Annotated in this window: 58 protein-coding genes and 2 tRNA genes (1 of these 60 running past the window's edge); 29 read left to right on the plus strand and 31 right to left on the minus strand. The window is 37.0% G+C overall.

The features are described 5' to 3' along the window. Positions 1-429 precede the first annotated feature (429 nt). The 3 genes from K8089_RS10170 to K8089_RS10180 all read right to left on the minus strand — a co-directional run bounded on the left by K8089_RS10170 (position 430) and on the right by K8089_RS10180 (position 4,739). Positions 430-2,856, minus strand: a complete 2,427-nt coding sequence (locus K8089_RS10170) for a T9SS type B sorting domain-containing protein (RefSeq protein WP_237603179.1) — start codon at positions 2,854-2,856, stop codon at positions 430-432. A 144-nt stretch (positions 2,857-3,000) separates the two neighbouring features. Beyond that, a complete protein-coding gene (locus K8089_RS10175) occupies positions 3,001-3,837 on the minus strand; it encodes an ABC transporter permease (protein WP_237603180.1) in 837 nt (278 codons plus the stop codon). A 5-nt stretch (positions 3,838-3,842) separates the two neighbouring features. Continuing rightward, positions 3,843-4,739, minus strand: coding sequence for an ABC transporter ATP-binding protein (locus K8089_RS10180; RefSeq protein ID WP_237603181.1), 897 nt, complete (start codon positions 4,737-4,739; stop codon positions 3,843-3,845). Positions 4,740-4,865: 126 nt separating this feature from the next. Here K8089_RS10180 and K8089_RS10185 point away from each other — a divergent pair, with 126 nt between their 5' ends. Both K8089_RS10185 and K8089_RS10190 read left to right on the plus strand, forming a co-directional pair. Continuing rightward, positions 4,866-5,798 (plus strand): peptidylprolyl isomerase, encoded by a 933-nt coding sequence (locus K8089_RS10185; protein WP_237603241.1) that lies wholly within the window; start codon positions 4,866-4,868, stop codon positions 5,796-5,798. Between the two features lie 309 nt (positions 5,799-6,107). Next, positions 6,108-6,644 carry a YfiT family bacillithiol transferase gene (locus K8089_RS10190; protein WP_237603182.1) on the plus strand — a complete coding sequence of 179 codons (537 nt, stop codon included), beginning with the start codon at positions 6,108-6,110 and terminating at the stop codon, positions 6,642-6,644. A gap of 38 nt (positions 6,645-6,682) precedes the next feature. On the opposite strand, the gene K8089_RS10195 is transcribed toward K8089_RS10190, so the two are convergent. Genes K8089_RS10195 through K8089_RS10205 form a run of 3 tightly spaced genes read right to left on the minus strand, consistent with a single transcriptional unit; the run spans position 6,683 to position 8,742 of the window. Continuing rightward, positions 6,683-7,489: an SDR family oxidoreductase gene (locus tag K8089_RS10195; RefSeq protein WP_237603183.1), complete on the minus strand. Its 807-nt coding sequence runs from the start codon at positions 7,487-7,489 to the stop codon at positions 6,683-6,685. Between the two features lie 24 nt (positions 7,490-7,513). Then, a complete protein-coding gene (locus K8089_RS10200) occupies positions 7,514-8,137 on the minus strand; it encodes a hypothetical protein (RefSeq protein WP_237603184.1) in 624 nt (207 codons plus the stop codon). Positions 8,138-8,184: 47 nt separating this feature from the next. Then, entirely contained in the window at positions 8,185-8,742 is a 558-nt protein-coding gene (locus tag K8089_RS10205) for a thioredoxin family protein (protein ID WP_237603185.1), read from the minus strand. 190 nt (positions 8,743-8,932) lie between these two features. On the opposite strand from K8089_RS10205, the gene K8089_RS10210 reads away from it, so the two are divergent. Both K8089_RS10210 and K8089_RS10215 read left to right on the plus strand, forming a co-directional pair. Continuing rightward, positions 8,933-9,244, plus strand: a complete 312-nt coding sequence (locus K8089_RS10210) for a phosphoribosylpyrophosphate synthetase (protein ID WP_237603186.1) — start codon at positions 8,933-8,935, stop codon at positions 9,242-9,244. Continuing rightward, positions 9,234-9,572, plus strand: a complete 339-nt coding sequence (locus tag K8089_RS10215) for a tRNA-binding protein (protein WP_237603187.1) — start codon at positions 9,234-9,236, stop codon at positions 9,570-9,572. The genes K8089_RS10210 and K8089_RS10215 overlap by 11 nt, the downstream gene beginning before the upstream one ends. 10 nt (positions 9,573-9,582) lie before the next feature. Here the strand turns inward: K8089_RS10215 and K8089_RS10220 are convergent, their stop codons facing one another. Further along, positions 9,583-10,392, minus strand: coding sequence for a hypothetical protein (locus K8089_RS10220; RefSeq protein ID WP_237603188.1), 810 nt, complete (start codon positions 10,390-10,392; stop codon positions 9,583-9,585). Positions 10,393-10,394: 2 nt separating this feature from the next. After that, positions 10,395-11,348 (minus strand): hypothetical protein, encoded by a 954-nt coding sequence (locus K8089_RS10225; protein ID WP_237603189.1) that lies wholly within the window; start codon positions 11,346-11,348, stop codon positions 10,395-10,397. 208 nt (positions 11,349-11,556) lie between these two features. Here K8089_RS10225 and K8089_RS10230 point away from each other — a divergent pair, with 208 nt between their 5' ends. Further along, positions 11,557-12,057, plus strand: a complete 501-nt coding sequence (locus tag K8089_RS10230) for a DUF6265 family protein (protein WP_237603190.1) — start codon at positions 11,557-11,559, stop codon at positions 12,055-12,057. Between the two features lies 1 nt (position 12,058). Here K8089_RS10230 and K8089_RS10235 read toward each other — a convergent pair whose 3' ends face one another. The 5 genes from K8089_RS10235 to K8089_RS10255 all read right to left on the minus strand — a co-directional run bounded on the left by K8089_RS10235 (position 12,059) and on the right by K8089_RS10255 (position 19,808). Continuing rightward, positions 12,059-13,675, minus strand: coding sequence for a SulP family inorganic anion transporter (locus K8089_RS10235; protein ID WP_237603191.1), 1,617 nt, complete (start codon positions 13,673-13,675; stop codon positions 12,059-12,061). 55 nt (positions 13,676-13,730) lie between these two features. Further along, entirely contained in the window at positions 13,731-14,960 is a 1,230-nt protein-coding gene (locus K8089_RS10240; RefSeq protein ID WP_237603192.1) for a DUF3999 family protein, read from the minus strand. Then, on the minus strand, positions 14,944-17,304 hold the full coding sequence (locus K8089_RS10245) for a DUF2339 domain-containing protein (RefSeq protein ID WP_237603193.1): 2,361 nt from the start codon (positions 17,302-17,304) through the stop codon (positions 14,944-14,946). The genes K8089_RS10240 and K8089_RS10245 overlap by 17 nt, the downstream gene beginning before the upstream one ends. A 264-nt stretch (positions 17,305-17,568) precedes the next feature. Next, complete coding sequence (locus tag K8089_RS10250) at positions 17,569-17,985, minus strand: PUR family DNA/RNA-binding protein (protein WP_237603194.1); 417 nt, start codon at positions 17,983-17,985, stop codon at positions 17,569-17,571. A gap of 65 nt (positions 17,986-18,050) precedes the next feature. Then, positions 18,051-19,808 carry an ABC transporter ATP-binding protein gene (locus K8089_RS10255; protein ID WP_237603195.1) on the minus strand — a complete coding sequence of 586 codons (1,758 nt, stop codon included), beginning with the start codon at positions 19,806-19,808 and terminating at the stop codon, positions 18,051-18,053. A gap of 191 nt (positions 19,809-19,999) precedes the next feature. On the opposite strand from K8089_RS10255, the gene K8089_RS10260 reads away from it, so the two are divergent. The 4 genes from K8089_RS10260 to yajC all read left to right on the plus strand — a co-directional run bounded on the left by K8089_RS10260 (position 20,000) and on the right by yajC (position 22,984). Next, positions 20,000-21,097, plus strand: coding sequence for a Glu/Leu/Phe/Val family dehydrogenase (locus tag K8089_RS10260; protein ID WP_269352612.1), 1,098 nt, complete (start codon positions 20,000-20,002; stop codon positions 21,095-21,097). An 87-nt stretch (positions 21,098-21,184) separates the two neighbouring features. Continuing rightward, positions 21,185-22,129, plus strand: coding sequence for a transcription antitermination factor NusB (gene nusB, locus K8089_RS10265; protein WP_237603196.1), 945 nt, complete (start codon positions 21,185-21,187; stop codon positions 22,127-22,129). 55 nt (positions 22,130-22,184) lie between these two features. Then, on the plus strand, positions 22,185-22,664 hold the full coding sequence (locus K8089_RS10270) for a DUF1573 domain-containing protein (RefSeq protein WP_237603197.1): 480 nt from the start codon (positions 22,185-22,187) through the stop codon (positions 22,662-22,664). A gap of 29 nt (positions 22,665-22,693) precedes the next feature. Continuing rightward, positions 22,694-22,984, plus strand: a complete 291-nt coding sequence (yajC, locus tag K8089_RS10275; RefSeq protein WP_237603198.1) for a preprotein translocase subunit YajC — start codon at positions 22,694-22,696, stop codon at positions 22,982-22,984. Between the two features lie 98 nt (positions 22,985-23,082). Here the strand turns inward: yajC and pepT are convergent, their stop codons facing one another. Further along, the gene (pepT, locus tag K8089_RS10280) at positions 23,083-24,345 is read right to left on the minus strand and encodes a peptidase T (RefSeq protein ID WP_237603199.1); all 1,263 of its coding nucleotides are present in this window, start codon (positions 24,343-24,345) and stop codon (positions 23,083-23,085) included. Positions 24,346-24,430: 85 nt separating this feature from the next. Between pepT and K8089_RS10285 the strand changes: the two genes are divergently transcribed. The 9 genes from K8089_RS10285 (at position 24,431) to guaB (ending at position 33,235) form a co-directional block, all read left to right on the plus strand. Beyond that, complete coding sequence (locus tag K8089_RS10285) at positions 24,431-25,543, plus strand: quinone-dependent dihydroorotate dehydrogenase (protein ID WP_237603200.1); 1,113 nt, start codon at positions 24,431-24,433, stop codon at positions 25,541-25,543. Between the two features lie 106 nt (positions 25,544-25,649). Further along, positions 25,650-26,264 carry a LysE family translocator gene (locus tag K8089_RS10290; protein WP_237603201.1) on the plus strand — a complete coding sequence of 205 codons (615 nt, stop codon included), beginning with the start codon at positions 25,650-25,652 and terminating at the stop codon, positions 26,262-26,264. A 62-nt stretch (positions 26,265-26,326) separates the two neighbouring features. Further along, positions 26,327-27,190, plus strand: coding sequence for a hydroxymethylglutaryl-CoA lyase (locus tag K8089_RS10295; protein ID WP_237603202.1), 864 nt, complete (start codon positions 26,327-26,329; stop codon positions 27,188-27,190). A gap of 1 nt (position 27,191) precedes the next feature. Beyond that, positions 27,192-28,739, plus strand: a complete 1,548-nt coding sequence (locus K8089_RS10300) for a bifunctional metallophosphatase/5'-nucleotidase (RefSeq protein WP_237603203.1) — start codon at positions 27,192-27,194, stop codon at positions 28,737-28,739. 3 nt (positions 28,740-28,742) lie between these two features. After that, complete coding sequence (locus K8089_RS10305; RefSeq protein ID WP_338149246.1) at positions 28,743-29,222, plus strand: heme-binding domain-containing protein; 480 nt, start codon at positions 28,743-28,745, stop codon at positions 29,220-29,222. A gap of 112 nt (positions 29,223-29,334) precedes the next feature. Then, positions 29,335-30,513, plus strand: a complete 1,179-nt coding sequence (locus K8089_RS10310) for a hypothetical protein (protein ID WP_237603204.1) — start codon at positions 29,335-29,337, stop codon at positions 30,511-30,513. Positions 30,514-30,568: 55 nt separating this feature from the next. Then, on the plus strand, positions 30,569-31,099 hold the full coding sequence (locus tag K8089_RS10315; protein ID WP_237603205.1) for an FMN-binding protein: 531 nt from the start codon (positions 30,569-30,571) through the stop codon (positions 31,097-31,099). Beyond that, complete coding sequence (locus K8089_RS10320; protein WP_237603206.1) at positions 31,100-31,594, plus strand: hypothetical protein; 495 nt, start codon at positions 31,100-31,102, stop codon at positions 31,592-31,594. A 168-nt stretch (positions 31,595-31,762) separates the two neighbouring features. Then, positions 31,763-33,235 (plus strand): IMP dehydrogenase, encoded by a 1,473-nt coding sequence (gene guaB, locus K8089_RS10325; protein ID WP_237603207.1) that lies wholly within the window; start codon positions 31,763-31,765, stop codon positions 33,233-33,235. 89 nt (positions 33,236-33,324) lie between these two features. Here guaB and K8089_RS10330 read toward each other — a convergent pair whose 3' ends face one another. The 5 genes from K8089_RS10330 to K8089_RS10350 all read right to left on the minus strand — a co-directional run bounded on the left by K8089_RS10330 (position 33,325) and on the right by K8089_RS10350 (position 35,618). Then, positions 33,325-33,741 carry a hypothetical protein gene (locus K8089_RS10330; protein ID WP_237603208.1) on the minus strand — a complete coding sequence of 139 codons (417 nt, stop codon included), beginning with the start codon at positions 33,739-33,741 and terminating at the stop codon, positions 33,325-33,327. Further along, a complete protein-coding gene (locus K8089_RS10335; protein ID WP_237603209.1) occupies positions 33,722-34,264 on the minus strand; it encodes a hypothetical protein in 543 nt (180 codons plus the stop codon). Before K8089_RS10335 ends, K8089_RS10330 begins: the two co-directional genes overlap by 20 nt. 90 nt (positions 34,265-34,354) lie before the next feature. Continuing rightward, entirely contained in the window at positions 34,355-34,870 is a 516-nt protein-coding gene (locus K8089_RS10340; protein WP_237603210.1) for an OmpH family outer membrane protein, read from the minus strand. A 65-nt stretch (positions 34,871-34,935) separates the two neighbouring features. Beyond that, on the minus strand, positions 34,936-35,379 hold the full coding sequence (locus K8089_RS10345) for a DinB family protein (protein WP_237603211.1): 444 nt from the start codon (positions 35,377-35,379) through the stop codon (positions 34,936-34,938). Beyond that, positions 35,379-35,618, minus strand: coding sequence for a hypothetical protein (locus K8089_RS10350; protein ID WP_237603212.1), 240 nt, complete (start codon positions 35,616-35,618; stop codon positions 35,379-35,381). The genes K8089_RS10345 and K8089_RS10350 overlap by 1 nt, the downstream gene beginning before the upstream one ends. Before the next feature lie 210 nt (positions 35,619-35,828). Here K8089_RS10350 and K8089_RS10355 point away from each other — a divergent pair, with 210 nt between their 5' ends. From K8089_RS10355 to K8089_RS10380, 6 genes are all read left to right on the plus strand, one after another. Next, positions 35,829-37,787, plus strand: coding sequence for a peptidylprolyl isomerase (locus K8089_RS10355; protein ID WP_237603213.1), 1,959 nt, complete (start codon positions 35,829-35,831; stop codon positions 37,785-37,787). Next, the gene (locus K8089_RS10360) at positions 37,787-38,641 is read left to right on the plus strand and encodes a peptidyl-prolyl cis-trans isomerase (protein WP_237603214.1); all 855 of its coding nucleotides are present in this window, start codon (positions 37,787-37,789) and stop codon (positions 38,639-38,641) included. The genes K8089_RS10355 and K8089_RS10360 overlap by 1 nt, the downstream gene beginning before the upstream one ends. Then, positions 38,598-40,070, plus strand: coding sequence for a peptidylprolyl isomerase (locus K8089_RS10365; RefSeq protein WP_407932390.1), 1,473 nt, complete (start codon positions 38,598-38,600; stop codon positions 40,068-40,070). The genes K8089_RS10360 and K8089_RS10365 overlap by 44 nt, the downstream gene beginning before the upstream one ends. Positions 40,071-40,084: 14 nt before the next feature. Then, positions 40,085-41,038, plus strand: coding sequence for an AAA family ATPase (locus K8089_RS10370; protein ID WP_237603216.1), 954 nt, complete (start codon positions 40,085-40,087; stop codon positions 41,036-41,038). A 212-nt stretch (positions 41,039-41,250) separates the two neighbouring features. Next, the gene (locus K8089_RS10375; RefSeq protein ID WP_237603217.1) at positions 41,251-43,515 is read left to right on the plus strand and encodes an aconitate hydratase; all 2,265 of its coding nucleotides are present in this window, start codon (positions 41,251-41,253) and stop codon (positions 43,513-43,515) included. Positions 43,516-43,617: 102 nt separating this feature from the next. Continuing rightward, a complete protein-coding gene (locus tag K8089_RS10380) occupies positions 43,618-44,181 on the plus strand; it encodes a TlpA family protein disulfide reductase (RefSeq protein ID WP_237603218.1) in 564 nt (187 codons plus the stop codon). 11 nt (positions 44,182-44,192) lie between these two features. Here K8089_RS10380 and K8089_RS10385 read toward each other — a convergent pair whose 3' ends face one another. The 6 genes from K8089_RS10385 to K8089_RS10410 form a co-directional block, all read right to left on the minus strand. After that, positions 44,193-44,777: an SET domain-containing protein gene (locus K8089_RS10385; protein WP_237603219.1), complete on the minus strand. Its 585-nt coding sequence runs from the start codon at positions 44,775-44,777 to the stop codon at positions 44,193-44,195. Between the two features lie 89 nt (positions 44,778-44,866). Beyond that, on the minus strand, positions 44,867-45,601 hold the full coding sequence (locus tag K8089_RS10390) for a lycopene cyclase domain-containing protein (protein ID WP_237603220.1): 735 nt from the start codon (positions 45,599-45,601) through the stop codon (positions 44,867-44,869). Positions 45,602-45,605: 4 nt separating this feature from the next. Continuing rightward, positions 45,606-46,055, minus strand: a complete 450-nt coding sequence (locus K8089_RS10395) for a sterol desaturase family protein (RefSeq protein WP_237603221.1) — start codon at positions 46,053-46,055, stop codon at positions 45,606-45,608. A 100-nt stretch (positions 46,056-46,155) separates the two neighbouring features. Then, complete coding sequence (locus K8089_RS10400) at positions 46,156-46,998, minus strand: phytoene/squalene synthase family protein (RefSeq protein ID WP_237603222.1); 843 nt, start codon at positions 46,996-46,998, stop codon at positions 46,156-46,158. Continuing rightward, positions 46,995-48,458 carry a phytoene desaturase family protein gene (locus tag K8089_RS10405; RefSeq protein WP_237603223.1) on the minus strand — a complete coding sequence of 488 codons (1,464 nt, stop codon included), beginning with the start codon at positions 48,456-48,458 and terminating at the stop codon, positions 46,995-46,997. The genes K8089_RS10400 and K8089_RS10405 overlap by 4 nt, the downstream gene beginning before the upstream one ends. A 120-nt stretch (positions 48,459-48,578) precedes the next feature. Further along, positions 48,579-49,481, minus strand: a complete 903-nt coding sequence (locus tag K8089_RS10410) for a MerR family transcriptional regulator (protein WP_237603224.1) — start codon at positions 49,479-49,481, stop codon at positions 48,579-48,581. Positions 49,482-49,849: 368 nt separating this feature from the next. Here K8089_RS10410 and K8089_RS10415 point away from each other — a divergent pair, with 368 nt between their 5' ends. After that, the gene (locus tag K8089_RS10415) at positions 49,850-50,323 is read left to right on the plus strand and encodes a c-type cytochrome (RefSeq protein ID WP_237603225.1); all 474 of its coding nucleotides are present in this window, start codon (positions 49,850-49,852) and stop codon (positions 50,321-50,323) included. A 143-nt stretch (positions 50,324-50,466) separates the two neighbouring features. Here the strand turns inward: K8089_RS10415 and K8089_RS10420 are convergent. Both K8089_RS10420 and K8089_RS10425 read right to left on the minus strand, forming a co-directional pair. Next, positions 50,467-50,549: transfer RNA gene (locus tag K8089_RS10420), tRNA-Leu, on the minus strand. A gap of 78 nt (positions 50,550-50,627) precedes the next feature. Further along, positions 50,628-50,700 (minus strand) — tRNA-Lys (locus K8089_RS10425). A gap of 226 nt (positions 50,701-50,926) precedes the next feature. On the opposite strand from K8089_RS10425, the gene K8089_RS10430 reads away from it, so the two are divergent. After that, the gene (locus K8089_RS10430) at positions 50,927-51,448 is read left to right on the plus strand and encodes a shikimate kinase (RefSeq protein ID WP_237603226.1); all 522 of its coding nucleotides are present in this window, start codon (positions 50,927-50,929) and stop codon (positions 51,446-51,448) included. Here the strand turns inward: K8089_RS10430 and K8089_RS10435 are convergent. Both K8089_RS10435 and K8089_RS10440 read right to left on the minus strand, forming a co-directional pair. After that, on the minus strand, positions 51,440-51,943 hold the full coding sequence (locus tag K8089_RS10435) for a phosphoribosyltransferase family protein (RefSeq protein WP_237603227.1): 504 nt from the start codon (positions 51,941-51,943) through the stop codon (positions 51,440-51,442). The genes K8089_RS10430 and K8089_RS10435 overlap by 9 nt on opposite strands. A 23-nt stretch (positions 51,944-51,966) precedes the next feature. After that, positions 51,967-52,356, minus strand: a complete 390-nt coding sequence (locus tag K8089_RS10440; RefSeq protein ID WP_237603228.1) for an RNA-binding S4 domain-containing protein — start codon at positions 52,354-52,356, stop codon at positions 51,967-51,969. A gap of 77 nt (positions 52,357-52,433) precedes the next feature. Between K8089_RS10440 and K8089_RS10445 the strand changes: the two genes are divergently transcribed. After that, positions 52,434-53,357: an FKBP-type peptidyl-prolyl cis-trans isomerase gene (locus K8089_RS10445; protein WP_237603229.1), complete on the plus strand. Its 924-nt coding sequence runs from the start codon at positions 52,434-52,436 to the stop codon at positions 53,355-53,357. An 80-nt stretch (positions 53,358-53,437) separates the two neighbouring features. Here the strand turns inward: K8089_RS10445 and K8089_RS10450 are convergent, their stop codons facing one another. Continuing rightward, complete coding sequence (locus K8089_RS10450) at positions 53,438-54,391, minus strand: transketolase family protein (protein ID WP_237603230.1); 954 nt, start codon at positions 54,389-54,391, stop codon at positions 53,438-53,440. A gap of 17 nt (positions 54,392-54,408) precedes the next feature. Next, positions 54,409-55,254, minus strand: a complete 846-nt coding sequence (locus tag K8089_RS10455) for a transketolase (RefSeq protein WP_237603231.1) — start codon at positions 55,252-55,254, stop codon at positions 54,409-54,411. 232 nt (positions 55,255-55,486) lie between these two features. On the opposite strand from K8089_RS10455, the gene tgt reads away from it, so the two are divergent. Both tgt and K8089_RS10465 read left to right on the plus strand, forming a co-directional pair. Beyond that, entirely contained in the window at positions 55,487-56,617 is a 1,131-nt protein-coding gene (gene tgt, locus K8089_RS10460; protein ID WP_237603232.1) for a tRNA guanosine(34) transglycosylase Tgt, read from the plus strand. Position 56,618: 1 nt separating this feature from the next. Then, on the plus strand, positions 56,619-57,413 hold the 5' portion of the coding sequence (locus K8089_RS10465; RefSeq protein WP_237603233.1) for an LptF/LptG family permease. It continues 285 nt past the right edge of the window; only the first 795 of its 1,080 coding nucleotides appear in the window; it begins with the start codon at positions 56,619-56,621; its stop codon lies beyond the right edge, outside the window.

The following is a 57,413-nucleotide window of genomic DNA, read 5'->3' on the forward strand; positions in this document are numbered from 1 at the left end:
GTTTAACTTTATGTTTTCGTTGCTACCAGTATGCCGTCCCTCACGGGACATATTCGAAATCTGCGCTCTCGTTGTTACCGATATTTTGTCCCTAATGGGATATATTTAACTTTACGTTTTCGTTGCTACCAGTATGCTGTCTCTAACGGGACATATTCGAAATTTGCGTTATTGTTGTTACCGGTATATTGTTTCTTATGGGACATTTTTGAATTTGTGTTTTTGTTGTTACCGATATGTTGTTCCTAACGGGACATAACCGAATTTATAATTCTGATGTTACCGATATGTTTTTTCTAACGGAACAAATTTAATGTCCCATTCGGTACGAAATCTTGGTAGCCAAATTGGTTACATTCAGAACTCTGTGCCGTTAGGTACAGCATATATTAATATATCAACATTTGTTTTTCATAATACCAATTAAAATCAATAATTCACATACACCCACCCGATAAATGCTTTAGGGTATTTTGGGTCGTTTAAAACTAAAACGTAATAATATGTACCTACGGGAACACGCTTGCCTGTAACTAAAAAACCTTTTGTAGCTACACCATCCCAGAAACCATCGGTGTTGTGGGCGGTGTGAATTAGGTTGCCCTCACGGGAGTAGATATTTAATTCAAAGTTTTCGTAAATGTTGAGGAGATTGCTAATTTCAAATTCGTCATTAATACCATCACCATTGGGTGAAAACCCTTGCGGAATAAAAGGCGCGCAATTTTCGGTAGTCAATAAAAACGATGCTGTGGCAAAACAAATATCATTTTCCAATCGTACGTAAATAGTCTGTGGGTCGGTGTCGTTTTGGTATTCCGATGGGTTGCTAATGGGGTTGGTGTTTTGTAATGCGTCTTCTAAAGTCGTGTAGTATTGAACATCATCTTCCGGTGTCGTTCGTATTAAATCGTTTTGCACAGTTAAGTCGAAAATTGCCGTATCAAAACCCGTATCGCACTCGAGTAAATCTGGTAAATTGGGGATGGGAGGGATGCTTTCAAAACTTATAATTTGTGTGAAAGTATTGTTGTCTTCGCGCAATTCTTCGACGGTGCCGTTGCCATTTCCATCGTCGTCCACTACGGCGGTGATTGAAAAAGTATTGGGCAAACTATCGGGAAGGATTAGTGCTACTTCACCATTTTCACTACCGCCAATTGGAATGGATTGTTGCGTTTGCGATAGCCCCAGAAGCAGATCGTCTAAATAAAACGCAATGGATGTATTTGCAGGTAGTGGCCCCGTCGCTTCCAGGTTATAAACGGTGAATGGCAGCAGCAAAGCTCTGCCACGACAGGCAGATATTTCCGAAATTTCAATAGTAGCATCGGGCAGGGGGCACGGAATAACTTCTACCGTAAAACTGGCGATTAAAAAACAGTCGGGATTTGAAACACGGATATAAATAGTTTGCGGATTTTCGGTATTCTGAAAATTTTCTGGGTTGGGGATTGGGTTTGCATTGTTTAATGCATCTGCTTCCGAAAGGTGAAAACTTAAATCGTAAATTGGGTCTATTTCTGAGGTAACTTCGGTTAAATTGAAATATTCTTCACCTATTACATCGCAGGTTTGCAAATTGTGAATTCCTGTAATTATTGGGTTTTCGAGTAAATGAATGGGAGCCTCGTCTTCGTTATTGTCTTCGTTTATTTCATCGACAATTCCGGTGCCATCACCAATGTCGTCAACTACAGCTTTCAGAATAAAATCTGCTTCAATATTATTTGGAATAGTAAATGTAATTGTACCACTTTCTTCACCGTCAATCGGGATGTTTGCTGCAGTTTCAGTTTGGGCAATTAATAGATCATCTGCGTAAAACGCAATTGGTGTTCCGGCCGGTAAAACATCGGTGCTATTGAGGTTGTAAACGGTGTACTCTATTGTAAGCTCCCGATTGCCACATTCGGTGCCGCCAATTATATTATCTAAGGAAATAGTGGCGTCGGGAAGTTCGGTGTTTAGCACGGTGATAATGTTGTTTACCATCACAAAATCTTGTCCGCTGGTAAGTTGAATAGTCGCCGAAGTATCGCCCGGATTAATATAGTTTGAAATAGGATACACATCAATATCCATATTGTAAAGCACATCGCTGCCCGTGAAACTGTTGGTGCCATTAAAAGCATTATCTGCGGGATTTAGCGGGGGGTTGCTAAGAATATTTCCGTTAATGCGAAGCGTTTCGTTCACTGCAATTTGACTATCGCCTTCCCACGCGAGAAAACCAATTTTTGCGCCTTGGGTGTCTAAAACCATCAGGTTGTCCAATGTAATATCTAAGGTTTGGTTGTTGCGGGAAACGCTTTCCAAGCCGTCAAAAACATTTACTTGGTTGTTGGGAAGCGAGGTATCTTCAAAAACCACCGTCACCGCCCAGCCGCCAAAATTAGTTCCGGAACCCGGCGGACTGCAATAGGCTGGAATTACGAGTGTGAGATCTAAATCTGAAAGTGTATAAGTACCGTTCCCTGTGGTTTTTACTTGTTCCGTAACATCGGCAAAAGCTGAAAAATATATGTAATCGTTGCCACCACTATTGTAGGTAACATTAAAAATACGTTCTGCCGTTATTGAAATTTGATTAAAAGTTACATTGAAATCGCCTGGACCCGAACCCGCCCAATATAGATATGCGGCACGCACTTCTTGGTTGGGTTGCAGTTGAAAATCGGCGCTGCTACTGGTAAGAATAAAGCATTGTCCACCTTGGCCGTTTTCTTCAACATTTAGTGTATTGCCAAAAGCGGTATAATCGAAATGCCCGTTAAACTGTTGGTACAGCGAAATATCCTGCGAGAAAACCACAACTGGAAATAACAGAAAAAGTATGAATAGATTATGCTTCAAAAAAACTAAGAGTTGATTGTCTGTTAAATATAGACAAAAAATGACGCTATTGAATTTGAAGTTACATATTTTTTATTCTGAAACGCTGAGTTTGGCAGCGGATGAAATTATTTATCTAAGATTTTCATTGTTTGGCTTTGGTTTTTAAAGATCTCTTTTCTTTAAAATTACATAGGACCAGTAGATGAAAAGGGCGGTCCAAACCAATACGATTAGCAAATTTAACCAACTTACACCGTAATCTTTATTAAAATTTTCCCCCAATTGATTGGCGGCAGATTGTATAGCGCCCAAACGGCTCAACGGTTCCTTGATGAGGTTTGCCATAGCATTAAGTGGGAAGAAAAACGAAATTTTATCGGCTATTTCGGTGTCTTTAAACAATTGCCATTTCATCAAACCATAAAGTAACCACTCAATAACTTGCCACACGATTAGGAAGCCCAAAGCAAAGGCAGATCGCTTCACGAAAACACCCAGAAAAAGACAAAAAGAGAAAAACGCCACTAATTTTATAAAATAGGCGCCAATATATTCTAAGTCGCTAAAAATAATGCCTATTTCATTATAATCTGAAAAACTTAATCCGAGAATTAAGGATACCAAAAAAATAAATACCGTAGAAATACCTGCGAAAAGCAGCACAGTTAAAAATTTTGAAAGCACAAACTCTCTTTTGCTTAAACCGTCTATTAAGTTCTGTTTCAGCGTGCGGTAACTGTACTCGTTGCTCATCATAGAAACAATTACAATGGCGAGAAACAACTTTAAAATTGCCGCCATATAAGTGTTGAAATGCCAGATATATGGAAAGTTAAAAATTCCTTGATCCGCCACACGGAAATGAAAGTCGCCGAAATTAAATTCTATCGAAGAAATAAGTGCAATAAAAGTGATGAGTATAAAATATACTATGGAAATAACTTTGGCCGCGCGGTTATAACGCAGTTTTTGTAATTCTATATTTAGCAATCGTAGCATGCTGCTTAGTTTTGTTTGGTTAATTCAAGGAATTGTTCTTCAAGGCTTTCTTTGCGTTTTACAAGGTGCGAAAGCGTAATGCCTTTTTCGAATAGCAACTTGTTTACTTCCGAGGCATCCATGGGTTGGTTGAGGTAAACGATTAAATATTCACCTTCGCGTTTTATAGTGCCAAAGGCCGAATTTCCTTCCAAAGCATTTTGAAGCAAATCCATATTGTTACTTTGCATCGTTAAAAAACCGTGACTGGCAACCATTCCATCCACACTGCCGGAATACAGACTCACGCCTTTCCGAAGAATAACAACGTGCGTACACACTTTTTCTACTTCATCGAGCAAATGCGAAGCCAGTAAAATGGTTGTTCCTTGTGATGCAATGGTTTTAATTATTTCGCGAATTTGATGAATTCCCTGCGGGTCCAACCCGTTGGTGGGTTCGTCGAGAATTAATATTTCGGGGTCGTTTAACAAGGCCGAAGCGATAGCCAAACGCTGTTTCATCCCCAAGGAAAAAGTACTGAATTTACTGTCTTTTCTATCTAATAAACCTACTAGTTCTAATTTTTCAGAAATCTTTTCTTCGGAAACCTCTTTTATTTTACAAACCAGTTGCAGGTTTTGCACTGCCGTCATATACGGGTAAAAATTAGGTCGCTCTATTATGGCGCCAACTTTCTTTAATGCGTTATGGGTGTCAATGTTGCCATCAAACCATTTAAAGTCGCCCGCGGTTTTGTTTACCACGTTTAACACGATGCCCAGCGTGGTACTTTTTCCGCTGCCGTTGGGACCGAGGATGCCGTAAACGTTGCCTTTTTCAATTGAAAAGGAAAGATTATCTACGGCAGTTAGCGAGCCAAATTTTTTGGTGAGATTATTTATTGTGAGAATGTTTTCCACGGAATTGTTTTTGGTACCGATCGATAATCGGGAGGTTGTTTGTATGACGAGTGGAATGGGTTTTTGTTACAATTTTTCAATTCAGAATTCAGTACCTTTGCACTTCAATTTTTAAAAATGAATACAATGCAAGACGGAATTTATGCAAAAATAACAACCGAAAAAGGAGAAATTCTTATAAAACTTACTCACGACAAAACCCCGGGAACGGTTGGAAACTTTGTGGCTTTGGCCGAAGGAAATTTGGAAAACGCTGCAAAACCACAGGGGACACCTTATTACGACGGATTAAAATTTCACCGTGTAATCCCAGATTTTATGATTCAAGGTGGCGATCCAAAAGGAACGGGCTCGGGCGGTCCAGGTTACGATTTTGAAGATGAATTTCACCAAGACCTTCGCCACGACACGCCGGGAGTTCTTTCTATGGCAAACTCTGGGCCTGCAAGTAATGGCAGCCAGTTTTTTATAACGCACGTTGCTACGCCTTGGTTAGATAACAAACACACAGTTTTTGGCAATGTGGTTGAAGGACAAGATGTGGTTGATAACGTTGCACAAGGCGATACCATGCAGAAAGTTGAAATTATTCGCGTTGGCGACGAAGCTAAAAATTGGAATGCCGTAGAAGCTTTTAGAAGCTTTACAGGTGAAAGAGAAGCACGTGTTGCAAAAATTAAAGCTGCCGAAGAAGCCGAAATTAAAAAGGTTTCTGAAGGTTTTGATAGAACCGATAGCGGCTTGCTTTATAAAATAATTCAAAAAGGAAATGGTGAAAAAGCGGAAAAAGGCAAAACCGTTTCGGTACATTACAAAGGCACTTTAACAAACGGAAGCGAGTTTGATTCATCGTATAAAAGAAAACAGCCAATAGATTTTCAACTGGGCGTTGGACAGGTAATTGAAGGTTGGGATGAAGGTATTCAATTATTGCAAGTGGGTGATAAAGCACGTTTTGTGATTCCGTCACATCTTGCTTATGGCGAGCGCGGTGCTGGTGGAGTAATTCCACCATCTGCTACCTTGATTTTTGATGTGGAATTGATGGATGTAAAGTAGTAATTCGGGGGTCGGGATTTGTTAATTCGAATCATTATTGTCCGATAAAAGTAAGGACTAACTTTGGAAAACCCCAAATTATAAGTAGTCCTTACGGAACTAGAAATTGACGGGGTTCTATTTTTTACCCATATTTAATGCCTATCGGCATTCTGCCTCATCGGTTCAAAATATTGGTCATCAGTAGATAACGACTGGGTGAATGTTCCGGAGGGACATTATATGTTTTTTAATCGAACATTACTGAATTCGAATCCCGAATTTCAAACCTGTCTGTCGGCAGGCAGGTTAACGTATCTCGAAAACAAAATGAATTTAGAAAAACTAAAATACCCAATCGGCAGTTTTGATTGCCCTTCAAATATTACTACTGAAATACAGCAGGCTTGGTTTTCTATTTTGGAACATTTTCCGAATAGATTGATTAATTTGGTGGGCGACCTTTCCGAAGCGCAATTAAATACTCCGTATAGGCCGGAGGGTTGGACAGTGCGGCAGGTTATTCACCATCTTTACGATAGTCATCACAATAGCTATTCCCGCTTTAAATGGACTTTGACTGAAGAAACTCCGTTAATTAAAGTATACGATGAAAAGGCTTGGGGAGATTTAATAGATTCTAAAAATGCTCCAATTGAACTTTCGTTAAATGCACTTACTGCACTGCACGCCAAATGGGTCTATTTGTTGAAAGGACTTACAGAAGCAGATTTTCAAAAATCGTTTATTCATCCCGAAGGCAACGAATACGTAACCCTAGCTGAAAATATAGGAATCTACGCTTGGCATTGCAATCACCATTATGCGCACATTGAAAACTTGCTGAAGCGAGAAGGATGGAAGTGAAGCGGTAATACAACTGCTTTAATTCATTTTAGAAACACCTAGCTTTTGCGGCCTACAAAATGTTCCATTGTTTTGTAAATCCCCAGAACTTCGCCGGCAAACCAATCGAACGTATTTATAGAAAGTATTGCTTGCCCAATTCGTGTAAGTCTATAAATATAACCAGGAATAGTAACCATTTTTTTGTTTTTCTCAATGGCTTTTACAATTGTAAGTGCCGCTGCTTCCGGCTTTAGAATTGGAATCATAGATTTTACCCCATCAAACATGCCCGTGTTAATGTAGTAAGGCATAATTGTAGTAATGTTTATTGCTTTATTCTTTTGTTTCATTTCTAAGCGCAGACTATCAGACCAGCCAATAAGCGCCCATTTACTCGCTGCGTAAACTGACATTTTAGGGTTTGAAATTAATCCGCCCGAGGAAGCTATATTGCAAATATGTCCAGAATTTTGATCTAGCATATCATTTAAAAATTCCTTGGCAACATACATTGGCCCAATGGCGTTAATTTCCATTGTTTTCGCGATATCTGAAGCTGAATGGTCATTGAAATATTTACCTACAACTATGCCTGCATTATTTATCAAAACATCTACTACGCCAATTTCCTGCTTTACTTTTTTAGTTGCTTCTTGAATTTGCTCAAAATTGGAAACATCTACTTTGAAACCAAAAAGATTTTCGCTTTTAGAAAATTCTGAAATTGTTTGGACAATATTTTCTTGGCTAATATCCCATATAATTACTTTGGCTTCGCGTTCTAGCATTAAACGAACCATTATTTTTCCAATCCCAGATGCTCCGCCTGTAATTAATACAGTTTTTCCTTTTAAATGTCTCATATATTACTTTGGTTGCTGGTTTTATTATTTTAATGCTAAATTTTTAAAATATTCATTTTCAAAACTAATTATTGAATTTTGAATATATTTAATGTAAAACATTACAGCAATCGGTGGTATATCTCTGAAATGATATTCTAAATAATTTATTTTATAACCATTTCTATCCGAAGCATCATCTGTAGTTAATAATAGGTTGATGCGATATTTCAATTGATTATTTTCAACAAAGGGCAATATTGCAAGTCTATATTCTTCTAGTTTTGTTAAAAACTCATTTCCATAATCGTTAATAATATCATTAGAAAAAAACATATTATTTGTGATAGACTTATTGGACAAGTCTTGATTATAATCCATTTCTAAATCAGTTGTGGCGTCCTCTAATATTTTCTGATACACACTTTCTAAATATAGTTTGTACTCAATTGTCAAACTATCATACTTTTCTGCATTCTTTAATTTTGACAAATCATTTTTGTTTATAACAGAATACATTTCGTCCTCAATTGATTGAGTTGAGGAACTATATTTTTCAATCATCAAGCCGTAAAGCACATAATCAGAATTTACCTTGGGTAATTCAGTTTGTTCTTTAGAATCACAAGCTATTAAAAGAATCAGAAGAATAAGTGAAGAATATTTCATATGTTTTTAAACTTAAAACCAACTTTGGATTACAGGAATTTCCAATCTCACTCTTTCCACTTAATATTGCATCCCATACTTGGTTTTTGATCTTTTCGCTGCGGGTTGTTATTTAAAATATTGTCTATTGCTTCACGAAGATCACGACCATTTACGGGTATTCCGTTTCCAGGGCGGCTGTCGTCTAATTGACCGCGATAAACAAGTTTTAATTCATCATCAAAAAGGTAAAGGTCTGGCGTGCAAGCGGCATCGTATGCTTTTGCTACTTTTTGGGTCTCGTCGAATAAATACGGAAATGAAAAATTGTGTTTTCGTGCAGTGCGCCACATTTCGGCCGGAGCATCTTTTGGGTATTTAACTATATCGTTACTGCTAATTGCCACAAACCCAAAACCCGTAACCCTATAATCGTTACTAACGCGTACTAGCTCGTCTATCACGTGTTTTACATAGGGACAATGATTGCATACAAACATAATTACCGTGCCTTTTTCACCTTGAATATGATTTAACGAAACAGGTTTGTTGGTAACGCTATCAATAAGTGTAAAATCGGGGGCTTTGGTTCCTAGAGGGAGCATTTTAGATTCTGTTCTCGCCATTTTTTCTTTTATGTCTTAATTATATTCTTTGGTCTAAAGTTACAATATTTTACTTGGTTTTGCCTTTAATAAATAGGCAGTAACACAATATGTAAACGGTTCATTTAATTACACATTTTCTATTAAAGAATTTATAAAAATTTGTAGTTGAAAGATATCTCTGCTAACTTTAAAGATTAAATCAATTATTATGAAAAATTCATATTCATCATTATCAGTAGCAATAGACGATTTACAAAAACACGGGTACACCGAAGATTTTAATCTGGTGGCAGATGGTATTGAGTCTAAAGGGCTAAAACAAAAATGGAAAGCAGGCGAGCTAGATGTTGTGAAGTTTTACCGTTTTGAAGGAATGACAGATCCCGGAGATAATACAATACTATACTTAATTGAAACTAAGAGCGGAAAAAAGGGACTGCTTGTAGATGCTTATGGGGCAGACCAAACCGTAGTTTCTTCGGCAATGATTCAAAAGTTAAGGTTGCATCATGACGAATAATCTTTCCTGGGCCGATTTTGAAAAAGTTGAAATGCGTGTGGGAACCATAATTGAAGCCAACGATTTTCCCGAAGCGCGAAATCCGTCTTACCAACTTTTAATTGATTTTGGAAGTGAAATAGGGCAGCGTAAAACTTCGGCGCAACTTACTTCACTGTATTCAAAAGAAGAATTAATAGGGAAACAAGTAATTGCAGTTGTAAATTTTCCGAAGAAGCAAATCGCTAATTTTATGAGCGAATGTCTCGTACTTGGCGCAGTAGAAGGCAAAGATGTTACCTTGCTTCAAACTGAAAGAGTGGTAAAAAATGGTTTGCGAATCTTGTAATTTCAAAGTGTTAAATGGTTTTTCCTTTCAAAATTACCTGTTCTTTTAAATTATTCTGAATAATTTTTCTAACAATAGAATCGTGGGTAGGCCTGTAAATGGGATGATATTTTAAACGCTTGCGCTGCGATAGGTTTACGCTATTATTTTTTCCGTTAAAAAACATTCTATTTTCCTTTAAAACCAATGTGTTTATGGTGTCTAAATTTTTCTTATTTACCACCAATTTTCTGTTGGATTCCAGAAATTGAATTTCAACATTAAAAAGGTTTTTCATTTTTAAATGTTGGTTGCTAATTGTATTTTTTACCGCGGTTTGACTGTAAATACTGTCTAAAATAAACTCACATTTTTCAGAACCATTTTTAAAACTGAACGAGAGATTTTCAATGGGATTGACAAAATTTATTTTATTGGAATTTGTAATTTTTCCAAAATAAACATATTCAATATCTGAAGCCATAATATACTTTTTGTAAAGCGTATCATTAAAAATACCGCGATTTCTTTGAATGTATTTATCAGATTTGGAGGTGAAATAAATTATATTTTCAGGACTTTTTTGTGACCGTAGCATATATAATTCTTCAATTATTTGAATCGTGTCGTTGGCCTGCACATTGGTTTCTTCGCAAGGTTCATCACACAGAAAATAGCGTTTATTTCCGTAGGAGTTTCGGTATTCACACAATCTAAAAACATATACTTGATATTCTGAAATATCTATTGAATCGGTAACTGGAAGAAATTTCACGCTGCTGCATGAAAACGAAAAACACACAAAAACCAAGGTTAGAAATATGTATTGAAAAAGTTTCATAATCAGTCGGTTTTAAATTGTGAAGAAATGCCGCCGGCAATGCGCCACCCCCAAAAATAATCGGGGTGATAGGGGAAGTCTGAGTTAAAATGTAAAAAATCCTGAAGATCAATAGCGTTGAGGTCATAAATAGTTACATAGGCGCCGTAACCTTGACGAAAACTAGTAAAGTTTAGTTTCCATTGCTGTTGATTAAAGCCAAAAGCATCGCCATTTTTATACGGAATATGGTCTAATTGTAACTTATCGGCAGTATCTACTGCGTATTGTTGCCAGCCGGTAAACTTATGAAAACTGAGTTCGACCAAGCCTATATAAGCGGTTTCATTAAAGTGTGCGGAGAGTACAATTCCGCCAGTATAAAAGCGATCTTCCCGGTCGCCAAAATAATCGAGCACAGGACCGCCATCGTTGTAATATGAAATTTGGGTGCGTCTCGCAATGTTGATGTTAAAAAACCCAATAGTTTGTGAAGCCCGGTTTTTATCGGGATTGATTAAAAAGTTGGAGCCAATTGAAACCGAATAATCAAAAGTATTTTGCAGCGGGTTGGCCACAAAGTCGGAAAAATGATATAAAGGCACAAAACGAAAATCGAGTTCGCTGGGAGTTGTGTTATTATTAAATCCCGGGGTAACCGTAGCGTTGGCAAAGAAGTCTAAAAAGGTAGATCGGTAATAGTCTTTATTTAAATTACTGCCTAAAATTCCTTTGTTGTAAAATAAAACCCCAATATGCACGGAAGGCAGAACCCCAAAATTATTTTTTACCAATGGCACGTAATTGGCAACGCCCCCAGTGGCTGCAACCCTAAATTTTAGGCCGTGCTTTACTTGATATTCCGTTGTAATATTTATGCCAAACCCCAAACGCAAGTCGTCTATGGGCTCTGTAACTTGAGCAATCACATTTGTGCCGAACCCAATTAATACAAGAAGTATAATACTTTTTAGCATGGATTAATAGTGTTAAAAGCAGGGGAGGAGTTGGTAATTGTTTAACAGTGAGTTAAATATATGAAAATATGTGAAAATAGCGCAGCATTATATTTAAAATGAGCCACTAATAAGCGGTGTATGGCGTCGCATATTGTTTTTTAAAGTATTTTCGTATTTCGAATACTTCGTTTTAAAATTGAAAACTATAAATAGTAAAAAAGGAAAGATGAAAAAAGCTATCGTGCTATTAACCCTGTTGGTTATTGGATTAACTTCTTGCAAAAACAAGGAAACCGAATCAATTGCTACTGATGAAGATCGGTTTGAAAAACTTAAAGAAATGCACTGGATGTTGGGAACTTGGACCCATGAAACCGATGAACAGTATGCACAAGAAACCTGGTCGCGCGAAAACGACAGTACTTTTACAGGCTATAGTTTTATTGATGAAGAGGGAAATGTTGTTTTTGCCGAAACGATGGCATTGGAATTGAAATCGGCTAATTTATATTTAACGGTTGCTTCGGCGAAAGAGAAAAATAAAAAGCCTGTTACTTTTAAACTGAAATCTTCGGAAAATGGACAGTTTATCTTTGAGAATAAAGATCACGATTTCCCCCAAAGAATCATTTACACAAGTCCGGCCAAAGATTCACTTCACGCTTGGATTGAAGGCTCAAAAAATGGAGAAGCTAAAAAAATGGACTTTTATTTTTCAAAAAAGTAAGTTAAGCTTCAGAATCTAAGGTGTTGGTGACCACATAATAACGTGGATCTTCAACGGAATCTTCAATAATAGTTTCAAACTCTGGGTTCCATTTTAAAAGCAGCGCTTTGCAATCGGGACTAAGGTGCGTTAATTTAATATTCTTACCACTGTCTAAATACTTATTGGCAATATTCCGCACCGCTTCTACGCCAGAATGGTCGGAAATTTTAGATTCTATAAAATCTATTTCAACCGTATTTGGGTCGCTGGAAACGTCAAATTTAGTGTTGAAAGCTGTGGTTGATCCAAAAAATAATGGTCCCCATATTTCATAAACTTTGGTGCCATCTTCTTTTATGCGTTTACGTGCGCGAATTCTCGTGGCACTTTTCCACGCAAAAACCAGGGCACTCATAATTACACCTACAAATACGGCAATTGCCAAATCTTGCCAAACAGTAACTGCTGAAACGGTTATTAAAACAATGGCATCTGAAATTGGAATTTTATTCAAAATTCTAAAACTACTCCACGCAAAGGTGCCAATAACCACCATAAACATTACGCCCACCAAGGCTGCGATGGGTATTTGTTCAATTAAAGGTGCGCCAAAAAGCACAAAGCACAACAACGCAATTGCTGCTGTTGCACCCGAAAGTCTACCACGTCCTCCCGAACTCACGTTAATAATAGATTGTCCAATCATTGCACAACCGCCCATACCACCAAAGAGACCGTTAAGCATATTTGCACCTCCTTGTGCAACACATTCGCGGTTACCGCTTCCGCGGGTCTCGGTCATTTCATCAATTAAATTTAAGGTCATTAAAGATTCAATTAAACCAACGGCTGCAAGTAAAAATGCTGTTGAAATTATCAAGTCCCAATGCCCAGTAAGTGTATCGATAAAGGTGAAAATTTGTGTTTGGAAAACAGGGAGCGAACCTTTTAGACCGCTTCCGCCACCATCCCGGATAAAGGAACCTACGGTACTTACGTCAAGATTCCCGAAGATTGTAATACAGGCAACAACAATTATAGCGATTAATGCTGCGGGTAGCTTTTTGGTGAGTTTGGGCAAGCCAAACATAATTGCCATGGTTAATCCTACAAGTGCTAACATTACCCATAAATCGAGTCCAGAAAGCCATTGCGGAACCGTGCCGCGACTTTCTTTAAAAAGGCCTAATTGCGAAAGAAAGATTACAATGGCCAACCCATTTACAAACCCCATCATTACCGGATGCGGAATTAGACGAACAAACTTTCCAAGTCTAAAAACCCCCGCCATTATTTGAATGGCGCCCACAAAGAGAAGTGTTATAAAAAGCCATTGCAGACCAAGGTATTCTACAGGTTCTGCCAATGAAAGTCCGACTTCGTTTCCTTTTTGAATTAAATGCACCATTACCACGGCCATTGCTCCAGTTGCACCAGAAATCATTCCGGGGCGGCCACCAAAAAGCGCGGTTACGATTCCCATAATAAATGCTCCGTAAAGCCCCACTAATGGGTCAATTCCGGCAACGAAGGCAAAAGCTACCGCTTCTGGTACCAAAGCCAAAGCTACCGTTAATCCGGAAAGGATGTCATTTTTTGGGTTTTGGGTAAAGGTTAATAGATATTTTGCAAGCATTTCGTTTTTTTTAAAGGCGGCAAAGATAGGTTTTTCAGATTGAATAGACTTAAAGCTATTTTTTTTGTATCATTTTTATAGTGAACCAACCTAATAAACAGATAATCACAGCCATAATAATCCATAACCAGAGCTTGTTTTCAAACAGTGGTGAACGTTTGGAAACCTCTTTTTTTGCAATCTTTATTTCTTCGGAAAGCTTTACGGCTGCCATGTTTATTGGAATATTTTCAGAAAATTTTGAAATATCATAATTAGGTTTTTTGGCTTTTGGCTTTCCGTAAACCAAATAATAAGACGCGGGTTCTGCAAAACGAGCAACCAACGTGTGGATGTAGCCTTTTGCAATTACATCTTCAATTTTTAAAGGGCGATTGTCGTAATTTTCTATTTCAACCCTAACTCTTTTGGCAATGATGCTTTTAAAGTGCAGGTCGTTATTTTCTAAAGAACTGAGGACACTGGAGCGCAAGGTATTAAAATTATACTTCCAACCCTTTTCGGTTTTAGTACTATCGGTTAGATATTTTATAGTTACGGGGCGATAATAATCTAAGGAATCTATGATTTTTAGGGAAATCAAACTTATGGGTAACGGCTGTGGAAAATCAATATCAACGATGGTTCTTTTTAAATCCTTGTTTTCTGAAGTCGAAAAGTTTTTTACGGTAAATTTTTTAAAATCAGCAGCTTTAGTGCTACTTAGTTGCGTTTCGGCAGCGAGCAATTCAGGTTTTTCGTTTGCTGTAACTTGAAGCCTTAAGTAACGATATTTTGATTTCGGAAACTTAACATTCGTAAATTGGTAATGCGTCAACTCGTTTTTTATAGAAAGAATGCGATAGTCTGAAACAATAGAAAACCATTCGTTATTGTCTTGACTTCCTTCCAAATTAACGAGCCAATTGAAGTTTTGCTGTTTAAAATTCAAATCAATTTCGTTGATGGTTTTTTCCGAAGGAATTTCAAAAGTGAAGAAATAAGTATTTCCCTTTTTTGCAGTATTTAGCAAGTTGAACTCGATGTTCTTTTCAGTTTCCTTTTCCGAAGCTATTTTTAATAAATAGGGAACTTCAATTGTATCGGTTTTGGTTATTCCGTAGATTCTGAAATCGTTTAAACTATTGTCAATTTTTCCAAAGATCGCATCGGGCAATTCTATGGTGTGCCACGTTTCAGAAATCCCGCTTATTTCTCTGGAATAATTATAGGTGTTTAGCTGTGCGAAAGATATTTCGGCAAGCAAAAGAAATAAAAATAGCAGCGGTTTATTCTTCCAAATCATTGGTGATTTTTGTTTTAAACTTGTTGTATAAAAATGAAATTATAAGGAGGAGCACCCCTAAAATTACAAAAACAATGGTTTTTGAAATGGTATTCATATCTGAAATATCGTAAAGAAAAAGCTTGATAAGTGTGAAGCCAAAAAGTACAATGGCCACAATTCGAAGGAATGGTTTGCGTTTCCAAATTCCTATAATTATCAATAAAAGCGCATATAAACCCCAAAGTATGCTCAGCCCCAATTTATACGTTTGTGTGGAACCTGCAATATCCATCCACGCAATAAGCTCACTGCTTAAAATGGCGAGTATTATAAGGTGCATAAATATTGTGAAAGGCGTTTGAAGGCCTTTCTTCAACACACCTCGTTTCACTGATAGCTTGCCTGTATACACCAAAGCTAGCACGCTTAATATGGCTATATAACGTATTAATAAATTGAAAATGCTTCGGTTGTAATATTCCGCTGAAGTGTTGTTTAGATACGATTCTCTTAAATCGGTCAGTGCAAATATACCTTCGGTGAAAAATAGCAACAGCGAAAAAAAGCTTGCGATAATCAACACATAACCTAAAAAGTTATTTTTGAGTTTTTTGATATTGAAAAAGGAAAGTGCTGCAAGAAAAAGTAGTGTATAAATATAAACCCAAACTACTCTAAAGTGGCGCAAGTCCTCGTTTTGTTGCGATGTAACGAAGGAATTCCCTGTTTCATTTAACTCCAAATACGAAGCTACGTATTGCGTATTCCAGTAGTCTGCAATTTCAAGGCGGAAGCAATTGTAAAGCACGAAAATAAATATGCCGGGAATGACAATGGAAGTTAGTTTTTGAAGGAAACTACTTTTTTTTAAAGGAGAAGGGAATTTTTCGCTTCTAAATAAGTAATTAATAAAACCAAATGCTGTCAGAAATAAAGCTCCCGTTAAAAACCGAAGATTAAAAATAGGGGTAAACGTACTTTCTTCACCCAATGCATTATATGTGGAATAAGCCATCCAATCTTCAACCAAACTAAAAAAGGTCAGCACCATTAAGACGTACGAAAGTTTTTCGTAAACCGAAACGCTTTTAGTTCTGCCGATCCAAAATAGCAAGGCTGCGCCACCGGTCCAAATTATTGTTACCCAATTGCCTTCTAATTGCACGGGAACAGCAACGGTGAGAAACACCAACACCAATCCGGCAATAAAATAGAACAGGTTTTTATCTGCCAGTTTTTGTCTGTAAATAAGTGCGCTTACGCTAAAATGAATAATTGCATTTGCCAATGTGAAAAGTCCGAGTAATTCTTCGCCAGATTCATGATTTGAAAGTAGGGAGTAGCCCGCGCCATAAAAGATAAAGGAATTTGCAAAAAGCAAAAGGATGTCTACAATATCAAATTTTTCCTTTGCAATTAGTTTGTATGCTAAAAAAGTGCAATAAAAAATAGCGAAGAAAGCTACCAGAAATATAAAGGCGATTGAAAAATATTCAGCGGTATATGAAAAAAAGTACCAAGAAAAATAGATGCACCAAGTTAAAACGAAGGAAGAATAATAAATAGATTTCCAGTATTTTTTAAAGGAAATAAAAAGGATTCCAATATTGATAATTGTTACATAACTAAACAATATTTCGACCCTTCCAGAATCGTTGCTCAACAAAAATGGGACAACGTAGGCGCCCACCAACCCCAAATGAGCAATGATTTGGAGATTGTAACTTAAAGCCGCAACCACTGTAAAAACGGTAAAAACGACCATTAATAAAAAGGCGGCTGTTTGAGGGATTAATTCATAAAAAGAATATGCCGAGAATGTAATAAAATACATAATTACCATAGCGCCGCTTATTAAAACAGCACTAAAATTTTTGTAATTCTCTTTTAGTTTTATCCCGAAACCCAGCAATCCCAATCCTAAAACGTACCCGAGTATTATTCTAGTTAGCGGACTAATTAAATCGTTTTCAATAGAATATTTTGCGCCAATGGCAACGCCAATAATTGTAATAAGTATTCCAATTTTATTGATAAGGTTTTCCCCTATAAATTTTTCGAGATCAGATTTTTGTTTTGCAGAATACCGGGGTTTTGAAGTAGGTGGGATGGTTTGTCTTTTTACTAGCGGTGATACACCTTCGGTCCGTTCGCTTTTTAAAATGGGTTCCGAAGGAATTTGCTTTATTTCAGATTTTATTTTAGGCTTTTCTTCTTTAACTATAGTGAAATTGGCCTCCGCATTCAGTGCTTGAATCTGACCTTTAATTTCCCAAATTTCCTTCGAAAAGAGTTCCTGTTTTTTCAGCAGTAGCTCCAGTTTTTCATTAAGGGCATTTAAACTTTCTGAATTATTTTGCATAAAAAATTATAATAAAGTACTGAAAATTGAGAGAATTTAAAGATATGCAAAATTATTTGGTGTCGTATTTTTAAGTTTTCACATTAAAACTGAGGGTTTCAAGATTCTTTACTAATTAATCTTAAGACGTAAACGTGGTCTTGCCAGCTCGTATTACGTAACAATAGCGCGATATTACGTTGTTGCTACACATGTGTTAAGTAATAAAAATAAAAAACCGGCAGCGGGATTATCCGTGCCGGTTTAAATTTTTGGTGTCGCGGTTTAAATATCGTCAAATTCAATATCGGTAAAACTGCTCGTATCTGTTTTAGTATTTTCTGCGGTTGGTTGGGCAGCTACTGGCGCTTTGTCTGTTTCTTTCCCGTCTTCTGACTGGGCAGGTTTGTAGTTTTTTTGATGACGTTCGCTAATTACTTCTTCACCTTTTTCGTCAATTACATAATCTATCATTTCGGCTAAGGTTTCCTTAAACTCGTTAAAATCTTCTTTGTAAAGATAGATTTTATGTTTTTTATAATGGTAGGAACCATCGTCGTTTGTAAACTTTTTACTCTCTGTAATAGTTAGATAAAAGTCGCCGGCCTTTGTAGATCTTACGTCAAAAAAGTAGGTGCGTCTTCCGGCGCGCATTACTTTTGAAAAAATTTCTTCTTGCTCCATCGTGTAGTGCTCACTCATAATTTCTGTTTTTTGCTTAGGTAGTGCCAAAAATCTAAAAAAAATCCAAACTTGCCAAAGTAAATTTACATTTCTTTTTCCAAGAGCTGCTTTGCGTACAGTTCCTTGTAATAACCTTCGGAATTGACCAATGCGTTGTGTGTTCCCTGCTGAATGATTTTGCCGTTTTCCAAAACAATTATTTTATTGGCATTTTTAACCGAAGAGATTCGGTGACTTACTATTAGCGTGGTTTTAGTTTTTGAAATTTCGAATAAATTTTGAAGAATTTCTTCTTCTGTTTCGGTATCTACAGCCGAAAGACAATCGTCGAAAAGTAAAATCTGTGGATCTTTAATTATTGCGCGTGCAATTGAAACTCGTTGCTTTTGTCCACCGCTCAATGTTATACCGCGTTCGCCAAGCACGGTGTCATATCCTTTGGTAAAACCTATAATATTTTTATGAACGGCTGCGTTTTTTGCAGCTTGAATTACCTCTTCATCTGAAGCATTTTCTTTACCAAAACGAATGTTGTTGCGCAGCGTATCGCTAAAAAGAAAGGCGTCTTGTGGCACATACCCTATGCTGTTTCGCAAATCTTCTAGATTGAGATTTTTAATTGGGGTATTGTCTATTTTTAACATGTTTTCTTCCACATCGTAAAGTCTTCCAATCAATTCGAGAATGGTGGATTTTCCCGAACCCGTGTTCCCTATAATGGCTAGTGTTTCCCCGGGCTTCACTTTAAATGAAACGTTTGTTAGTGCCGTTATTCCTGTATCTGGGTAAGTAAAGCTGAGGTTATTAAATTCTATTGTACCGTTAATTGGGGTGCTTTCTTCCACGCTATTCTGGATGGCGGGTTCTGTTTTTAGAAATTCGTTTATACGTTTTTGCGAAGCTTCGGCCTGCTGTATCATTGAGGTTACCCAACCAACAACAGCTACGGGCCAGGTGAGCATATTTACGTAAATTAAGAATTCAACAATGGTTCCAAACTCTGCTATTTCACCATTAATATAACGGGTGCCTCCAATGTAAATAACAAGAATATTACTAACGCCAATAAGCAACATCATTAGCGGAAAAAACAAGGCCTGCACCTTTGCCAAATCTATGTTTTTTACTTTGCTGCCTTCAGCTAATTCTTCAAAGTTTTGGTTTGTTCGGGGTTCTATCCCGTAGGCTTTTATAACGGCAATTCCGCTAAAACTTTCTTGGGTAAAAGTGGTAAGTTTTGAAAGATATTGCTGTACAATTGTTGTGCGTCTGTTTATTAAAACGCTCAATCTATAAATGGCAATAGACAAAATAGGCAATGGCGCAATAGCGTACCAAGTTAATACCGGTGCTTTGTAAAACATATACGTTATAACCACAACAAAGAGCGTAATAGTAGTAATACTATACATAAGCGCTGGTCCCACATACATACGCACTTTTGAAACATCTTCGCTAATGCGGTTCATTAAATCGCCAGTTCGGTTTTGTTTGTAAAAGCCCAAATGCAGTTTTTCGTAGTGCTTGAATACTTCGTTTTTAAGGTCGTATTCTACGTATCGAGAAACCACGATAAACGTTTGGCGCATCATAAAAGTGAAAAATGCAGAAAGCAATGCAGCGCCCAAAAGCAATAAAATGTTTATAAGAAGTTCATGTTCAACAACACTTATATTTGTTATTTCGCCATTTAAATACTGCTTTACCGAGGTGACCGAGTCGCCCACTTTCATTGGTACTATCAATTTAAATACGGTAGCAATAATGGTGATAAATACCCCTAGAAGTATGCGGCCTTTATATTTTAAGAAATATTTATTGAGATACTTTAATTCTTTCATTTACTCTTTTTGAGTTACTGGGTTGCTGGGTTAGTGGTTGCAAAACGTATTTTGTGAATAATTGAATAACTTTGCGAAATAGTAACCATTTTAAAATTCTTAAATTATCTACGGATGCTTTGTGAAATTGACAACAAAGGGTTACTTTTGCACCGCCTTTTTAAAGGATATGTAACATAATTAAATAAGCTATGGTAACTGAGGTAATAGATACAAACGAACTTCATAAAATGGACCCTGTTTTCGGGCAAATGTCCTTTGATAATCACGAGCAAATCGTTTTTTGCAACGACAAAGATACTGGTTTAAAAGCAATAATTGGTATTCATAATACTGTTTTAGGACCAGCACTTGGCGGTACCCGAATGTGGAATTACACCAGTGAGTGGGAAGCGTTAAACGACGTACTTCGTCTATCTCGTGGTATGACGTACAAAAGTGCAATTACAGGTTTAAACCTTGGTGGGGGAAAAGCCGTATTAATTGGCGATGCCAAGACACAAAAAACTCCTGAACTTATGTTAAAGTTTGGCGAGTTTGTGCATTCTTTGGGCGGTAAATACATTACTGCGGAAGATGTGGGAATGGCAACTTCAGATATGGATTTGGTTCGTACAGTAACGCCATATGTAACTGGGATTTCAGAAGCAAATGGCGGGGCAGGAAACCCTTCTCCAATTACTGCGTACGGGGTTTTTATGGGAATGAAGGCTGCTGCAAAATATAAATTTGGAAGCGATATTCTGGAGGATAAAGTAGTATATGTACAAGGAATTGGTAACGTGGGCGAAGCGTTGGTAGAAAACCTAAGTAACGAAGGCGCCAAAGTTTTTATAGCAGATATTAATCAAGAGCGTTTAGAGGAAGTTCGCGATAAATACAATGTTGAAATTTACAGCGGTAATAATATTTACGCAGAAAAAATGGACATCTACGCGCCTTGTGCTTTGGGAGCGACAATAAATGATAGCACCATAAAACAATTAGATGCTAAAATAATTGCTGGTGCTGCAAACAATCAATTAGCTGAAGAACAAAAACACGGAACGATGCTTCGCGAAAGAGGCATTGTTTACGCACCAGATTTCTTGATAAATGCAGGTGGAATCATCAATGTTTATGCAGAACTTGAGAATTATGACCGCAAGGAAATAATTAGAAAAACCGAAAACATTTACAACACCACACTCGAAATTTTGAAGAAGGCGGAAGCAGATAACATTACCACCTATCAGGCAGCGTATAATGTGGCCCAAGCCAGAATTGATGCAAGAAAAAACGAAAAATAGTTTTCTTTTTTCTTAAAACACTATCTTTGCAGCGCACAGGAAATATCTTGTGCGTTGTTTCTTTAAACCCGTTCTTTCAAAAAATATATGCTTACAAGAAGACATATCCGCGTAAAAGTTTTGCAATCTGTTTACGCTTACAACCAGCGTCCCGATCCAAATATTGATATTCAGGAAAAGTTTCTACTCCACAGTATAGATCAGATGCAGGATTTGTATTTATTGATGTTGCAGCTGCTACTGTCTGTGCAAGATCAAGCTGAGAGTTTCTTAACGCGCTCTCAAAAAAAACACCTCGCAACTGCTCTCGAAAAAAACCCGAGTAGAACTTTTGTTGAAAATAAATTGCTGCAAATAATTGCGCAAAACACGACTTTTAACGACTTAATTGAGAAGAAAAACCTCAATTATTGGCAAATGGATAACGAGTATGTAGCTATTCTTTTTAACGAGTTGCGAGAGTTAGAATGGTACAAAACGTATTTGACTAAAACTGAAACTACCTATAAAGAAGATCAAGATTTTGTTATGCGCATTTACAAGGAGGTAATTGCACCAAACGACAAAATCTACGAATACTTAGAAGACAAACGCCTTACCTGGATAGATGACTTCCCCATTGTTAACACTGCCATTGTTAAAATGCTCAGCAAACTTTCAGAAAATAATGCTTCAGCACTACTGGTTCCAAATCTTTACAAAAACGTTGAAGATCGTGAATATGCCGTACAACTTTTTCGAAAGGTAATTCTAAATGAAGATAAGCTAAACACTGAAATTGTAGGTAAAACTCCCAACTGGGACCAAGAGCGAATTGCAGATTTGGATTTGATTATTTTGAAAATGGGCATTGCCGAATTTTTATACTTTCCGTCCATTCCGGTACGAGCTACTATTAACGAATACCTTGAAATTTCAAAAGAATATTCAACCCCGAAAAGCAGTATTTTTATCAATGGTATTTTAGATAAAATAGTAAAGGAATTTGGTGATAATGGCAAACTGAATAAAATTGGACGCGGACTTCAATAAGAGTAAAAAAATCCTTATTTTTGGCGTGCTAAAAACATAAAAAATCTAAATTATCATGAAAAAATCAGTTTTATTAGTAGCAATACTATCTGTTTTTGCCTTTTCATCTTGTAAAGACAATGCGGCAGACAAAGTAAACGAGGAAAATGTAGCCACTGCCGAAGCTCGTGACGCAGAATCGGGTAAGTTCCCAGTAATTACTTTTGAAGAAAGTCAATATGACTTTGGAACCATCGATCAAGGAACAAATGTGGAACACGTATTTAAATTTACAAATACAGGTGATGCACCATTAATGATCGTTAATGCTAAAAGTAGCTGCGGTTGTACAGTACCAGAATACACTAAAGAGCCAGTTGCTCCAGGTGACAGTGGTGAAATGCTAGTAAAATTCAATGGTAGTGGTCAAAATCAAGTTAGTAAAACAGTTACTATTACTACAAACACTAAAGCAGGAACAGAAACTTTAACCATTAAAGCTTTTGTAAACCCTAAAGCGGGCGCCGCGAAACCAATTAAAACCCCAACATCCTAATTTTTAAAACTTAGGAATAAATAATTACTATGGAACAAATACAAAGTTTTTTACCTATAATATTATTGTTTTTGGTAATGTATCTTTTCTTGATACGACCACAAATGAAAAAAGCCAAACAAGAAAAACAGTTTGCCGCCCAACTTAAAAAAGGCGATAAAGTGATAACTTCTGGTGGGCTACACGGTAAAGTACTTGAACTTTATGACGACGGTACTTGCATTATTGAAAGCGGAGCTGGAAAAATGAAGTTTGAAAGATCTGCCATCTCTATGGAAAGAACCGCAAAACTAAATGCACCAGCGAAGGAAAAGAAATAGTAAATTGTTCCTTTTTTAATTAAAAACTCCCTCACTATTTTAATAGTCGAGGGAGTTTCTTTTTGTTATTTGTATTTTAGGATTTGAATCTCCTTCCTTTATTCCTCTTCGCTTTTAAATTTTGAAAGATCTTGTGCGGTAATTTGTGCAATATTCACAATTACTTCTACTGCCTTTATCATGCTTTCAACTGGAACGTATTCATATCTGCCGTGAAAATTGTGTCCGCCAGCAAAAATATTCGGGCACGGAAGTCCCATAAAACTCAATTGCGAACCATCGGTTCCACCGCGAATTGGTTTTATTAGTGGCTTTATGTCTGCTTGTTCCATGGCTTGTTTTGCAATTTTCACAATGTGCATAACAGGCTCAACTTTTTCGCGCATATTGAAATATTGGTCCTTAATTTCAACAGTAACGACCTCCATTTCAAATTGATCGTTCAGCTCGTCGGCTAATTGTTGAACCATTTGTTTTCTCGCTTCAAAGTGCTTTTTGTCGTGGTCGCGGATAATGTATTGTAATTTTGTTTCGTCTACAGTTCCATTAATATTATGAAGGTGAAAAAAGCCTTCCCTACCTTCGGTGTGCTCTGGCGTTTCAAGTCTGGGTAGTGAATTAATATAATCTGTAGCAATGTACATACTGTTTACCATTTTACCCTTGGCATATCCCGGATGCACAATTTTTCCTTTTACAGTAACCACTGCACCTGCTGCGTTGAAGTTTTCATATTCAAGTTCGCCTACTTGGCTACCGTCCATGGTGTAAGCCCAATCTGCGCCAAATTTTTTAACATCAAATTTATGTGCGCCACGCCCTATTTCTTCATCGGGTGTAAAGCCTACGCGTATTTTTCCGTGTTTAATTTCAGGATTATTAATAAGGTATTCCATTGCCGAAACTATTTCGGTAATCCCCGCTTTATCATCAGCGCCCAAAAGCGTTGTGCCATCTGTAGTAATTAGGGTTTGCCCTTTATAAAGCAATAAATCTTCAAAATAATCTGGCGATAGAATAATGTCTTGTTCTTTATTTAAAACTATATCCTTTCCGTTATAATTTTCAATAATTTGTGGTTTCACATTGGCTCCCGTAAAATCTGGCGAAGTATCAAAATGCGAAACAAAACCAATAACAGGAACAGAATGCGAAACATTTGAAGGCAAAGTGGCCATTATATAGGCGTTTTCGTCAATTGTAACGTCCTCCATTCCAATTGCTTTTAGTTCTTCGGCTAGTTTATTAGCGAGGTCCCACTGCTTTTTAGTGCTTGGCGTAGTATCACTGTTTGGATCGCTTTCGGTGTCAATGGTTACATAACTTGTGAAGCGGTCAATAATATGTTGTTTTTCAATCATAACTTTTCGTTTACTATGCAAAATAAAGCATATTCAAAATAACAAATACATAGTTTAGTGTATTTTTGTACCACATTTTTCAACTATGTACAAAACCTTCATTCGTCCGCTATTTTTTCGTTTCGATCCTGAAAAAATCCATCATTTTACATTTTCGCTAGTTCAGTTTTTTCATAAAATTGGCTTCGGAAGTATTTTCCGAAGTATTTATAAAGTGGAAAACCCAAAATTGGAACGCGAACTTTTTGGTCTGAAATTTCCAAACCCAGTGGGACTTGCCGCAGGATTTGATAAAGATGCGAAGTTATACAAAGAACTTTCAAATTTTGGATTCGGTTTTATTGAAATAGGAACCGTAACTCCAAAACCACAACCCGGAAATGAGAAACCGCGATTGTTTCGTTTAAAAGAAGATTCGGCAATTATAAACCGGATGGGTTTTAATAACGGTGGCGTAGAAGAAGCTGTTGAAAGGTTGAAAGCGAATGGAAAGGCCGTTTCGGCTCCGCGCAACGACCCTGCCAAAAGTACAAGTGAGGAACGCAGCAAACGCACGGTGGCTGAGCGGAGCCGAAGCCCCAGAGTCTTAATAGGCGGCAACATTGGCAAAAACAAAATCACACCAAATGAAGAAGCCGTAAACGATTATATAATTTGTTTTGAAGCATTGTTTGATTATGTAGATTATTTTGTGGTAAACGTAAGTTCGCCAAACACGCCAAATCTGCGCGCTTTGCAGGAGAAGAAACCATTAACCGATTTGCTGCAAACGCTTCAGGAAAAAAACAATTCAAAAGCAAAACGCAAACCAATTCTTTTAAAAATTGCGCCAGATTTAACCGATGAGCAACTTTTAGACATTATTGAAATCGTTGAGACCACACAAATTGACGGCGTTATTGCAACCAACACAACAATTTCCCGCGACGGACTTGCTTCGGAAAACAAAAAAGAAATGGGCGGTTTAAGTGGAAAACCGTTAAATAAAAGAGCGACGGAAGTAATCCGTTTTCTTTCGGAAAAAAGCAACAAAGCATTCCCGATTATTGGGGTTGGTGGTATTCATTCTGCCGAAGATGCTTTAGAAAAATTGGATGCTGGCGCCAGTTTGGTGCAGCTTTATACAGGTTTTATCTACGAAGGTCCGGGCTTGATAAAGGAAATAAACAAAGCGATATTGAAAAGACATAAGACATAGGACACTTTTATAATGATAAAATGGCAATAAATTTACATCTCGAATTCAATAAACTGCGAGTCTTAAATCTTAAGTCTTATAGCGCAGCGGTCTTACGTCTTTTTTTATGATTGAAACCCTGATTTCCTTTTCAGTCGCTACTTTAGCGCTCGCCATTTCTCCTGGGCCAGACAATATTTATGTGCTAACGCAATCGCTGGTAAATGGTACGAAAAGCGGCATTGCAACAACTGCGGGTTTAATTAGTGGTTGCATTGTTCACACGACACTTTTGGCTTTTGGAATATCTGCGATTATAACAGCTTCCGATAAAATTTTCTACGGAATAAAGGTTTTGGGCGCTTGCTATTTACTGTACTTGGCGTACTCGGTTTATAAAAGTGACGAACACATTCATTTGTCTGAAAATGCCCCAAAAAAATCATACGTTCAACTTTTTAAAACAGGGGTGATAATGAATTTGGTTAATCCAAAAGTGATGATTTTCTTTTTGGCCTTTTTCCCTGGTTTTTTGTGGGACAAAGAAGGAAATACCATTTTGCAATTTTACGTATTGGGAATTACTTTTATGATAGTTTCATTTATAACCTTTAGTAGCATTGCAATGGCAGCTGGTAAAATTTCATCTTTACTTTTGAAATGGAAAAATATGGGAGTTGTTTTAAAATGGTTACAAATACTCGTTTTTGTCGGGATTGCGGTGTTTATATTAATTCCATAAATCTGTTATTTTTTTAAAATTGAAAGATTCCTGCCTGCGAAGGAATTGCTATCTTTGAACCAATGCAGCAAGTAAAAATTATAGAATGTCCCCGCGATGCCATGCAAGGCATAAAAGACTGGATTCCCACCGAGCAAAAAGTGAAATATATACAATCGCTTTTACGCTGTGGTTTTGATACCATCGATTTTGGAAGCTTTGTTTCGCCAAAGGCCATTCCGCAAATGCAGGATACTGCCGAAGTGCTTTCAAAACTGGATCTTTCAGCAACCAAAAGCAAGCTGCTCGCCATAATTGCAAATCTTCGCGGTGCCGAAGATGCCGTAAAACATCCTGAGATAGATTATTTGGGATACCCTTTTTCTATTTCAGAAAACTTCCAAATGCGCAACACGCATAAAACTATTGCTGAGTCTATGGTTTTGCTCCAAGATATATTAAATCTCGCCCATAAAAATGACAAAGAAGTAGTTGCTTATTTATCCATGGGTTTCGGAAATCCGTATGGCGATCCGTGGAATGTAGAGATAGTAGGCGAGTGGACCGAAAAGCTTTCGGCTATGGGTGTAAAAATACTTTCGCTTAGCGATACCGTGGGTTCTTCGAGCCCCGAGATTATATCATATTTATTTAGTAATTTAATACCCAAATATCCCCACATAGAATTTGGAGCGCATTTGCACACCACCCCGACCGCTTGGCACGAAAAAGTTGATGCTGCATATAAAGCCGGTTGCCGAAGATTTGATGGCGCCATTCAAGGTTTTGGAGGTTGCCCAATGGCAAAAGACGAATTAACGGGAAATATGCCTACCGAAAAAATGCTCAGTTATTTTACGGCTGAAAAAGTGTCGAGCAATATAAATCCAATGTCTTTTGAAAGTGCGCATAACGAAGCAACAAAAATTTTTACTAAATATCATTAAAATGAAAAGAACATTACTTTTAGCAATTCTCATTAGTTTTTTCGCGGTTGGTTGTTCCTCGGTTAAACCGACGGTTAAGGATATTAAAAACAGTGACGATATCGTCACACTGAAATTGGTCCAGATTAACGATGTGTACGAAATAGCGCCTTTAAGTGGTGGTGAGTACGGTGGTTTGGCACGTGTAGCACACATTCGCGATTCTATAAAACAAAAGTTCAAAAACACATATTTGTTTCTAGCCGGCGATTTTTTAAATCCTTCTTTAATAGGAACCTTAAAAGTAGCTGGTGAACGCGTAAACGGAAAGCAGATGGTAGATGTGCTTAATGCTTCGGAAATTGATTTGGTAACCTTCGGAAATCACGAATTCGATTTAGATGAAAAAGATCTGCAAAAAAGATTAAACGAGTCCAATTTTGAATGGACAACCGCCAATGTGAAACACGTTACCGATAATGGATCAGTGCCATTTACGTCGATACGAAATAATACTGCTATACCAACATCAGATTACGCATTGTATGAAGCGGCCGGCGAAAAGGGTAATACTATGAAATTTGCCGTGTTTGGGGTAACACTTCCTTCAAATCCGAAAGACTATGTTTCGTACGGCGATATTTATGACAATGCTGAAAGAGCCTATAATCTGGCGAGTAAAGAAGCAGATTTAGTAGTTGGTCTAACTCATGTTGCCATAGATGAAGATAAAAAAATAGCCAGTCGTTTGGGCTCCATTCCGTTGATAATGGGAGGGCACGAACACTTTAATATGTTGGAAAAGCAAGGCAATACAATTATCGCTAAAGCAGATGCCAACGCAAAAAGTCTGTATGTGCATACCATTACTTATAATTTAAACACAAAAGCTCTTTTCATCGATTCTGAATTGGTGATGGTAACCGATAGAATTGCGTCTTCGCCAAAAGTGGCAACCGTAGTGAGCAAGTGGACCGATCTTGTAGAGGAGAAGCTTAAAGAAGTGGTGGATAATCCTAAAGAGGTAATTTTCAACGCTGCCATACCGTTAGACGGTACAGACACGGCTAATAGAAGTAAGCAAACCAATATGGGCGAACTAATTGCACACTCAATGGTCAACGCTTATAATAATGAAGTCGCTGGCGCTTTGGTAAATGGTGGTTCTATACGATTAGACGACAAACTGGAAGGCGATATTACAAGTGTCGATATTTTTAGAGTGCTTCCTTTTGGTGGAAGTGTATTGAAAGTAGATTTAAAAGGAAGTCTTTTAAAAGAAGTTTTAGACTACGGCGAATTACAAAGTGGGGAAGGAGCTTATCTGCAACGTTATAACTTCTCAAGAAATAACAAAGGCGCGTGGCGAATAGGTGATGGTATTGAAACTATAATCGATTCAAAAACGTATACCGTAGCTTTTAGCGACTTTTTGTTGAAAGGATTTGATATTCCGTTTTTAACCCCAGATAACCCTGGAATTGTAAGTATTTATACCCCAAAGGAAAATGAAACTGCTGCCGATATTCGGAAAGCCATTATTGTTTATTTAAAATCATTAAAAGAATAACTGGTGAAAAGAGTTGTAAAAGTTGTGTTGGTAGTAGCGCTTATTGCTTTGGTGGCAATACAATTTATACGTCCTGAAAAAAATAACGGCGGTTATGAAAGTGTTGCAGTTTTTGAAACAGAAACCAAACCAACTTTGAAAGTGGCAGCAATTTTAAAAGAAAATTGTTACGACTGCCATAGCAACCAAACCCAGTATCCGTGGTATGCCGAAATTGAACCTTTTTCGTTATGGTTATACGACCATATTAGAGTAGGAAAAAAGCATTTAAATTTTTCTGCGTGGAGCGATTATTCGCTTAAAAAGAAGGAGCACAAATTGGAAGAATTGGTAGAAATGGTTGAAAAAGGCGAAATGCCACTCCAATCTTATGCAATTTTACACGGCAATATTTCCGAAGATGAAAAAAAACTGTTGTTGCAATGGGCTGGTGTTGCGAGACTTCGGTATAAGCAGCAATTGGAAGTTTCATCAATTAAATAACCGCTTCAATCTTATCTAAATTAAATCTAAATAAACTTGCGAGATTTCATAATCGCTATTATTTTTGCGGCTGAAAAACTAATCTATTTTAATTCAGTCTAAATAATATTCAATGAAAACTACAAACCTTTTAATCGCATTATTTATTAGTGCGATTTCTTTTTCACAAACATTTTCAGATTCTATTCCTGCTACTTCGGCAGCCCAAGAAAATGCAGCGCAACGCATTCTTTCTGGTAATTTCGGAAAGGCGGTAACTATTGGGGGGTATGGCGAAATGGTTTACAATCAACCTGAAGGCGATAACGGTAAACTAGATGTACATAGACTGGTGTTGTTATTAGGCTATAAATTTGACGAAAGAACACAGTTTATTACCGAAATTGAAGTTGAACACGTTGAGGAAATATATATAGAACAAGCGTTTGTAAACTATGCTATAAGCAATAATGTAAACCTACGTGGTGGATTGATGTTGATTCCAATGGGGATTGTAAACGAATACCACGAACCAACAACATTTAACGGTACGGAGCGTCCTGCGGTTGATCATGATATAGTGCCAACTACTTGGCGTGAACTTGGAGTTGGGGTAAACGGTCGTTTTCCCGAAATCTCTTTGGGGTACCAGGCTTATATTTTTAATGGTTTCAAATCTACTGCCTTAGACGATGAAGGTGGCGTAAAAGGATTTTTAAAAGGAAAAGACGGTTTACGAGGTGGACGTCAAAAAGGAATTGAATCTACCGTGGACAGTCCAACTTTTTCAGCAAAACTTGATTACTACGGAATTCCAGGGCTGCGTTTTGGGTTAGCTGGATATTTTGGGCAAACACAAGCTGCAGATGAGGTAGAAGATTTAGATGGCGCAAACATTGGCGTTTCCATGGTGGGATTCGACGTTCGTTATGCTTTCCGTAAGTTTACGGCTCGTGGCGAGTTTATCTATGCTTCCCTTTCTGATACAGACAAATACAACACACTAACCGGAAGAGATTTGGGTAGTGCTCTAATGGGGTACTATGTGGAAGGTGCTTATAATTTACTGCCGCTTACCGCTAAACAAAAACTTTATGCCTTTGCTCGTTACGAACAGTACGATACGCATGCAAGTACTGATGGCAGTTTGGTGAGTAACGATGCTTACAACCGCCAAGATATTACCGCAGGACTGTCTTACCACATTGCCAATGGAGTAGTTTTAAAAGGCGATTATCAATTTAAAGATAATGCGCTGGATGGAGCTGAGGTTTCAAACCAACTAAATTTTGGAATTGGCGTTTGGTTCTAACAAAATCCCTGCGAAGGCGGGGATCTTTTATTTTCAATTAAATACCTTTGTCTTTATGAATACAAGATTTTTCATTCTCTTTATTACATCTTTCGTTTTTGTAGCATTTTCCGTTCCAGATAATGTGGCTAAAAAAGCGCATAAAGAAATGGTCAAGTTTTACGAGACCGAAAATATTTCGAAAGAAATTATTTCGGTCTCTAAAGATTTGAATGCAAAAACAGTATCAGAATTTGGAGATGAAAACCTTTTTAAAATTATCTCCAACGGCAAATTTATCGGTTATGGCTATATTGGCAATGCACCCAGTAAAACCGCCACTTTCGATTATTTGGTTTTGTTCGATAAAGACTTCGTAGTAACCCATAACAAAGTGCTTATTTATCGTGAAGAATACGGTGGCGAAATAAGTAGTAAACGTTGGTTAAAACAGTTTTTGGGAGCATCGCCTTCTTCCGAAGAATTTCTTTACAATCGCAACATTATTCCTATAAGTGGGGCGACTATTTCGGTGAAATCCTTGACTACTGAAATGAATTCTCTAATGAAGAGTATTGCAATCCTGCAGAAACTAAAAGCCTTGTAAATGCAACTACACGGCCTTATCCACACCCTTCCCCGCTACGTAAAACAGTTTATTGCTGCCTTTGTTATCGTGTTAAGTGTTGGGTATTTTACAGGTTTAAATTTTGTGCGCCAAACGGATTCAACAGATGCAAAAGGACTTGTGGAGAACTATCTTGGCAATGAAGATGCGGAAGATATAACAGTAATGAAATTTAAAAAAGGCGAGCGCGAAATGCTTACCATTTTGCACACGCACATTTTATCCATTTCGTTTATTTTCTTTATGCTCGGCGGTTTGGTGGCTATTACTTCCCTGCCCACAAAATTGAAAGCTTTTTTAATGATCGAACCTTTCGCGTCAATCCTCTTAACTTTTGGTGGTATATATTTTATGTGGAAAGGCATGCTTTGGATGAAATGGATTGTAATGATTTCTGGCATTTTAATGACCGTAGTTTATGTAGTAGCAGCGGGGGCGGTGCTTTGGCAATTAATAGTTTCTAAAAAGAAATAGTACTTTCTTCAAAAAACCACAAGTACTATTGTGGCAACGCGCGAATAATTCATAATCCATTACACTTAATTCTGAATTAATTGATGTACATTTGCACGCAATTAAACCATAATCACATTCCGATCCTGTTACTTCTACCGTTAAGCCTCGGATATTAATTTAATTGCAATGACCGCACACGACAACAAAATTCTAGGAGAAGGACTTACTTACGACGATGTACTTTTAGTACCTGCCTATTCTGAAGTTTTACCACGCGAAGTTTCTATCGCCACAAAGTTTTCCCGAAATATTTCATTAAACGTTCCAATTGTTTCCGCAGCTATGGATACCGTTACCGAAAGCGCTATGGCCATCGCTATTGCTCGCGAAGGCGGTATTGGCGTGATTCATAAAAATATGAGTATTGAAGAACAAGCGGCCGAAGTTAGAAAGGTGAAACGTGCCGAAAGCGGGATGATTATTGATCCAATTACACTTCACAAAGAAAACACCGTGGGCGATGCCCAAAATACAATGCGCGAATACAGCATTGGCGGAATACCAATTACTGATAAAAATGGTAGTTTAATAGGAATTGTTACCAATCGCGATCTTCGTTTTGAAAAAAACTTTAAACGTCCGTTGAGCGAAGTAATGACCACCGAAAATCTAGTTACGGTAGCGCAGGGTACTTCTTTAAAGGAAGCTGAAATTATTCTTCAAAAAAATAAAATTGAAAAACTACCGGTAGTAAGCGATGCCGGAAAGTTGTTGGGGCTTATTACATTTAGAGATATTACCAAACTCACTCAAAAGCCCAACGCGAACAAAGACCAATACGGCAGACTTCGTGTTGCCGCTGCTTTAGGTGTTACTACCGACGCCTTTGAAAGAGCCGAAGCATTGGTAAACGCACAAATTGACGCGGTAATTATAGATACCGCGCACGGCCACACCAAAGGCGTGGTTGAAGTTTTGAAAAAGGTTAAACAAAAGTTTCCCGATTTAGAAGTAATTGTTGGAAACATTGCAACAGCCGAAGCGGCAAAATATTTAGTAGATGCGGGTGCAGATGCTGTTAAAGTAGGAATTGGACCTGGCTCCATTTGCACAACTCGTGTGGTTGCTGGAGTTGGTTTTCCACAGTTTTCAGCGGTGTTGGAGGTTGCAGCTGCTTTAAAAGGTAGCGGTGTGCCAGTAATTGCCGATGGCGGAATACGTTATACAGGCGATATTCCAAAAGCGATTGCTGCAGGTGCAGATTGTGTAATGTTAGGTTCGCTGCTGGCTGGAACTAAAGAGTCGCCGGGGGTTACTATTATTTACGAAGGAAGAAAATACAAGTCGTACCGCGGAATGGGTTCTGTGGAAGCGATGCGCGAAGGTTCCAAAGACCGTTATTTTCAAGATGTTGAAGACGATATTAAAAAATTGGTTCCCGAAGGAATCGTTGGTCGCGTGCCGTATAAAGGTGAGTTATTTGAAAGTATGACCCAGTTTATTGGCGGTCTTAGAGCCGGAATGGGTTATTGTGGTTCCAAAGATATTGAGACATTAAAGCAAAATGGACGCTTTATTAAAATTACAGCTTCGGGTATAAATGAGAGCCATCCACACGATGTTACCATTACCAGCGAATCACCAAATTATAGCAGATAATTGAAAAATATAAATAACTTTATTCAGTTTATGGCTTGAAAAAAAAGTGTTGGGAAGTTTCTCAACGCTTTTTTTTATGGTTTGAAATATTATTTTAAAGTACCCACCAAAGCTTCAAAATACAAGATCATTTTTTCTAATTGAGAAATATGCTTTTTTCTCAAGGTTGCCGTAAAACTTATCTGACTGCTTTTGCAACTTAATTCGGAATTTGGATAATGGAGCAGGGCGGGGGTGAATTTATTAGCGAGTAATTTTTCGGTTAGTTCAGTTCGTTCTCCGCGTAACCTGTATTGCGGAGAACGTACAATGATACTTAAAAAAGGTGTTTTTCTAATGGAAGAAAAAGTAGTTTCAATAAGGATTGGTTGTATGGGGCTAATGGAAATTTCAACTCGCTTTTTCCATTTGCAGCTTAATTCATAATCGCGACCGTTTATAACAATGCTTTTAACGCTTTCACCCGCAGGATTGGTTTTTATATGTTCAATAATTTCTTGAATCATTTTCGGCTTTTATCTTCGCTTCCACAGTTTTTAGTAGGTCAATAAATGCGGCAAGTTGCAGTTCGTTTTCAATTCCGTGTGTCGGAGTTAAAATTATTTTTGAAGTATTCTCTTTCGGAATTCGAATGTAAATATTCTGTTTTTGCAGCTGTGTAAGAAATGATTTTTCTTTCGCTAATAGTTCAGTTAACTTTTCATTTCCTTTAAAAACATACTTGTTTTTAACCTTCAAATTTTTAAAAGAAAATATCTTTTGAAATATTTTTTCCATAAAACTTGCAGGATATATCTCTAAACTATTTCCGCAGGCTTTATTTAAATGAAGCATTATTCTAAAAGGTTCTGCTGTTGGGATAGCGCCGCCAACTTCATCAATGTTAATAGAAATTTTGGAGCCACCAATTATAAACTTTGCTTTTTTAGGCTGATAAATCATTCTGCCAATATGCGAAAAAACATTTTTTACATCATTTTCTTCATAATACCCGTTTTGTTTTTTAGCAAAATTTTTAAGGATGGTCATCAATTGGTGCGTTGCGTTTCTTCAAATATAGGCATAAAAAAACGTGAGACTTAAAAAAGCCTCACGTTAATATCTTGCAATTAAAAAGGTTTATTTTCCCGCTTCTTCTACTGGGATTTTAATGCCTAATTCGTCTAAGATAGACAAGGTTAGATCAAAATTAGGATCTAAAAAAACCAAGTCTTGTGAGGTTTGCATAACTTGGGTGTAACCTTGCGCAAGTGCTACTTTTTCTAGGGCTGCTCCAATTTTTGCGTAAAGCGGTTTAAGGCTTTCCTGTTGTTTTATCTCCATTAATTTAGCGCCGTTTTGCTGAAACTTTTGAATATCGGCTTCCAAGGTCATCAGTTCGGTTTGCTTTTCCTTTTTTTGTTCTTGTGTAAATGAGGCTTCACCGGTTTTATAGGCTTCGGCTAACACTTTGTATTCGTCTATTTTTTTGTTAAGGTCAACGTCTAATTGTTTGCCATAAGTCTCCATTTGAGTTTTTACAGTTTCTAATTCAGGCATTTTAGACAAAATATATTCTACATCTACGGCTCCCACTTTGCTTTGGGCAAAAGCAGAAACTCCAATTAAGAAAATGGCGATTTTAAGAAATTTCATTTTTATAGTTTTAAAATTTGAGAGCACAATATTACTATAAATATTACAAATTAAAGGCCAACATTTTAGCGTTTGTAAAAAATATAGTCGGTATTAATTGGTTGCATGCCGTGTGTCTTCAACAAGCTTACAAGCTGAGCCCGGTGATAGGTAGTGTGGTTAATAATATGAAAAAGCATTTGGTTTACCGTGTTTTTAAACTGAAAGCCGTTGCTATTGGCGTAATCTATTTTTTCGTTTAAATCTTTTTGTCGAATTAGTTCAACGCTGTGCTCATAGTTTTCGGTGTTTATTTTTTGTAAATAATTAAGTTCCAATTCCTGCCAAACTTGAAGCGCGGGCGCAACCCCAAAAATTCTGTGGTTCCAAATATGGTGTGCATTAAGCGTATGACTCATTAAAGCACTTATTTCAGATTTATAAAGTTTCGGGTTTTTGAGCAATACTTCAATTAATTGCTGATTGCAATGATGGGTGTATTCAAATTTATCTTTGAAAAAAGTTTTCATTACTCATCGTATAATTGGCCTCGCGTGGGTTTTAAGGTTTCGCGCAAGCTGTTCATCTGCGATTTTTCAGCAACCAAAAAAGCAATGTGAAACATAGGCGAAATTTCTTCGTACCCCGTAAAACTGTTTTGCAAATTTTTAGTTTCTACATATTCATTGAGATGTTTTGCGTGGTGCTGGGCAATATGCTGTGCATTTGGACCCCGAAAATCCCATATAAGTTTTACGCGTTCAGACATTTAAATATATTTTTGAAACAATTTTTCGGCTAAATAAAACCAATTGTTTTTCTTCTTTTTAAAAACTATTGCAAGTTACGGGTTTTCAACATAATTTTTAAAAATGTGAAACACTATAATTATATTAAATTCGTTAGCTTTTCTGATGTGTGTTACCGTAGCTTTTTGCTATTTTTGCCACGCTTCAATTAAAAATAAATAATCAAAAAAATGATGAAAAATTTTCTTTCCCTATTCATTTTGGTCTTTTTAAGTACCACTGCCATTTTTGCACAAAACAAAAAAGAGGTGTTGATGACTATAAACGGAGACCCGGTTTACTCAAATGAGTTTGAACGTGTTTATAAGAAAAACCTAGACTTAGTACAGGATGAATCGCAAAAGGATATCGATGGCTATTTGCAACTTTTTATAGATTATAAATTGAAAATTGCTGAAGCCCAAGCCCAAAATTTGGACGAAGCAAGTGTTTATAAAAGTGAATTTAATAAATACCGCGATCAGCTTTCAAGAAATTATCTTTTTGAAGATAAGGTTACCGAAGAATTGGCAAAGGAAGCTTATGAGCGCAGTAAATTTGAAATAGACGCTTCCCACATTTTAATTCGCGTAGATTACGAATCTGTGCCGCAGGATACTTTGGCGGCTTATAATAAAATGAAGTCAATTCGCGAAAGAGCATTAAAAGGTGAAGACTTTGGCGAGCTGGCAAAAACATTTTCCGAAGAACCGGGCGCTAAAGAAAGAGCTGGTGCTTTAGGATATTTTACGGTTTTTAATATGGTTTATCCTTTTGAAAGCGAAGCATACAATACAAAGCCGGGCGAAATTTCAAATATTGTAAGAACAAGTTTTGGATACCACTTAATAAAAGTGAACGACCGAAGAGAAAAATTGCCAAAAATTGTAGTCTCGCACATTATGATTTCTGATAAAAAAGGTGCGCGTACTTTTAACCCCGAAGAGCGCATTAACGAACTGTACACCATGTTAAAACAAGGCGAATCTTTTGAAAGCTTGGCAAAACAATTTTCCGACGATAAAAATTCAGCAGTAAAAGGAGGGAAACTAAAACCGTTTACAAAAGGAGATCTTCGCGCTCCCGAATTTGAAGATGCTGCCTACAAACTCAAAAATATTGGCGATATAAGTAAGCCGGTTAAAACAGATTTTGGTTGGCATATTATTCGCTTAGATGAAAAATTACCAATGGAAACTTTTGAGGAGCAAAGACTCGCACTTGAGAAAAAAGTTTCGGAAGGCGACCGGTCTAAATTGGTTACAACCGCAACGAATAATAAAATAAAAGAGAAATATGGTTTTAAAAAAGGCACAAGTTTTATACCCTTTTTTGATACTTATGTTACAGACGAAGTATTAAAGCGAAAATGGCAAATGGAGCCAATTCCGGCAAACGAAGACAAAACACTTTTCACTATTGGCGATAAAAAGGTGGTGTATTCAGACTTTGCGAACTTTATAGATACGCGTCAAAAAACCACACGACTGTACCGCCAAAAGGAGGCGTTGCTCGTAGCGCTTTATGACGAATTTGAAACAGAACAATTAAAAGATTACTTTAAAGATAGATTAAAAGACGACAATGAAGATTATGCGGCTGTGCTTACCGAATACCGCGACGGACTTTTAATTTTCGACGTAATGAACAAAAATATCTGGCAAAAGGCCAAGGAGGATACGTTAGCGGTTCAGGAATATTACGCAAAAACTAAAGATAATTACAAGTGGAAGCAGCGTGTTGATGCTGATATCTATTCGGCTACGTCTAAAATATACGCACAGCAAATTCAAACGATGCTTGATAAAGGCAAAACTTCCGAAGAAATAAAAATAGCACTTAATACTGTAGATAAAGTAAATGTTATAATTACACCCGGGGTTTTTGAAATAGACCAGTCTGAACTGCCTAACAACTTGGAGATTAAAAAGGGAACATCTGCCGTTTATCCCAGCAACGATTCGTTTGTAGTTGTGTTTATTAAAGACATACTTTCACCAGGTTATAAAACTTTAGATGAGGTAAAAGGAAAAGTGCTGAGCAATTATCAAAATGATTTGGAAAAATCTTGGATGGAAAGCTTACGTAAAAAATACACCGTACAGGTAGATAAAAAAGCATTAAAACACGTTAAAAAAGAGTTGAAGTAATGCGTCAATTGCTTTACATATTAGTTGCTTGTGTTTCATTTGTTTCCTGCGAGTATTTTCAAAGGAAAACGGAAGAAAATCCTGTAGCACGTGTAAACGAATCGTACTTATATGAAGCAGACCTCAAAAAACTACTAAACGAAGACACGACCCCCGAAGACAGTACTTTAATAGTTAACAATTATATAAACCGTTGGGCCACCCAACAACTACTTATTGATCAAGCACGAATTAATATTCCTGCCGAAAAATTGAATCAATACAACAAACTAGTGCAAGAATACCACAACGATTTACTCACCGAGGCATATAAAAATGTTATTGTAAACAAGCAGTTAGACAGTGTAATCGCAGAACAGGAGTTTCAGGATTATTATGAAACTAATAAGGAAAATTTTAAATTAAAAGATCAACTTGTAAAATTGCGTTACGTGCAACTTCCTTTAAATTACGAAGGCTTGGCAACTGTAAAAGAAAAGCTGAACCGCTACAACCAAAAGGATAAAGCAGCGCTAACCAGTCAAAACTACCAATTTATATCGTCAAATTTTAACGATTCGGTTTGGGTGAGAAAAGAAGTGTTGCTTAACACGCTACCTATAATTAAGTCTAGTAGCGACCAAGTGTTAAAAAAATCCAATTTCACACAATTGCAAGATTCATTAGGAGTATATTTGGTGAAAATTGAAGACGTATTAAATCTAAATGATACAGCGCCAATTTCCTATATTAAGCCTACTTTACGACAGATAATTCTCAACAAAAGAAAGCTTGAACTAATAAAAAAACTTGAAACAGATATTACAAGAGATGCTATTGAAACAAATAATTTTGAAATCTATAAAAATGAATAAATTTTTATTAGTGTTGCTTTTTTCAACCGCGATGCTACAAGCCCAAACCGTTGTAGAGCCTGATAGCACCGGAGTGGTTAAAAGCAACGATTCATTAGTGGTGCAAAAAACAATTATGCGCGACACTTTAAAACCGTTTAAAAGATATAAAGCAGAGGGTGTGAGCGCTGTGGTTGGGGAATATGTAATTCTCGACAGCGATATAGACAAAGCTTATGTTGAAATGCAATCGCAAGGAATGTCTATTGAAGATATTACCCGTTGCCAGTTAATGGGCAAGCTAATGGAAGATAAATTATACGCCCATCAAGCCAAACAAGATAGTATTATGGTTCCCGATGCCGAAATTAACGGCATGATAGATCAGCAATTACAGTACATGATTAGTGAGTTGGGAAGCGAAGAAAAAGTTGCGGCCTATTACAGAAAAGACAACATCGCCGATTTAAGAAAAGATCTTTTTGAAGCCAATAAAAGCATAAAACTAGCGAGTTTAATGCAACAAAAGGTAATTGAAAAAGTGGAGGTGACTCCAGAGGAAGTACGCACCTTTTTCTTTTCAATTCCTGAAGACGAACGTCCCGTTTTTAGTGCCGAAATTGAAATTGCCCAAATAGTAGTCGATCCAAAAATTACCAAACAAGCTATAGACGAGGTTAAGGCGAGGCTAAACGCCATCCGCGCAGATATTATTGACAATGGCACCAGTTTTTCAACCAAAGCAGTGCTTTATTCAAAAGATCCCGGGTCTAACTCAAAAGGTGGATTATATACTGGAGTTAAACGCGATTCGCCCTGGGCCAAAGAGTTTAAAGACCAGGCTTTTTCACTACTAGAAGGCGAAATTAGCGAGCCTTTTGAAACTGAATTTGGTTGGCATCTTCTTTACGTTGAAAAAATCCGCGGACAAGAAGTAGATGTTAGGCATATTTTACTGTTTCCGGAAGTTTCGCAGAAATCTATTGATGAAGCGCAAAAGAAAATTGAAGACTTAAAAAAACAAATTGAAGCTGGTGAAATTACGTTCGCCGAAGCAGCCCGAAAAAATTCTGATGATAAAGAAACACGTAACAACGGAGGGCAGTTGGTCAACCCTATTTCTTTCGATACCAGGTTCGATCTTACCAAAATGGATCCAACCCTTAGCCAGCAAGTGTACAACTTAAAAGAAGGTGAGGTTTCCGAAGTCTTTACAGACCGTGACCGCACAGGGAAGAGTAGTTTAAAAATCCTTACCGTAACTAAAAAATACGATGAGCACCAAGCAGATTACTCAAAAGATTACGAACGTATCAAAAAATTGGCGCTGCGCGAAAAGCAAATTAAGGTAATAAACAAATGGCAGAACGAGAAGATAAAAGATACGTATATTAGCATCAATCAAGACTACCAAGATTGCGATTTTGCAGGAGATTGGTTAAAAAAATAATATAGAAAAATACTATGTCAGACGTAGCAGCGGTAACACAACTAGTTTCCAAATACAACGCCCTTAAACAAGAAATTAAAAAAGTAATAGTAGGTCAAGATGAAGTGGTTGAGCAAGTTTTAATTGCCATCTTTTCGGGCGGACATGCGTTGCTAATTGGTGTTCCCGGCCTTGCAAAAACCTTACTAGTTAATACTGTTGCCGAAGCACTCGGACTTAAATTTAAAAGAATACAATTTACGCCAGACTTGATGCCGAGTGATATTTTGGGGTCTGAAATTCTCGATCAAAACCGCGAGTTTAAATTTATTCAAGGACCAATCTTCGCCAATATTATTCTTGCCGATGAGATAAATAGAACGCCACCAAAAACACAGGCTGCTTTGCTAGAAGCGATGCAAGAACGTGCCGTAACCGTGGCAGGTCATCATTATAAACTAGATTTACCATATTTTGTTTTAGCAACACAAAACCCCATTGAGCAAGAGGGAACCTACCCGTTGCCAGAGGCGCAGTTAGACCGTTTTATGTTTGCAATCAATTTGGAATATCCTTCTTTTTCTGAAGAAGTTGAAGTGGTTAAACAAACCACTATCGGCGAAACTAAAAGTGTAAATGCCTTGTTTACTTCAGAAGAAATAATTGAGTATCAAAACTTAATTAAACGAATACCTGTGGCAGATAATGTTGTGGAATACGCCGTTACTTTAGTAGGCAAAACACGTCCCGACAGTTCTACTGCTCCTGAAATTGTGAAGAACTACATAGATTGGGGGGCAGGACCTCGAGCCTCGCAAAACTTAATTTTAGCTGCAAAAACAAATGCTGCAATCCACGGGAAATTTTCGCCAGATATTGAAGACGTCCAAAAGGCTGCAATCGCAATTCTTCGTCATCGATTGATTAAAAATTATAAAGCCGAGGCAGAAGGATTAACAATTGAAGAAATTATAAAAAGTCTGTATTAGTAAAGTAACGTTTCTTCTATAACTTCAAATTTTTTCTAAGTTATTCAAAATTTAGAATTTCTTAATAATAAGCATTCAAAATTAACGATATCGCAATTTTATTCAATCAAAATTAATATTTAATGAATTATGTTCATTGAATAAGCAATTTCATTAAATACTTTTTAAATATTATAAAATTTTGTATTTTCGCATCTACAAAAAATACAACTATGGCATTTGATATTGATATGATTAAAAAGGTTTACGCCCAAATGGCCGAACGTGTTGATAAGGCACGTGAAGTAACGGGAAAGCCACTTACACTTTCTGAAAAAATATTATACTCCCACCTTTGGGATGGCAATCCAGATAAAGCATTTCAGCGTGGAAAAGATTATGTAAATTTTGCACCAGACAGAATTGCATGCCAAGACGCAACTGCTCAAATGGCACTTTTGCAATTTATGCAAGCTGGGAAAAAAAACGTTGCAGTACCTACCACAGTGCACTGCGATCACTTAATTCAAGCTAAACAAGGTGCTGCACCAGATTTAAAACGCGCAAACGAAACAAGCAATGAGGTTTTCGACTTTTTGGAATCTGTTTCAAATAAATACGGAATCGGGTTTTGGAGACCGGGAGCAGGAATTATTCATCAAGTAGTATTGGAAAATTACGCCTTCCCCGGCGGAATGATGATTGGTACCGATAGCCACACTGTAAATGCAGGTGGTTTGGGAATGGTGGCAATTGGTGTTGGAGGTGCAGATGCCGTTGATGTGATGGCCGGTATGCCTTGGGAATTAAAATTTCCAAAATTAATAGGTGTTAAATTAACTGGCGAATTAAATGGCTGGACTGCTTCAAAAGATGTTATTCTTAAAGTAGCCGGGATTCTTACCGTAAAAGGTGGAACTGGCGCTATTGTAGAATATTTTGGCCCAGGTGCTAAAAACCTTTCGTGTACTGGAAAAGGAACTATTTGTAATATGGGTGCCGAAATTGGTGCAACCACTTCAACTTTTGGGTATGACGATGCAATGGAACGCTTTCTACGCGCTACAGACAGAAATGATATAGCCGATGAGGCAAACAAAATTAGACCGTATTTAACTGGTGACGACGAAGTTTACGAAAACCCAGAAAAATACTTCGATCAAGTAATTGAAATAGACCTTTCTACTCTTCGTCCGCATTTAAATGGACCATTTACTCCAGATTTGGCTACTCCTGTTGGCGAATTAGGTGAAAAAGCCAGAAAAAACGATTGGCCATTAAAAGTAGATTGGGGACTGATAGGTAGTTGTACAAACTCTTCATACGAAGATTTATCGCGTGCAGCATCTATTGCTCAGCAGGCAATCAATAAAAAATTAAGACCAAAAAGTGATTTTGGTATTAACCCTGGTTCAGAACAAATTCGTTTTACTGCAGAACGCGACGGTTTGCTAGACGTATTTGAAAATCTTGATGCCACTATCTTTACAAATGCTTGTGGCCCGTGTATTGGACAGTGGGATAGAAGCGACAGAAAGGGCGATGAAAAGAATACAATTGTACACTCATTCAACCGAAACTTTTCTAAACGTGCAGATGGAAATCCAAATACACACGCCTTTGTTGGTTCACCAGAAATGGTTGCTGCAATTGCAATTTCGGGACGTTTGGACTTCGACCCTATGAACGATACACTTATTAATGAAGATGGCGAAGAAGTAAAATTAGATGAACCGGTAGGGTTAGAATTACCACCAAAAGGCTTTGCAGTTGACGATAATGGCTATTTAGCACCAACGGAGGACGGAAGTTCTGTGGAAGTAAAAGTTGCTTCAGATAGTGAGCGTCTTCAATTATTAACACCTTTTGTGCCTATAAAAGATTCGGAATTACAAGGTGTAAAACTGCTTATTAAAGCATTTGGAAAATGTACTACAGACCATATTTCTATGGCTGGTCCGTGGCTTCGTTACCGTGGACATTTAGACAATATTGCAAATAATACACTAATTGGAGCTGTAAATGCTTACAATAAGCAAACAAATTTTGTGAAAAATCAATTAACCGGTGAGTACGGTGGTGTGCCAGATGTGCAGCGTGAGTACAAAGCCAAAGGAATAAAAACTATTGTAGTTGGCGACCATAATTACGGTGAAGGTTCTTCTCGAGAGCATGCAGCTATGCAACCAAGATTCTTGGGGGTTGCTGCAGTTTTGGTGAAATCGTTTGCGCGTATTCACGAAACAAACTTGAAAAAACAAGGTATGCTTGGATTAACATTTGCGAATGAAGCAGATTACGATTTAATTCAGGAGGACGATACTTTCAACTTTGTTGATATCGCAGACTTTGCTCCAAATAAACCCCTAACAATAGAGGTTGTACACAAGGACGGAAGCAAAGACACGATTAAAGCAAACCATACGTATAACGATGCACAAATAAAGTGGTATCACGAAGGTTCGGCTTTAAATTTAATTAAGAAGCAGAACGCTTAAAATCACTGTTTTTAATACACAAGCCTAACAGGTTTTCCTCCTATGCTGAAATAGCTTCGGCGGACAAGTAAAACCTGTTAGGTTTTTTTATACACGCTAATCATGAAAGCTTTTCTAAAAAAACAATGGAGCAACATCTTGTTTGTGATCCTATTGGCTTTGTTGATAATTCCGCAAACACGAATGCCAATTCAGGTTTTTGTACAACGAATAATAGCTTTTTCACCATCAGAAAAGAAAGCATCGGAACGCGAGACACTACAAGATTACAATTGGAATTTACAGAAATTAAATGCTGAAGAAGTAAACTTTTCAGAATCCAAAGGGAAGGTAACCATCGTGAATTTTTGGGCTACTTGGTGCCCGCCTTGCGTTGCCGAAATGCCTTCATTTCAGAAGTTGTACAATGCATATGGCGAGAAAGTAGATTTCTATTTTGTTACCTCGGAAAAGCCTAAAAAAGTTGAAAAATTTATGGAGAAGAACGGTTACACTTTGCCTATTTTTCTTCAGTCTTTTGAAGCGCCTAAAATGTTAGAATCTTACGCTTTACCCACTACCTATTTAATTTCAAAAACAGGTGAAATCGTTATTGATGAAGAAGGCGCAGCAGATTGGAACAGTCAAAAAATGAGGTCACTTTTAAATTCTCTTCTTTCTGAATAGTTTTCTAAAAATTATCCTGCAAAATAATTCTCTTTTATAGATTTCATAACTTTTTTTCCTGTTGAAATAGCCTGAATTTCTGCCCATAATTTCTCACTTATCAACGGTTTTAAAGGTTGTTCCACTTCATATATTTTCGGGAAATTTTTCATCAACAATTTATCCCAAGTTGTGGCATGTTTTAGAAGATCGTCTGGATAAACGATTTTTCGGCGTGTACCCTCGTCTATTCCTTTAAAAGGTTCAGAAATATTTAAATAACCATAATCATCAGTAAGTTCTTCGCCGGGATGAATATCGCGAATTGCTATTTCAAAATCGTAAGCGGTAGAAATACAGTTACTTTTAAAACTATGATTTACAAACCGTCCATTATCCCAACACAGCACGTAGTTGCCTTTTTTATTTCGGTAGCAATAGGTATCTAGAATATTTTGATAAAGAGGATTCATTTTCTTCAATTTGGCTGGTGTAAATTCGCGGTCCAAATGGTCTAATGCCCACGTAATTGTGCCTGCGGGAATAAATGCGGTGGCCACAACCCCGTAGCCTACTTGGCTACTTATAAATTTCAGTTCGGTTTTAGGATGAATCATATACAATCGGGATTTTTAGGAATAAATGTAATACAAAATCGCAATTGTTTTACAGTTTCCAACCTATTGCATATCAATTTTTAAAGCTGTTAATTTGCCGATTTTTTAGGTAAATCTTTTTCGATTGTATCAGAATTTAAAGGGTATTTCTCTCTAAATTTTTCCATTAAAACGTAGATTGTAAGTAGCATAGTTAGTGCGTAAATACTGTCTTCAATGGGGACGGTGCCTATTCTAATTCCTAAATTTTCGGCATCGTTGTACCAAACTACCTGTTCGTGAATCCAACTTCCGGTTAAAAATCCATTCACAATAAAAAAGGGTAGTAGTAGAATTAGAAAAACAGGGAAGAAAATATTTAGAGCTTCAGGTTTGTAATTGAAAACTATGGCTAGCAAAACTACGGCATAGCCAAAGTTTACTGCCGTGTACCATCGATCGTAAAAATATAGCAGAACTACTATTAAAACAGTTTGCATCGAAAAATATACGATTGAAGTAACTTTATTTGAAAATGAAAACTGCGGCGCAAGTTTTTTAAACGAATAAATAGTGAAAAGACAGGCGTATGGAATGCAGATAAAGAAAAGCCATTCCTCTAATGGCAGGTTGACGAGGTTAATTCCGGAGAGATATTTTTGATTAAAACCCCAAAACCCGTTTTGTGTGAAAATAATATCCCACGGAATAAAAAACGCCATCATAATAAAAGTGGCCGGGAAGAAGTATTTCCAGAGTTTATAAAACTTCAATTTTGGGTGAAAGCTGAACAAAAAAGGAATGCTCAATGAAGCAATATTGAGCAGAAAATAAAGGTGCCACATAGTATTACTTTTTGAAGTATTTTAATGGCGGAAACAACATCCCGAAGCATTCACCTTTATCTTTTCCTAAATGTTTATGGTGTATTTTATGTGCGCGACGAATGCCCCTAGCATACCAATTATTTGCGTTTCGAAACATCTTAAACCGTTGATGGATAAAAATATCATGAACAAAAAAATAGGCAACGCCGTATGCAAAAATACCTAAACCAATGGGCAACCCAGCCCAAAAACCGTAGTAGCTCCAGCCCACAAAACAACCTATGCTAACCAAAGCATAAAATATAAAGAAAAAATCGTTGCGTTCCCACCAGCTGCTGTGGTCTTTGTGGTGGTGGTCTTTATGCAGTTTCCATAAAAAACCGTGCATAACGTATTTATGGGTAAACCACGCCATAAATTCCATTATACAAAAGGTGACAATGAAGATTAATATCCAAAGAACTGTTGTCATTGTTGTTTGTTAATTTGGGATTTGTTTACTCGTTTACGTGTTGTTTTTAAGATTTGAATTATTTACAATTCTATTATTCCGGCTTTGGCAGCAAGCGAGACTATCGTACCAAATTTAATTGATATTTTACATAGCTACGCGTTAAAAGCCCAATTTTTTCGACATTTGGGACGCGGATGCGGGTATTTTTAATTTCTGTGGCAGGCGTTTGCTGAAGTTTTCTCAACAATCGTCTGTAATACCTATAAGCCACGAAAACCCCCAATTTTGAATCGTGGGGCAATTGTAATATTCCAATATATCCTTGACTGAAATTTTCTTCTATTTCTTGAATTATTGCAGCTTTTGAAACTTCGTCTAAAGCGCTTAAATTTGTGTTTGGAAAATAACTTCTGCTTAAATTTTCAAAATCTTCTTTTAAGTCGCGCAGAAAATTAACTTTTTGAAAAGCGGAACCCAAACTCATTGCGGCGGCTTTTAATTCGTTGTATTTTTTATCGTCTCCTTTTACAAAAACTTTTAAGCACATAAGCCCTACTACATCGGCAGAACCATAAATATATTGATTGAACTCTTCGGTAGTGCTATATACGCTTTTGCTTAAGTCTAACCGCATGCTCGCCATAAAGGTATCTATCAATTCTCTGTCAATTTTGTATTTTAAAACCGTTTCTTGAAATGAATTGAGAATAGGGTTTAAACTTATCCCGTCTGCTAGTGCTTCTTCCAAACTCGTTTCAAATCGATTAAAGAGTAACGCTTTATCGTAATCGTGAAATGAATCTACAATTTCATCTGCAAAGCGCACAAAGCCATAAATGTTGTAAATATCCTGTCTAATTGCAGGTCCCAGCATGCGCGTAGCCAATGAAAAGGAAGTGCTGTATGTTTCGGTTACACTTTTGCTGCATTTTTTAGATACGATGTCAAAAAGTTCTTTCAAAATTTATTTGCTTTTTCAATTAGGCCAGCTGTTAATTTTCCAGAAATAAGTGCTGGTGGAACTCCTGGTCCGGGTACGGTAAGCTGTCCGGTGAAATAAAGGTTTTTCACTTTGCCGCTTTTTAATTTAGGTCTTAAAAATGCTGTCTGCATTAAAGTATTTGCTAGACCGTAGGCGTTGCCTTTATAGCTGTTGTAATCGGTTATAAAGTCGTTGATGCAAAAGGATTCTTTAAATATAACGTATTTATTAACTTGTTGGTTTGTTATTTTCTCAAAACGAGTCATAATTTTTTGAAAATACTCTTCTCTAATTTCGGGGATATCGTCTAATCCGGGTGCCAGTGGAATTAAAAATATACCAGCTTCCATCCCCTCGGGCGATACACTTTTATCCGTTTTTGAGGGAAAACTCGCGTAAAATAATGGTTCTTCTGGCCATTGTGGACCATCGTATATTTCCTGTGAATGTTTTTCGAAATCTACATCGAAAAATAGGGTGTGGTGATCAACTTTTTCAATTTTTTTATTGAAACCTACGTAAAACAAAAGGGCTGAAGGCGCGAACGTTTTCTTGGCCCAATAATTTTCTGAATATTGACGGAGTGGCTCGTCTAGTAGCGTTTCGGTATGATGATAATCAGCGCCGCTCAAGACAACATCAGTCCTTATTTTTTTATCATTAATAATTAGCGCGTTTGCTTTTCCATTCTCAACACAAATCTTTTCTACATTTTGATTTGTTTTTATTGTAACCCCAAGTTCTTCGGCTAAATTTTTTATTCCTTCAACGACAGAAAACATACCTTTTTTTGGATGAAACGTTCCCAAACCGAAATCGGCATAGTTCATAAAACTATAAAAAGCTGGAGTATTTGAAGGTTTCGCACCTAAAAATAAAACGGGAAATTCTAAAATTGAAATTAGTTTTGGATTGGTGAATTCGCTGCGAACATCTTTACTGATAGTGCTGAAAAATTGACCAATTTTTTTCATTGTAGTTGTAGTCACCAACTCTAAAGGAGAAACACCGGGTCTGTAAACCAAATCTTTAATTGCAATATTATAATTGTCTAAAGCTTGGTTCATAAATTTTCGCAGCTTAATTGAACTGCCAACTTCTTCTTTTTCAAAAGCCAAGCATATTTTTTCAAGTGTGTCTTCAATGGTTATATAATCGTCCTTTCCAAAATATACGCGGTAAGCAGGGTTTAACTTTTCGAGCTCGTAAAAATCTGAAGGCTTTTTTCCGAAGTCATCAAAAAAACGTTCAAAAACGTCTGGCATCCAATACCAGGTTGGGCCCATATCAAAGGTGAAACCATCTTTTTTTAGCTGCCTAGCGCGGCCGCCAATTGTATTATTTTTCTCGTAAACTGTAACATTATTGCCCGCTTTTGCCAAGTAGCAAGCTGCTGCTAATGAGGAGAATCCCGAACCAATTATTGCGATGTTTTTCATATTGTTTAACAAAACTACGATATATTTAAACAAAATGAAGATTAGCAATGTAATTTTGGCATTTATTTAATAAAATAAAAAAGGTAGGAGTGTCGCTATTTATTTTTTAATATAAATAAATCACCTATTTGAAAGGCTATCCACTTTATCTGTAAATTGTTTTAGCTCTTTAAAAAGTTTTATGTTTTTTGTGTTTTTAATATTTTTTATTGCCTTACGACCCAAAATCCAAAGCTCACTTGCGCCATTATCGCCCACTTCAGTTTGAAATTCTTGTATGTATTTTTCCAAATTATCGTTCTCTGGAAGCACGGTAAAATACGTTACAAATATTATTTTCGTTTTTGTTTTAAGGACGTGATTTAAACTTTCCAAGGGTATGTTTGCGCCTAAGTAGATGGTTTTTAAACCAGCAGAGAGAAGTTCGTAATTGGCATAAAGTAAGCTTATTTCGTGAATTTCATGTAAGGGTAAATAAAGCGCAAATAAGGGAGAATTGTTATGAGGGGTGATTTTTTCATGGTTTGCCGAATGCGCAATGATAACGTGTTTTATCTTTTCAGAAATAAAATGTTCGTGTGATGGGTCAATAGTTCCCGAATGCCAAAGTATGCCCAATTCTTTAAGTAGAGGTACGAATATATCGGAGAAAACCTGACGAAACGATTTCTGTTCTAAAAATTTTTCCAAGGTTGTATCGAAAAGCTCATCGTCAAATTCAAACATAGCCGATTTAAAAACATTGCGCATATATTCTGAATCGATTCCAGTTATGTTTTCCCGAATTAAAGCCTGAATCGCAGCTGCGTCTAAACTTGCTAGCTTCGAAATTTTATATCCAGCATTATATAGATAGGCTATATTGAGTAATTTTTTCAGGTTTTGAAGATCGTATTTCCTAATATTTGTATCGGTACGGTCTGGTTCTAAAAGATTGTATCTTTTTTCCCAAATTCGAATGGTATGTGCTTTTACATTTGAAAGATTTTCAAGATCCTTAATGCCAAATTGAGTTTTGACCACTATGCTTTTTTTTTGATTGCGAGGGTTAAATTACTAAAAAAGACGTTAGATTGTTTAAAAAAAAGTGAAATTATCTAAACACAATTATAAAGTTTGCGACTCAAATAATTCAAAAGCCGCTAATATTTAAGTAATTAGCATATCTTGATTCCTTGTTTTAAAGCTCGCTCGGCTTACTAATAACAGTGTCTGTCAATAAAAAACTCAGCTTCAAATTAGAATTTAATTATTCATTTGTAGTGGTAAATCAGACTTTTTTAAAGCTTTAAGCAAACGTTAATGTTTTAGCGAAAAACGTAGTGCTGTTGTACTTTTAATAAGATGTTTATACGAAAGTTAGAGCAAATTATTAATTTAAAAAAATTACAATGAAAACAATTAAACATATATGTGCATTTTTACTGCTATTATTTCTAGTTGGTTGCAACTGGGGTCATGAAGTATCAACAGACGACGCTACAGACGAGGGAGAAAACACATCTAAAGATATGACTATTAAAGCTCCTTCAAAGGCTAAAACTGGTGTGGGTCCAATTAAGGACGAGGTTAAGTTAGGTTTGCAAATTGATGAAGATATGGCGGCCAAAGGCGAAAAATTATTCAACAAACAATGTACAACTTGTCATGAAATTCATGATAGTAATCGTGGGCCAGCGCTTGGTGGCGTTTTAGAAAAACGGTCGCCTCAATGGGTTATGAACATGATTTTAAACCCAGATGGTATGATAGAAAACGATCCACAGGTTAAGGCTTTAAAAGCGGTATATGAAGTTAGGATGAACGATTTAGATCTAACTGAAAAAGAAGCGAGACAAATAGTAGAATATTTACGAACCTATTAAAATGTCGTTTATTGTATCACCTTCTATGTAATACAGCTTGAGCAGCTAAATGGCTTGTTGTTTTACAAGTATAGATAGAAGATATTTGTGGCGTTATATAAAACTTATAGAGTTTATTTTACAAAAACCAAAATTTTAAATAGTACCCGGGATGGGACTTGAACCCACACGCCCTACGGACACATGGCCCTCAACCATGCCTGTCTACCAATTCCAGCACCCGGGTGGATACTTAATTCTCTAAATTTTTAAATACTAAATATACTAAAAACAAAAAAAGTTAAACCGAAGGTTTAACTTTTTGTGACTTGGCTGGGGCTCGAACCCAGGACCACCTCCTTAAAAGGGAGGTGCTCTACCAACTGAGCTACCAAGTCTTCCTTTTTATTGGTTGCCTTTCTTTCGGTAGGCGGGTGCAAATATACTATCATTAAATTATACTTTCAAAACGAAATTGGAATAAATTTGAGGAAATTTTAAAAGTACTGAAATACAGGGGCTCACAACCGATTTTTTTTTGAAATATCTATAGTTTTCGAAAATATCGATACATTTTTTTAAGATTGCTATGGCAAATTTGGCGAATTTTGCAATTTTACAGCTATGAAAATACTATTAATTGGATATATGGGAAGTGGAAAATCTTCCGTTGGAAATAGACTCGCCGAAGTTTTAAAAATTCCTTTTAAAGATATGGATGCCGAAATTGAACAGGCCGAAGGTTTGTCTATCTCAGAAATCTTTTCGAATAAAGGGGAAATCTATTTCAGAAAAACAGAAAATAAGGTTCTAAAAAGGTTGCTAGGGCAAACGGATAGTTTTGTTTTGGCGACTGGAGGGGGCACACCTTGTTACGCAGATTCTTTGGCTTTTATGCTGGAACAGCCCAATACGGTGTTGGTGTATTTAAAAGTCTCCTTAGACGTTTTAACCGAAAGATTACTTTTGGAAAAAGATAAACGACCGCTGTTGGCGCATCTAAATGGCGAAGAAGAAGTTAAAGACTTTATAAGAAAGCACCTTTTTGAAAGAACGTATTATTACAATCAGGCAAATTTAATTGTTGATAACAGCAGTGAAAATATAGTTGAAACAGTCGAAAAAATTGTGAGTAGATTATTCTAAAATAGCTCTGTCGTTACCCTTTTCAAAAATAACTGAAACGTTTTCATTTAAAGAGGTTGAAAGCGAAATGCCTTTAAAATCGGCCTTTATCGGGTATTTTTTATGGTTTCTATCCACAAGTACCGCAGTTTTAAATTGTTTTAACGGCACTTCTAAAAAATGTTTTACGCCATAAATTAAAGTGGTTCCGGAGTGTAATACATCATCTACTAATAGAAGCGACTTGTTTTGATAGTCTTCTTTTTTTAATGTAGTTTCTATAGGGTCAGTAGGATTCTTCTTGTCAATTTTTACTTCGCATAGCAAAACTTTTATAGGCGAAATTTTCTCAACTTCAACCTTAATTTTTTTTGCGAGCACATAACCATTACCGTTAATACCAGCCACTACCACTTCTTTCTCTTCTACGTTTGTTTCGTAAACTTGGTAAGCAATCCTTTTTATTTTGTGGGCTATTTGCTTCTTGTCTAAAATAATGGTGTTTATTTCTATCATCTGCTCAATTTTAAAGATTATGGTTAATGCTCTTCCATTTCATCATCTGTAGATTCGGTAAAATCATCAATGTCTCTTCGGTCTTTTTTGGTGGGTCTTCCAACGCCTTTTTTTCGATAATACGATTTGGCATATTGTAACATTTCGTTTGTTTCAAAAGCTTCTTTCGGTGTTGTATCTTTTCTGTAAATATCTACTAATTTGGCGCCAACTCTGCTTTCGGGTAAATCTAAAACTTCTAATTGATAGTTTATTTGGTTTTTCCGAAGCGTTATTTTATCACCCGGATATACATCTCGTGCTGGCTTAACAATATCGCCATTAACCCGTACCGAACCTTTCTTGCAGGCTTGGGTAGCCATGTTTCTAGTTTTTAAATAGCGAACTGCCCATAAATATTTGTCAATCCTCATAATTAATATGTTCAAAACAACGTTAATGTACTGTGCAAAAATAGCGGAAAATTGTATCTTGCGCCCACAAAAAATTGATGATGATAAAAATTAAATATGCTTTTGCTTTAATAATTGTAATGCTTGTTGTTACAGTTTCCTGTAAAAAAGATGATGATGATGGACCTGTCACTCCTCCGCCAAGAGATCGTGGCGAAGAAGCAATAAGAGCACAAGCCGAAATTGAAACGTTTTTAGAGACACACTTCTACAATTACGAAGATTTTGAAACAGACCCCGAAAACTTTAAGATAAAGTTTGATACTATTGCTGGCGATAATGCTTCAAAAACTCCATTAATGCAACAAGTAGATTTTCTTGAAGTTGATGATGTTATAGATACCAGTGTTTCTTATAAGTTGTACTACTTGAACGTTCGCGAAGGCGGAGGTGATAAACCTCATTTTTCAGATTATACAATTAACACCTATGAAGGCAGGTTAATGAACCTCGAATTGTTTGACAGTTCGGTTATTCCAGTTCGTTTTAGTCTAGTTGATTCTCCAACTACTTCTGGAATTATTAGAGGCTTACAGCAAGCTATTATTCAGTTTAAAGGTGCTGCGAATGTTATTTCGAACCCTGATGGTACCTTGTCTTTTGAAGACTTCGGTATAGGAGCTGTTTTTATTCCTTCAGGTTTGGCGTATTATCAATATCCTCCGGCTACTGGCGGTTTAAATCAATACGATCAACTTATTTTCTCTTTTGAATTGTTTGATTCTGAAGTTGCAGATCACGATGGCGATGGAATACCTTCGTATATGGAAGACCTTAGTGGCAATGGCTATTTAATGGATGATGATACCGATGGTGACGGAATCCCGAATTATTTGGATGACGATGACGATGGCGACGGGCGTTTAACCAAGTTTGAAATAGAAATAGATGGCGACGGAAACATAACATTCCCCGATACGAATGGAAACGGTACTCCAGATTATTTAGACCCAACTATTTAGTTAGCGTTCAAAAATGCATTTAATAAGAAAGCCCCGCTTGTGAAAAGTGGGGCTTTTTTGTTGCTAGAAATTAAAGACTTCTACTTTCTGGCAATCACTTTATTTACGGCAGCTACAATTGCTGAAGCATTCAATCCATATTTATCCATCAATTGCTCTGGAGTTCCAGATTCGCCAAAAGTATCGTTTGTGGCAATGAATTCCTGCGGTGCTGGATGCTGCGTTGAAAGTAAGCGCGCAACACTTTCGCCAAGACCGCCTAAAAAGTTGTGCTCTTCGGCAGTTACTACACAACCTGTTTTTTTTACGCTTTTTAAAATTGCTGCGTCGTCCAAAGGTTTTATAGTGTGAATGTTTATAACGTCTGCGGTAATTCCTTTTTCGTTTAAAGTTTCTGCTGCTTGCAAGGCTTCCCAAACCAAATGGCCCGTAGCCACAATGGTTACATCTGTTCCTTCCTGTAATTGCACTGCTTTTCCTATCTGAAAATTTTGATCGGCAGGGGTGAAGTTTGCTACTTTCGGTCGTCCAAAACGAAGGTAAACCGGACCTTCAAAATCTGCAATTGCAATAGTTGCAGCTTTTGTTTGGTTGTAATCGCATGTATTAATTACCGTCATTTCCGGAAGCATTTTCATCAAACCAATATCTTCCAATATTTGGTGTGTTGCGCCATCTTCACCTAGCGTTAATCCTGCGTGCGATGCACAAATCTTTACATTTTTTCCGCTGTAAGCAACGCTTTGTCTTATTTGGTCGTAAACCCTTCCGGTAGAGAAATTGGCAAATGTTCCCGTAAACGGAATTTTCCCACCAATAGTCATTCCCGCAGCCATTCCAATCATATTCGCTTCAGCAATTCCTACTTGAAAGAAACGCTCGGGATGGTTTGCTTTAAATTCGTCCATTTTTAATGAACCTGTAAGATCTGCGCAAAGTGCTACAACGTTTTTATTTTTCTTTCCAAGTTCCGTAAGTCCATCTCCAAAACCTGAACGTGTATCTTTTTTACCTGTATCTGTGTATTTTTTCATCGTAAATCTTTTCAATTTTAATAATCTCCCAGGGTTACAGGGTTTTGTGCAAGTGCATTTTCTAGTTGCTCGTCATTTGGCGCTTTTCCGTGCCAATCGTGGGTGTGCATCATAAAGTCTACGCCATTCCCCATTACGGTGTGTAACAAAACACATACGGGCTTTCCGTTACCAGTTTTTTCTTTTGCTTTTTTCATTCCGGACATAACTGCTTTTAAGTCGTTTCCTTTTTCAATATCCATAACATCCCAGCCAAAAGCTTCAAATTTTGATTTCACATTTCCCAATGGGAGCACATTGTCTGTAGAGCCATCAATTTGCTGGCCGTTTAAGTCGACCGTGACAATAAGATTGTCTACTTTATTTCCTGCAGCGTACATAATTGCTTCCCAATTTTGACCTTCCTGCAATTCGCCGTCGCCACAAAGTGTGTATATAATATGCTGGTCGTTGTTCAATTTTTTTGTGAGTGCGGCTCCTATAGAAACTGAAATTCCTTGTCCCAAAGACCCCGAAGCAATACGCACTCCCGGCAATCCTTCGTGCGTAGTTGGGTGACCTTGTAAACGCGAGTTTAAAAGGCGGAAGGTATTCAACTCTTCTACGGGGAAGTATCCAGCACGCGCCAAAACGCTGTAGAATACAGGTGAAATATGCCCGTTTGAAAGGAAGAAAAGATCTTCGTCAATCCCGTCCATTTCAAAAGTATCGTTGCGTTCCATTAATTCATTGAATAATGCTACGAAAAATTCGGCACAGCCTAATGAACCTCCCGGATGTCCAGAATTCACTTTGTGAACTTGCCGTAAAATATCTCTTCGAACTTGTACTACCAAATCCTCAAGTGCTTTGTAATCTGCCATAATGTGTTTTAAATTTCAGCTTCAAAAGTAATGTATTCTAGGGGGTGGGCAAAGTGTAAAGCAAGGCTTTTATTAACGATTTAAAACTTTTGTTAACAGATAAGTTAATCTAAAGTATGTTAATACTGATTGAATAAAACACGGTTTTGCGGAAGCGGCGAATATTCATAATTCATAATTCATAATTCTAGATTAATAAAATTATCTTTGCCCACTCAATAAAAGCTGCTGCATGCAATTTAAATTAGAAGCCACAGACCCACAAAGTAACGCCCGCGCGGCAACAATAACTACAGATCACGGAGTTATAGAAACCCCAATATTTATGCCCGTTGGCACCGTTGGCACCGTGAAAGGTGTGCATCAACGTGAGCTGAGAGATGATATTAATCCAGATATTATTCTTGGCAATACCTATCATTTATACTTAAGACCGCAAACGCCTATTCTTGAAAAGGCGGGCGGACTGCATAAATTTATGAATTGGGATCGCAATATTCTAACAGATAGTGGCGGCTATCAAGTGTATTCGCTTTCGGCAAATAGAAAAATTAAAGAGGAAGGCGTAAAGTTTAAAAGTCATATTGACGGCAGTTACCACGTTTTTACACCTGAAAATGTAATGGAAATTCAGCGCACCATTGGCGCAGATATTATTATGGCGTTTGACGAATGTACGCCGTATCCTTGCGAATACAATTATGCAAAACGTTCTATGCATATGACGCACCGTTGGTTGGACCGGTGCATAAAACACTTAGATAAAACACCCCTAAAATACGATTACAACCAGACGTTTTTCCCAATTGTACAAGGCAGCACTTATAAAGATTTAAGAAAACAATCTGCAGAATACATCGCCTCGGTTGGGGCGGAGGGAAATGCCATTGGCGGACTTTCAGTTGGCGAACCGGCGGATGAAATGTATGAAATGACAGCGGTTGTGACGGAAATTCTTCCGAAGGAAAAACCCAGATATTTAATGGGCGTAGGCACACCGGTGAATATTTTAGAAAATATTGCTTTGGGAATCGATATGTTTGATTGTGTAATGCCAACAAGAAATGGTAGAAACGGAATGCTTTTTACTTCGGAAGGTATTATTAATATAAAGAACAAAAAGTGGGAAGATGATCTTTCGGTAATAGACCCGATGGGAATTACGTGGGTAGATACAGATTATAGCAAGGCGTATTTGCGCCATTTATTTACCGTGAACGAAATGCTGGGAAGACAGATTGCCACCATTCACAACTTAGGGTTTTACTTGTGGTTGGTTCGCGAAGCCAGAAAACATATATTAGCGGGAGATTTTACCCAATGGAAAAATGTCATGGTTAAAAAATTAGCACAAAGACTTTAACATGCTCAGCATACTGGATAGGTACATATTAAAAAAATATTTGGGCACATTTACGCTCCTGCTATTGCTTTTTATACCAATTGGTATTACCGTTCACCTTGCAGAAAAAATTGACAAAATACTTGAAAATGAAGTGCCTTTTATGGAGGTGATGATTTATCTCTACAACTTCACCATTTATTTTGCAAACCTTTTATTTCCACTGTTTCTTTTTCTTTCGGTTATTTGGTTTACTTCAAAACTGGCAAATGATACCGAAGTAATCGCTTTTTTGAGCAGTGGGGTTTCCTATTACCGTTTTCTGAGACCCTATATAATTGGTGCAACAATCGTTTGTATTGCAGCCCTGGTTTTTAGTATGTATTTGGCGCCAAAGGCCAGTAAAGGGTTTAATGAATTTTCGTATAATTATTTAAAAAAAGGAAAACAAGACAGAGACAAAAGCAATGTATATACACAGATAAACGAAAACGATTATATTTATGTAAGCTATTTTAATGTTTCGGATAAAATAGGAAGCAACTTTACGTTGGAGCATTTTGAAGGAAATGAAATGGCTTATAAAATCTCTGCTGGACAGATAAAATACAATGAAAAAGACAGTACTTACTCGCTCTTCCATTACAAAAAACGAATTATAGGTGAACGTGGCGACATTTTGGAAAGCAAACCCAAACTAGATACCGTTTTTTCTTTTGATTTAGAAGATTTAACACCTGTTACCTATATAGCCGAAACACTGAATTTTTTTGAATTGAATGATTTTATAAAAAAAGAAAAGGCGCGTGGCTCGTCC

Source organism: Aequorivita vitellina, from assembly GCF_022008365.1.
Classification (GTDB): domain Bacteria; phylum Bacteroidota; class Bacteroidia; order Flavobacteriales; family Flavobacteriaceae; genus Aequorivita; species Aequorivita vitellina.

Excerpts from the sequence above, each read along its gene's own strand:
- K8089_RS10335 (WP_237603209.1), bottom strand. The coding sequence starts at position 34,264 with ATGACCATCCTTAAAAATTTTGCTAAAAAACAAAACGGGTATTATGAA.
- K8089_RS10395 (WP_237603221.1), bottom strand. The coding sequence starts at position 46,055 with ATGACAACAGTTCTTTGGATATTAATCTTCATTGTCACCTTTTGTATA.
- K8089_RS10220 (WP_237603188.1), bottom strand. The coding sequence starts at position 10,392 with ATGAAACTTTTTCAATACATATTTCTAACCTTGGTTTTTGTGTGTTTT.
- nusB (WP_237603196.1), top strand. The coding sequence starts at position 21,185 with ATGCTTACAAGAAGACATATCCGCGTAAAAGTTTTGCAATCTGTTTAC.
- K8089_RS10455 (WP_237603231.1), bottom strand. The coding sequence starts at position 55,254 with ATGGCAGATTACAAAGCACTTGAGGATTTGGTAGTACAAGTTCGAAGA.
- K8089_RS10360 (WP_237603214.1), top strand. The coding sequence starts at position 37,787 with ATGCGTCAATTGCTTTACATATTAGTTGCTTGTGTTTCATTTGTTTCC.
- K8089_RS10245 (WP_237603193.1), bottom strand. The coding sequence starts at position 17,304 with ATGCAAAATAATTCAGAAAGTTTAAATGCCCTTAATGAAAAACTGGAG.
- K8089_RS10185 (WP_237603241.1), top strand. The coding sequence starts at position 4,866 with ATGCAAGACGGAATTTATGCAAAAATAACAACCGAAAAAGGAGAAATT.
- K8089_RS10320 (WP_237603206.1), top strand. The coding sequence starts at position 31,100 with ATGCAACTACACGGCCTTATCCACACCCTTCCCCGCTACGTAAAACAG.
- K8089_RS10285 (WP_237603200.1), top strand. The coding sequence starts at position 24,431 with ATGTACAAAACCTTCATTCGTCCGCTATTTTTTCGTTTCGATCCTGAA.
- K8089_RS10370 (WP_237603216.1), top strand. The coding sequence starts at position 40,085 with ATGTCAGACGTAGCAGCGGTAACACAACTAGTTTCCAAATACAACGCC.
- K8089_RS10365 (WP_407932390.1), top strand. The coding sequence starts at position 38,598 with ATGCTATTGAAACAAATAATTTTGAAATCTATAAAAATGAATAAATTT.
- K8089_RS10350 (WP_237603212.1), bottom strand. The coding sequence starts at position 35,618 with ATGTCTGAACGCGTAAAACTTATATGGGATTTTCGGGGTCCAAATGCA.
- tgt (WP_237603232.1), top strand. The coding sequence starts at position 55,487 with ATGCAATTTAAATTAGAAGCCACAGACCCACAAAGTAACGCCCGCGCG.
- K8089_RS10415 (WP_237603225.1), top strand. The coding sequence starts at position 49,850 with ATGAAAACAATTAAACATATATGTGCATTTTTACTGCTATTATTTCTA.
- K8089_RS10310 (WP_237603204.1), top strand. The coding sequence starts at position 29,335 with ATGAAAACTACAAACCTTTTAATCGCATTATTTATTAGTGCGATTTCT.
- K8089_RS10290 (WP_237603201.1), top strand. The coding sequence starts at position 25,650 with ATGATTGAAACCCTGATTTCCTTTTCAGTCGCTACTTTAGCGCTCGCC.
- K8089_RS10260 (WP_269352612.1), top strand. The coding sequence starts at position 20,000 with ATGGTAACTGAGGTAATAGATACAAACGAACTTCATAAAATGGACCCT.
- yajC (WP_237603198.1), top strand. The coding sequence starts at position 22,694 with ATGGAACAAATACAAAGTTTTTTACCTATAATATTATTGTTTTTGGTA.
- K8089_RS10435 (WP_237603227.1), bottom strand. The coding sequence starts at position 51,943 with ATGATAGAAATAAACACCATTATTTTAGACAAGAAGCAAATAGCCCAC.
- K8089_RS10355 (WP_237603213.1), top strand. The coding sequence starts at position 35,829 with ATGATGAAAAATTTTCTTTCCCTATTCATTTTGGTCTTTTTAAGTACC.
- K8089_RS10205 (WP_237603185.1), bottom strand. The coding sequence starts at position 8,742 with ATGGCGAGAACAGAATCTAAAATGCTCCCTCTAGGAACCAAAGCCCCC.
- K8089_RS10375 (WP_237603217.1), top strand. The coding sequence starts at position 41,251 with ATGGCATTTGATATTGATATGATTAAAAAGGTTTACGCCCAAATGGCC.
- K8089_RS10390 (WP_237603220.1), bottom strand. The coding sequence starts at position 45,601 with ATGTGGCACCTTTATTTTCTGCTCAATATTGCTTCATTGAGCATTCCT.
- pepT (WP_237603199.1), bottom strand. The coding sequence starts at position 24,345 with ATGATTGAAAAACAACATATTATTGACCGCTTCACAAGTTATGTAACC.
- K8089_RS10195 (WP_237603183.1), bottom strand. The coding sequence starts at position 7,489 with ATGAGACATTTAAAAGGAAAAACTGTATTAATTACAGGCGGAGCATCT.
- K8089_RS10235 (WP_237603191.1), bottom strand. The coding sequence starts at position 13,675 with ATGCTTGCAAAATATCTATTAACCTTTACCCAAAACCCAAAAAATGAC.
- K8089_RS10445 (WP_237603229.1), top strand. The coding sequence starts at position 52,434 with ATGATGATAAAAATTAAATATGCTTTTGCTTTAATAATTGTAATGCTT.
- K8089_RS10240 (WP_237603192.1), bottom strand. The coding sequence starts at position 14,960 with ATGATTTGGAAGAATAAACCGCTGCTATTTTTATTTCTTTTGCTTGCC.
- K8089_RS10295 (WP_237603202.1), top strand. The coding sequence starts at position 26,327 with ATGCAGCAAGTAAAAATTATAGAATGTCCCCGCGATGCCATGCAAGGC.
- K8089_RS10190 (WP_237603182.1), top strand. The coding sequence starts at position 6,108 with ATGAATTTAGAAAAACTAAAATACCCAATCGGCAGTTTTGATTGCCCT.
- K8089_RS10380 (WP_237603218.1), top strand. The coding sequence starts at position 43,618 with ATGAAAGCTTTTCTAAAAAAACAATGGAGCAACATCTTGTTTGTGATC.
- K8089_RS10405 (WP_237603223.1), bottom strand. The coding sequence starts at position 48,458 with ATGAAAAACATCGCAATAATTGGTTCGGGATTCTCCTCATTAGCAGCA.
- K8089_RS10225 (WP_237603189.1), bottom strand. The coding sequence starts at position 11,348 with ATGCTAAAAAGTATTATACTTCTTGTATTAATTGGGTTCGGCACAAAT.
- K8089_RS10200 (WP_237603184.1), bottom strand. The coding sequence starts at position 8,137 with ATGAAATATTCTTCACTTATTCTTCTGATTCTTTTAATAGCTTGTGAT.
- K8089_RS10440 (WP_237603228.1), bottom strand. The coding sequence starts at position 52,356 with ATGAGGATTGACAAATATTTATGGGCAGTTCGCTATTTAAAAACTAGA.
- K8089_RS10255 (WP_237603195.1), bottom strand. The coding sequence starts at position 19,808 with ATGAAAGAATTAAAGTATCTCAATAAATATTTCTTAAAATATAAAGGC.
- K8089_RS10345 (WP_237603211.1), bottom strand. The coding sequence starts at position 35,379 with ATGAAAACTTTTTTCAAAGATAAATTTGAATACACCCATCATTGCAAT.
- K8089_RS10175 (WP_237603180.1), bottom strand. The coding sequence starts at position 3,837 with ATGCTACGATTGCTAAATATAGAATTACAAAAACTGCGTTATAACCGC.
- K8089_RS10215 (WP_237603187.1), top strand. The coding sequence starts at position 9,234 with ATGACGAATAATCTTTCCTGGGCCGATTTTGAAAAAGTTGAAATGCGT.
- K8089_RS10210 (WP_237603186.1), top strand. The coding sequence starts at position 8,933 with ATGAAAAATTCATATTCATCATTATCAGTAGCAATAGACGATTTACAA.
- K8089_RS10230 (WP_237603190.1), top strand. The coding sequence starts at position 11,557 with ATGAAAAAAGCTATCGTGCTATTAACCCTGTTGGTTATTGGATTAACT.
- K8089_RS10450 (WP_237603230.1), bottom strand. The coding sequence starts at position 54,391 with ATGAAAAAATACACAGATACAGGTAAAAAAGATACACGTTCAGGTTTT.
- K8089_RS10300 (WP_237603203.1), top strand. The coding sequence starts at position 27,192 with ATGAAAAGAACATTACTTTTAGCAATTCTCATTAGTTTTTTCGCGGTT.
- K8089_RS10330 (WP_237603208.1), bottom strand. The coding sequence starts at position 33,741 with ATGATTCAAGAAATTATTGAACATATAAAAACCAATCCTGCGGGTGAA.
- K8089_RS10430 (WP_237603226.1), top strand. The coding sequence starts at position 50,927 with ATGAAAATACTATTAATTGGATATATGGGAAGTGGAAAATCTTCCGTT.
- K8089_RS10270 (WP_237603197.1), top strand. The coding sequence starts at position 22,185 with ATGAAAAAATCAGTTTTATTAGTAGCAATACTATCTGTTTTTGCCTTT.
- K8089_RS10340 (WP_237603210.1), bottom strand. The coding sequence starts at position 34,870 with ATGAAATTTCTTAAAATCGCCATTTTCTTAATTGGAGTTTCTGCTTTT.
- K8089_RS10250 (WP_237603194.1), bottom strand. The coding sequence starts at position 17,985 with ATGAGTGAGCACTACACGATGGAGCAAGAAGAAATTTTTTCAAAAGTA.
- K8089_RS10315 (WP_237603205.1), top strand. The coding sequence starts at position 30,569 with ATGAATACAAGATTTTTCATTCTCTTTATTACATCTTTCGTTTTTGTA.
- guaB (WP_237603207.1), top strand. The coding sequence starts at position 31,763 with ATGACCGCACACGACAACAAAATTCTAGGAGAAGGACTTACTTACGAC.
- K8089_RS10385 (WP_237603219.1), bottom strand. The coding sequence starts at position 44,777 with ATGATTCATCCTAAAACCGAACTGAAATTTATAAGTAGCCAAGTAGGC.